This window comes from Terrisporobacter glycolicus ATCC 14880 = DSM 1288 (genome assembly GCF_036812735.1).
Classification (GTDB): Bacteria; Bacillota; Clostridia; order Peptostreptococcales; family Peptostreptococcaceae; genus Terrisporobacter; species Terrisporobacter glycolicus.
The window spans coordinates 1,960,828-2,018,498 of sequence record NZ_CP117523.1 but is presented as its reverse complement, the minus strand read 5'-3'; the positions used below and the strand labels follow the sequence as shown (position 1 = coordinate 2,018,498).

Here is a 57,671-nt window from a genome sequence, read left to right as displayed (position 1 = left end):
GTTACCAATTATAATTAATTCATTGCAAGGAGAGGATACAGTAGGCATTTTACCAACAGGTTCAGGAAAATCTATTTGTTATCAATTAGTAGCTTTATTACAGCCATGTATAAGTTTTGTCGTTTGTCCTATAAAATCTCTCATATATGATCAAGAGGAAAATTTAAAAAAAGTTAACATAAGTAATGTGGCTAGTATTACAGGAGATAAGGATGGAGAAGAAAAAGCAGAGATAATAAACTCTTTTTCAAATGAAAAGTATCAATTTATATTTATATCACCAGAGAGATTCCAAAGTAAAGTATTTAGGCAATCTTTGGAGGATTTGAATCTGTATAGTACTGTAGGGTTAGCTGTTATAGATGAGGTACATTGCTTGTCAGAATGGGGACATGATTTTAGAACTTCCTATTTAAATTTAGTAAGAACTATTAGAAATTATACTCCATCATCAAGGTTGTTAGGACTAACAGCTACAGCATCAAACTTTGTGTTAAATGATATAAAAAAAGAATTTGAAATAGATAGTTATAATATTAAAACTTTAACTTCTTTTACAAGAGAAGAGTTGGATTTTAAAGTAATAAGATGTAATGAAATGGATAAAGAAAAGAAAAAGATTCTCTTTGATACATTGAAAGAGTTGAATGATAAAAATAATATATTTGATTTAAGCGGTGAAGAAACAAACGCAGGAATTATATTTACACCTAATGTAAATGGAAAACGAGGATGTTATCAGATATCTCAAGAGATTAATAGTAAGTTTAAAGCAAATTCCAATTATTATTCTGGTAAATCACCTGAAAAATATCGCAAACCTATAATGGATACCAAAACTTATACTGAACATAAAAATAAAGTGCAAGAAAATTTTAAGAATAATAAAATACCATTATTAGTAGCAACAAAGGCTTTTGGTATGGGAATAGATAAACAAAATGTAAGATATACTATTCACTTTGGCATTCCTATGTCTTTGGAATCTTTATATCAAGAGGCAGGAAGAGCTGGTAGAGATAAAAATAAAGCAGATTGTTTTGTTTTATATGAATCTGAAATTGTAGATGAAAATATCATTGATAAATTCTTTAGTTTAGATACTCCTGTAGAAGAATTAAGAGAGATACAGCAAGATTTGTCCTATGATGAGCAAAAGGATGTCCTGAATAATTTTTTCTTGTGGTTAAGTAATAATAAAGGAATTGAACATGAGTTTCATGTAATTAAGTCTGTATATGATAATTATGCATCACCTGGTGTTACAAAAAAAGTTCAGTGTAAAAAATTAGGATTTAATTTATCAGATGTACAAAAGGCTATTTATAGATTAAGTGTAATGGGAGTAGTATATGACTGGACTATAGAATTATGGGACAGTAATAAAGGAATACTTGAAGTATTATTTGATGATTTTGATATAGATAAGATAAAAAAAGCTATAGAGAATTATATACATAAATATAACAAGGAATTTGACTATACAAGTCTATATTCTACAAACAGTTTTAAGCACAACAAAACAAATTTACAAATGAAACAAGTTCTAGAAGATGAAAATTTTGATGAAATAGAAAGACAAGTTAGAGCATTATTAATTTGGGTTTATGATAATATTGTTTATACAAGAAGACAATCTATAAAAAATATATCTGATACATGTAGAAATTTTACAGATGGAGAGTCTTTTAAAAAGGTAATTGAAAACCATTTTAAATTTGACGATGATACATACTTATTAGATTATATTGCAGAAAATCCTACAGAATATCATAACTGGTTTGATATATTGACACCTAAAAAAGAGATTCAAAGTAAAATTTACATAGAAAATATAAAAGGAACTCTAGGAAGATTTTTAGAAAGTTATAGATATAATACTGGACTAAACTTTATAAGTGGAATTACTAGATTAATATGTGATGAGTTTACTAATGTAGATGGAAAACAAAGGCTTGAATCAGCTTTTAATCAAATTTGCGAATATGATGATTACAGCAGAAATGAAATTTTAGATTTTTGTTTGAAAATAGGTGATAGTCTAACTGAAGAAAACAAAATACATTTAAGTAAAATATTATGTGATAACTATAAAGATAAACTAAAGATACACGAAGCTTTAGAAGATAATCATAGCTTAAAGCTAATGATTGAAGAAAATAACGCAAGATTAAAGAACATATTGGGGAGGATACAATGTCAGAAGCTAGAAAATTAGTAGAAGTGATAGATCAACTAGAAAAACAAAGTGAAGAACTTAACTCTGCAATAGATTTATATACACATATAGATAATCTTTATGCAAAAGTAAGCAATACAAGTTTAAAATATGAAAAGGTATTTGATGATATGGACAAAGCTAAATCATATCTAAAAGATGCTAGTAAAAATATAAAAAATAATTTAGAAAATACAAATTATGAAGAAAAACTAGAAAATATAAGATTACATATTGATAAATTAAATAGTAATACAATTAACTTGTCCAATGATATTATAAATATCATTGCTAGCTTAAGGGAGTTAAATGAGAATGATAAATTATTTAAAGAAGATATCAGAAATACAAATAATAATATTGATGAATTATATAAAGTAGTATCAAGTTTGAAAGATCAGATAGAAATAAATAAAAGTGATTACAACGATAAGTTAGATGAATCTTTGAATAATTTAAAGGATGAAATTATAGAAAGTTTGAATAAGAAGATGAGCTCAATGGAGGAAGCCTACAATAAGCATTTAAAAAATATTTATATTGGCTTAGGAGTTGTGTTGATAATTTCTATTGTTAATATTTTTATATAAATAGCTTAAAGAGTTCATGGATTAATTAGGAAAACAATTTAACAAATATTATTGTCAAGGAACAACTAGCAACTTAGCCACTGCGTGTCTCAGAGTTTCCCCTAGGGATGCAGTTCTTGACAGTTTATGTCAAGAACTTGCTATATATTTAAAGTTTAACTTATGCGGGGTGATAGATAATGGAAGCGAATAAAGTATTACTTCAAAAGATGTACACAAAGATAATAATTGAATTTTCCAAACAAACAGGCAAGGACTTAGAAGAAAGCTTGGATTATTTTTATAAATCTAATACATATGATTTAATTAAAAATGGTGTGTCTGATATACATTGTAGAGGATATAAATACTTAGAAGATGAATTAATGCTAGAATATGGATTTAAACATCATAAAGGATATGTAAATTAAATCTATTAGTTGAAAAGTTAATGAAGTTTTAAATGATAGGGCGATAATACTAAAGTATATTGCCCTTTTTTATAGATAACTATGACCACCCAATGTTTGAAGATGATGTCTATGTCCCAGATTATAATTAATATATAGAAATATATGAAAACCTATATCATAGTGATTAATATCTATGATATAGGTTTTTAATTTAAAATTTATTATTCTAATAAAGAAGTAACTTCTCCTACATAATATAAGTTTAATACATGAAGAGCTCTTGTACAGCAAGTATACAGAAGCAATCTTTCATCTTCACTGTTATAATTTTTATTACTTACATCATATAGAAATACCACATCAAACTCAAGACCTTTAGCCAGATAGGAAGGTATTACTACTATACCATTAGTGAAACTATCATCATCTTTTGTTATAGAACTTACATCTATATCATTTGATTTTAATAATTCATACAAATCTTCAGTTTGGCTTGCTGTTTTTGTGATAATACCAATAGATTCATAATTCTTTTCTTTGTAATTATTTATCTCTTCAATAAGTTTTTTATTCATATTATCTTCATTGTCAAAATTAATAACACTAGGCTCATCACCATGTCTTCCCACATATCCATCACTTAGATTTTCTCGTAGAAGTTTTCTTGAGAATTTAGTAATTTCCTCTGTTGAACGATAAGTTTTTGTTAAGTTTATTATACAAGTATCGTCCTTTGATATATTATAAATATTATTATAACTTCCTATGTTCATAAATGAATTAATTGATTGATTTATATCTCCAAGTATAGTCATTTTTGCAGATTTGAAAAGTTGATAAAATATTTCATATTGCAGTGGAGTATAGTCCTGAGCTTCATCTATAATTACATATTTAATTTGTGAGGTAATCGGAATATCCCCAAGTACAACTTTTAAGTATAAAAGAGCAACTTGATCTTCATAGTAAAGATTATTTACATTTAAATTATCCATTGTGTAAGTTTTTATATGATTTATAAAATCGCTATCATATTTATAACTTAATTTATTTAAAGATTTATTTGAATACTTAAATAGATTTCTATAAATACTAACAGGATTAAAATATGTCATTCTTGAAATCTTCTCATAAACATCTTTTAAGTGTTTTCTTACAGTTTCACTACTTTTTTCTTTCATCTCCTGCTTGTCTAGATAATATCCAGAAGAAGCCAGCTCTTCATATATTTCTTTTCTCCAAGCATCTTCATAAGGTTCCATAAGGAATAATATTCTTGATTTTATTCTTTCTAATCTTTTCTTTATTGGTCTATTAGCAAAGTCTTTTAAAAATAGATTTTGTATTTCCTGTGCTGAAATTATTAATTTTCCTCTTACAATAATATCTTCAAAATGTCTTTTACTTGTTTCTAAATGATTTACATATTCTTTTAAAATATGAACAAATTCAACTGAGGTTTTAAAATTAATATTTTTAATTCTATTTTTGTAAGATGAATTTTTATTACAACCAAGTATATATTCCATCATCTCAGCAGGTGTTTCTTTTTTAAATCTATTACCTAGTTTTTCATGCATATAATCTTTAAATGTGGTTTGGTACATATTTTCTTCACCAAGTTGGGGCAATACATTTGAGATATAGTCATTAAAAATGTTATTTGGTGAAAATATGATTATATTTTCACATGTTATTTTATCTCTATGTTTATATAGTAAATATGCAATTCTATGAAGTGCTACAGATGTTTTTCCACTACCAGCAGCTCCTTGAACTACTAAATTTTTATAATCTTCATTACGTATTACTTGATTTTGCTCTTTTTGAATAGTAGTAACAATACCTTTCATTTTATCATCAGAACTTTTGCTTAACAGTTCTTGCAACATTTCATCATCAATGCTTAAATTACTGTCAAACATATACTCAATTTTTCCATTATTGATTTTATATTGTCGCTTACTAGTTATTTCTCCAGAGATAACACCTTGTGGGCATTCATAGTTTGACGCTCCAATTTCATAGTCATAAAACATACTTGAAATAGGTGCTCTCCAGTCATATACAAGAAAATCGAAATCTTCATCTGTCAGATTTGATAATCCAATATAACACTTTTCAGCATCTAGTTCATTTTTTTCAGCAAAATCAATTCGTCCGAAATAAGGAGATACAAGCATTTTTTCATACTTTTCTTCAAGTTTTTTATTGAATTCATGACTTCTTTTTTGATTTTTCATAGTATCCATAGCTGATACAAACTCTGAAATTTGATCCAATCCATTTGTTATGGAAATAGATCCTAAGTCATCCCATAATTCCCTTTGTGTTTCTTTTGCTTCCATTTGTAATCTATCTTTGGCTTCACGTTTTTCATCAAGTTGTTTTGTAGTCTCTTTAAGGACTTTTTCCAACCATTCATTTTCTAGATTCCATTCATAACTATTTATACTCACTCTACGTCCTCCTTGATTATACAAATCAACTTATTTTAATCTACTATATCAATTATATACAAAATGAAGTATATTCATAGTCTAAAAAAATATCTATATTTATGATATAATTACAGTGGGAAAATAAATAATATAATTTAATTGTATATAAAAAGGTTAAAATACTACTAAAAGTGTTTTAACCTTTTTTGTCTATTTATGATATAATTAAAATTTAGAGAATATCTAAATAAAATAACTATAGGAGGACAATATGACGAATACTATATATTTAGTTAGACATGGCCAAACGCAGTGGAATATAAAAGGAAAAACTCAAGGTCATGGTAATTCAAAATTAACTGAAAAAGGTGTTAATCAAGCTAAAGAACTAGCTGACAGTATGGTTAAATATCCTATTGACTACATATATTCAAGTGATCTTGGTAGAGCAGTAGAAACTGCAGAAATAATAAGTGATAAATTTGATTTAGATGTAATAAAAACTTCAGGTCTTAGAGAAATGGGCTTTGGAGCATGGGAAGGCCTTTTAATAAAAGAAATTCAAGAAGATTATAAAGACATATATCATACTTGGAGAAATGAGCCTCACCTTGCAGAGATACCGGGTGGAGAAACTCTTCAAATTATAAAAGAAAGAACAGATAAATTTTTAGATGAGTTAAATGAAAAATATGATGGTAAACATATTGTACTTGTAACTCACTCTGTAACAGCAAGAGTAATACTTCTTTCTGTTTTAAATTCAGGTATGGAAAATATATATAGAATTAATCAAGGAAATACTGCACTAAATGTTATTGAATTTAGGGATTATGGCCCAGTTGTTATAAAAATGAATGATACAAGCCATATTAAAACTAATCATAAACTAGAAAATAGTGCATTAGAATAGGAGAAAATAATGTCAAAAGTAATAGTAGTAGGTGGAGGTCCATCAGGAATGATGGCAGCACTTGTAGCCTCTAAAAACTCTCATGAAGTTACCTTAATAGAGAGAAATGAGGAACTAGGAAAGAAGCTTAAGCTTACTGGTGGTGGAAGATGTAATATTACAAACAAAAGATACATTGAAGACTTTTTCGATAAAGTTGTGACTAATAAAAAGTTCTTATACAGTGCCCTTTATTCATTTACCAATGAAGACTTATTAAGCTTCTTAGACGAAAGCAATCTTGAGTACAAAGTTGAAGAACATAATGACTATAAGGTTTATACAAAAAGCGATAAGGCAACTGAGCTTATCAATAAATTTAAAGACTTATTAATAGAAAATAATATAAAAGTTCTTTATAATAGCAAGGTTGTGGATTTAATTATAAATGAAAACAGTAAAATAGAAGGTGTTGTTTTAGACAATAATACTAAAGTCCTTGGAGATAAAGTAATAATATCAACAGGTGGAAAAAGTCATTCTAAAACTGGATCTGATGGTACAATGCATAAAATATTATCAAAACATGGTCATACTGTAACTAATACTTATCCTGCTTTATCACCTTTAAAAATTAAAGAAGATTGGACAAGAAGATTACAGGGTATATCTTTAAAGGATATAGAAATATCATGTAAAATTAAAAAGAAAAAAATATGCAAAAGAGGAGACATGCTCTTTGCTCATTTTGGGATAACAGGACCAGTAGTACTTATCATATCATCTTATATTAACAAAAACTTAGAAAATGAATCTGTAGAACTAAATGTTGACATTTTACCAGATGTAACTAGAGAAGAAATAAGCAAAATTATAAGAGAAAATCCTAATAAAAACATTGCAAACAACTTAAAATCCATATTACCACTTAACTTTTTAAAAGAAATTTTAGATTTATTAAATCTTAGTGAAACAAAACCTAATGAATTAACTAAAGAAAATGAAAATAAAATTATTGATTATATAAAAAATATGAAGTTAACTACAAATTCAACTTTAGGAATACAAGTTTCAATGGTGACAAGCGGTGGTGTATCTGTTAAAGAAATTAATTCTTCTTCAATGGAGTCTAAAATAATAGAAGACTTATATTTTACAGGAGAAGTAATAGATGTAGATGCAGAAACTGGAGGATATAATCTTCAAATAGCTTTTTCAACAGGTTATTTAGCAGGTATAAGTTTATAGCTTATAAAATACTTTAAATAAGAATGAAATAGGAGAAATAGCATGAATAATTTAGTAATAGCAATAGATGGACCAGCAGGAGCTGGAAAAAGTACAATAGCAAAAATAATAGCCGACAAATTAAACATAAACTACATAGATACAGGAGCTATGTATAGAGCTGTAACTTTAAAATGTTTACAAAATAAAGTAAATATAGAAAATGAAAATGAAGTAATAGAATTAGCAAAGAAAACAGAAATAGACTTTAAGGAGAATAATATCTACTTAGATGGAAAAGTTGTAAACGAAGAAATAAGAACAATAGAAGTAACTAATAATGTATCTAACGTTGCAAAAATAAAAGAAGTTAGATACTTAATGGTAGATGTACAAAGAGAAATTGGTACAAGAAACTCTGTAATACTTGACGGAAGAGATATAGGTTCATATGTTTTCCCAAATGCTGATTATAAGTTCTTCCTTATAGCTACACCAAAAGAAAGAGGAGCTAGAAGATATAAAGAATTAGTAGCAAAAGGTGTTGAAGTTAAACTTCAAGATGTAATAGATGATATAATTAAAAGAGACGAGATAGATTCTTCTAGAGAGTTTGCTCCTCTAGTTAAAGCAGAAGATGCCATAGAAATAGATACTACTGGTAAAAGCATAGACGATGTGGTTGAATCAGTTTTAAATAAAATTAAATAAGGGAGAGATGCATTTGAGTTTTTATAAATTTGTTTTAAGTTTATTTAGATTATATAGTAAAGTATTTTACAAATACGAAGTAATTGGGGCAGAAAATATTCCCAATGAAGGAAATTTAATAATAGCAGCTAATCACAAATCTAATTTAGATCCTATTTTTGTAGCAGCCGCTATTAAAAACAGAACAGTTGCACCTATAGGAAAAAAGGAATTATTTGAAAATAAAATATTAGGTAAAATATTGACTAATTTAAATGTTATACCTATAGATAGAGAAAATCCAGGTATCTCTACAATAAAGACCATTCTAAAAAAATTAAAAGAAGGTTATGCTGTTGGTATATTTCCAGAAGGAACTAGAATAAAAGGAAATGGATTTGGTGATGCCAAAGCAGGTTTAGCTTTATTTGCTGTTAAAGGAAAAGCTAATGTAGTTCCTATATCAATAATATCAAATTATAAAATATTTAATAAAGTAACAATCTACATTGATAAACCAATTTCATTTGAAGAATATTATAAGCAAAAGTTAAGTGCAGAAGATTATGAAAGATTATCTGGAGATGTACTTGAAGTAATTAAAGATAATTATTATAAAAGATAGGAGATTTGTTATGGAGGTTAGAATAGCAAAAAATGCGGGATTTTGTTTTGGCGTTAAAAGAGCTATGAACATGGCTTGGGATGAACTAGAAAACAAAACTAGTGATAATGTATATTCCCTAGGTCCCCTTATTCATAATAAACAAGCCGTAGATAGATATAAAGAAAAGGGATTAATGGAGATGGATTCATTAGATAAAATCCCTAGTGAAAGTAAACTTATAATCAGATCTCATGGTGTTGGTAAAAAAATATACACTGAGTCTGAATCAAAAAATATGGATATAGTAGATACAACTTGTCCATTTGTAAAAAAAATACACGATATTGTTAAAGAGTTTTCTCATAAAGGTTATAAAATTATAATAGTTGGTAATTCTACTCATCCAGAAATAATAGGAATTAACGGTTGGTGTGATAACAACGCAATAATAATAAATAAAGAAGAAGAAATTGATAATATAACATTTGATAATAATAATAAATACTGTGTTGTTAGCCAAACAACTGCTAACTTAGAATCTTTTGATAAAATTGTTTCTAAGTTAAAAAGTAAAATAAAAGACTTAACTGTTAACAATACAATTTGCTCTGCTACAAAAGAAAGACAACTATCAGCCACTGATTTGGCAAAAGAAGTTGATTGTATGATAGTTATTGGAGGTAAACATAGTTCTAACACTCAAAAACTTGTAAATATATGTAAGAATATAGTACCTACTTTTTCCATTGAAACTAAAGAAGAATTGGAAAAAAGTAAGTTAGAAAAATTCAAAGTAGCAGGTGTAACTGCAGGAGCTTCCACACCTGATTGGATAATAGATGAAGTAATAGAATACTTAAAAGAAATATAGTATGAAAAATCCACTAATTTATTAGTTTTAATAAATTAGTGGATTTTTCATATTATAATTAAGATAAATAAGTATTTTATGGAGGAAATTTATATGGCTATGTGGAATCCTTGGCGTGGTTGTAAAAAATGTAGCGATGGCTGTAAATATTGTTATATTCATAAAGGAGATTATAAAAGAAATATAAATACTAATGAAATAATCAAAACTAATGATTTTTACAAACCTATAGAAAAATTCAAAAACGGCAATTATAAAATAAAATCTGGTACAGTATATGTATGCTTCTCCTCTGATTTTTTAATTGAAGAAGCTGATTCCTGGAGGGATGAATGTTGGAAAATGATAAAAGAAAGAAGTGATTTAAAATTCTTATTTTTAACAAAAAGAATAGATAGATTTAAAAATTGTATTCCAAAAGACTGGCATGATGGTTATGATAATGTAATTGTATGTTGTACCATAGAAAATCAGAATAATGCAGATTATAAATTATCTATTTTTAAAGATTTACCTATAAAACATAAATGCATCACAGCTCAACCTTTACTTGAAAATATAGATATACAAAAATATTTGGATGATATTGAGCTTGTTGTAGCAGGTGGTGAATCAGACTATAATGCAAGGCCACTAAATTATGATTGGGTACTTCATGTTAGAAACCAATGCATAAAAGCAAATGTTAATTTTGAGTTTAGACAATGTGGTACATACTTTCTAAAGGATAATAAGATGTACAAACTTCAAGTTAAAGATTTATGCAAACAAGCAAAGTTAGCAAATATAAATTATAAAAAGAAATAAATTAAGGGAGGGTTTCATGGGGATAGATATAAATAGCAATATAAAAATAGGAAAAATAAAAAAAGGTAATAAAAATCTAATTACAGATGTAAAAGGTATTAAGGTAGGACATGTAACATTAAATTCTAAAAATATAAAAACAGGTGTCACTGCCATACTACCACACGAAAACAATATATTTAAAGAAAAGGTAATGGCAGCAAGTTATGTTATAAATGGATTTGGCAAAAGTGTTGGACTTATTCAAATAGACGAACTTGGAACTTTAGAAACACCAATAATACTTACAAATACACTAAGTGTAGGAACATGCACTACAGCACTGATTAAATATATGTTAAAAAACAATGAGGATATTGGTGTAACTACAGGAACAGTAAATCCCGTGGTTATGGAGTGTAATGATGGCTATTTAAATGATATTAGAGGTCTACATATTAAAGAAGAACATGTTAAAGAAGCTATAGAAAATGCATCTGTAGATTTTAAAGAAGGATGCGTTGGAGCTGGCATGGGTATGAGTTGCTATGAATTAAAAGGTGGAATAGGTTCATCTTCAAGAGTTGTTGACCTAGATCATAAAAAATACACAGTAGGTAGCTTAGTTCTTACAAATTTAGGTCTAAAAGGTGATTTAATTTTGGATAATAAAAACATGGGTAAAAATATAAATACTATGGACAATTATGAAAAAGAAAAGGGCTCTATAATAATTATCCTTGCTACGGATATTCCTCTTAGTGAAAGACAGTTAAAAAGAGTAGCGAAGAGAGCAAGTGTTTCTCTTGCTAAAACTGGGTCCTATTTAGGCAATGGAAGTGGAGATATTGTTCTTGCTTTTACTACTGCTAATAAAGTTCCTCATTATAAAAATAGTGATATTATATCTTTTAGTATGATTCATGATGATGAAATAGATAAGATATTTAGAGCAGTTGTTGAGTCTGTAGAGGAATCCATTGTAAGTTCTATGTTACATGCAACTACAGTTGTAGGTAGAGATGGTCATACTAGAAAAAGTATAAATGAGTGTATATAATATATATTAATTTATATACACGTATTAATAATTACTTCTTTCTATAATTTAGCTTTGTAATTATATTGTAAATTGTAGTGTTTAGTCATATTAGTTACAATAATAAAAAGCTAACAAGTAAGGGGGATAGTAAATTGAATTCAGATAATTTCAAAGTTAATTTATCTCTTAGGGATACGCTATCTAAACTAGATTTTGGCATAGTTAAAGAAAGTGTAACTGGAGAAAAAATAGATTATCATATAATAACAGGTAATGAGGATAATGGTGCTATATTATTAGTATATGAAAAATACTTCCAGAGAGTAGGAAATAGGATAACATTAACAATTGTTTTAGATAATATAAATGGACCAACAAAAGTTCATTCCATTGGAGGAGGAGCTGCACAAGGTATGTTTTTTAAATTTGATTGGGGTGCTAGTGAAAGCTTTACATCTTTACCAAGAGAGATTCTTAGTAAATATATTATATAAATGAAATGTAACAAAATAAATAATATGTATCTTTAAGAATTCTTTAACCTTTTATATTCTTTAACCTTTTATAAAAGAAGTATAGATACAAATTTATCTATACTCCTTTTTAAGTAAATAGCAACAGCCTATTGTACTTTCTATTTCATCCAACTTTCAGGTGAATTCATATATTCTTGAAATTTCTCTAAAAATAACCCCACATGATAGCCATCTGCCACAGCATGATGAACTGTAATAGAAAAAGGCATCATTTGTCTATTATCTTTTTTTAAAAACTTCCCACCTTGTAGAATAGGAGAATAGGTAGTCATAGGCGCAAATGGCACAGGAGTATAGCTAGAAAATTCTATCCATGGTACCATGCCTATCATAAAGTTATTTTGTGGAGCCATTTCAGTTTTAGCCATAGGTCCATGATTATCACCATATCTATTTTGGTCATCCATATAATTTTTATAGAAGATATCAAAATCATCATCATATTCTGTCCACATATTTGACATAGTATTATCATCTTTATGCAAAATAGCATAAGACGGATGTAAAACCTCGTAATAACCTAATTCACTGTCTAAAGAAGCAACTCTGAATTCCTTCATTTCACTTATTATCTTTGAAGCAACGTATAAATAAGCTGGAAAAAACTTTTTATTCTTAGTTTTTATCATATTATAGGCATTGGTAATATCAATATTTACACTAATACTGTATCCTGTTGGCAACATTTTTGTAAAATAATAAAAATACTGGTATCTATCTCACTTCTTTAAATCTATTTTATGAAAATTCTCATTTAACATTTGTATCCCTTCTTTCTTAATCTGACTTGTAAAACAAGTATATGATAAAATTTTTCACTTTGTAATCTATGCTCCGTAGAGTCTAACTCTACTAAAAGTAGATTTTGTTTCTATGTATAAATAAATATATTAAATTGTAATAATATTTTTAGTATAATAAAATAGAATTAAAGATATAAACAAGGAGTGAAAATTAATATACATGAGATCTATAAATATATTAGAAGAAATTTCAGATGGAAAGCTATATGATATTGATGATATGGTAAAAGCAGACACATGTGGTTGTAATGGATGCAGTGACTGTTGCAAAGATGTTGGAGATTTAGTAGTACTTACACCTTTTGATGTATATGAAATGGTTAACTATTTAGGTATTGAGTTTAATGAGTTATTGGGAGATAAAATCGAACTTCGCCATAATAATAAAATTTTACTACCATATTTAAAAATGCAGGGTAAAAATAAGAACTGTAGTTTTTTAGACCAAGAAGGTAGATGTATGATTCATTCTAAACGACCAAATATTTGTCGTTTGTTCCCTCTTGGAAGAGTGTATAAAGATAATGACTTTAAGTACTTTTTACAAGTAGGAAATTGTCCTAAGGAAGGTTTGAAAGACGTTAAGGTAAGAAATTGGGTTGGAATCGAAAATTATAATAAAAATAAACAGTTTATCTTAGAGTGGTATAAATTTATTAAAGCATTAACTTTCCGCTTAAAGTTTGTGAGAGATGAGAAAGAAATTGAGGAACTTAATCAAATTCTATTAGATAGCTGTTATGGCATTAAGATAAAAGAAGAAGATTTTTATTTCGAATTTCTAAAATCTTTACCTGAAATAAAAAATAGATTGGGCATTATTTAATAAAATAGTATGATAAATCATATTTTACCATACAATAGATAAACAGCTTCGTTTAAAAAGTAAGCTCATGAGTAAATTCATTCGTCAGAACAAAATATGTATTATTTTGAAAACTTTACTTCTGTAAGTCTTTATGCAAGAGATACTAAAGAAGTAAATATTGCCTTCCAAATGCCACTATATCCAATGTTAGATGACAGAATGAATACATACTCAGCTATAAATTTTATTTGAAAGTAACAACGTACCAAAGTATGTAGAGAAGTTGATTATTCTAATCTTCCTCCTAAAATATCGAAATATTCATATATTGTATCAAGGTGTTAATCATCTAATATACAATTTTTAAGGAACCCAATATTAGTTCCTGTAATTGTATGAAATAGAAAAGTGTAGACAACATAATTATAAGCTATATTATCTACACTTAAAAAAATCAAAGTTCTAATTTAATAATAAAAATTCAATTAATATATTATATACTATTTTTTATTTTGGTATTTTTTCTTTTTATATTCATACTCAGGTATTGGAGTAGGGACTACAGTTCCAGGGATACCAGCTGAACCTTGTGGGCCGATTTCACCCTTTGGTCCTTGTGGACCCATTGGACCTATTTGACCTGTTGGTCCTACTGGGCCTTGCGATCCCATATCACCTTTTGGTCCTTGTGGACCCATTGGCCCCATAGGTCCTGCTGGACCTTGTGGTCCTGTTTCACCTTTTGTACCCTTACTTGATGCTCCAGGAGTACCAGCTGGGCCTTGTGGTCCTGTTTCACCTTTTGGTCCCATTTGGCCTGTTGGGCCTTGTGATCCCATATCTCCTTTATCTCCTTTTGGTCCTTTTGGTCCCATAGGGCCTGTTGGGCCTTGTGATCCCATATCTCCTTTTGGTCCCTTTGGCCCCATTGGTCCCATAGGTCCTGCTGGACCTTGAGTTCCAACTCCACTAGAAAAATTACATAATGGATTAACATAAACTTCTTTACCTAAATCTACATATTGAATAGAACTTAATTTAATATAGATAGGACCTTTTCCAGAACATGTTTTGCCCATAACTGCACACTGATTAACCTGGCAAACTTTTAATCTTAATATGCAGTCACTACCTTCTAATTTTAACCCCACCATTTTGCCAATTGAACATTTTAAAATATTAAAAATTTGAAAATCTCCACAATTTACAGGAACAACAAACATAGGGCAAGATGAAGATTCCATTTTCCCAGAGCAGTAAACTTTTTTATTTTTACAAGTTTTATCTGCTTTTAGCTCCTGACATGAAGACATGTTGCAAGAATTACACTTATTTACACAATTTTTGTCCATAATAGTACACTCCATGTTGATAATATTTAGTAGAATTTCTACGTATTATATTTATATGATAAAAGTAATAAAATGTTTATCATAAATACTTAGATAAAGTGTTCTACATAGATTTTTGCATATGTGAAATGAATATAGACTTAAAGGAGTAATTTATATCCCAAACTATAAAAGTTTTTTATTTCATAAGTATATAATTAAAGCATGGATAATTAATTCTTATATCCATGCTTTAATAAATTTATACTATAAAGTTATATTTTCATTTATTAATTATTTATCCAATAAACTTCCGTAAAGTACAGGATAATAATTAGTGCTAGAAGTATCCATATTGAAATCTCTTACTTTAATATAACCTGTTTTAGATGAAGTATCAATTGTTTTTCCTTTACCAAGGTATATGGAAACATGATGTACGTGGTATTCTATACCATTGATAACTTCCTTTCTACTACAAGTATCATTATCACCATTGTTATCACAATATGGGCTATTTTCCATATTAAAGAAAATTAAATCTCCTGGTTTAAGCTCACTTGCTGTTATTTCTCCACCTTGTTCTAATACATATTTTGCTTGATTATCAGATCTTAGATTATTTAACCCTGTATATCCTATAGAATTATAGCAATAAGCTGCAAAAGTATTGCATCTTAACAAACCATCAGCAGTAGGTCCATAAGGAAGACCTAACTTAGAAAATCCATTATATAATAAATTTGTTCTTCTATCATTTTCAAAACCAGGCTTTATTTTCATATTATTTGAAACTCCATTACTACCAAAGGTAAAATCTATATTGCAATAAGTTATTGTTTTATTGATAGTCATTGCAAAAGTACTTTCATTAAAGTAATATAAGTCTTTATCAAATGATTGAAGACCACTTAAAGCATTAAAATCTTTCTCACTAAAATAATAAGTGTTTCCATCTATTTTCTTAAATCCATTAATAGCTTTGCAAGTAGATATATCAAAATAATATTTTTCCCCTTTTATAGTTCTAAGTCCTGTTAATGCTTCACATGATGATTTTGAGAAGTAATATTTTTTTCCTTCTATTGTTCTAAGCCCTGTTAATGCTTCACATGATGATTTTGAGAAGTAATATTTTTTTCCTTCTATCGTTCTAAGCCCTGCTAGTGCTTCACATGATGATTTTGAAAAATAATATTTTTCCCCTTCTATTGTCCTAAGGCCTGTTAATGCTTCACATGATGATTTTGAGAAGTAATATATTTTCCCTTCGATTGTTTTAAGTCCTGCCAATGCCTCACATGATGATTTTGAGAAGTAATATATTTTCCCTTTTATTGTTTTAAGTCCTGTTAATGCTTCACATGATGATTTTGAGAAGTAATATATTTTCCCTTCGATTGTTTTAAGTCCTGCCAATGCCTCACATGATGATTTTGAGAAGTAATATTTTTTCCCTTTTATTGTTTTAAGTCCTGTTAATGCTTCACATGATGATTTTGAGAAGTAATATTTTTTCCCTTTTATTGTTTTAAGTCCTGTTAATGCTTCACATGATGATGGTGAGAAGTAATATTTTTTCCCTTTTATTGTTTTAAGTCCTGTTAATGCTTCACATGATGATGTTGCAAAGTAATATTTTTCACCTTTTATTGTTTTAAGTCCTGTTAATGCTTCACATGATGATGGTGAGAAGTAATATTTTTCACCTTTTATAGTTCTAAATCCTGTCAGAGCCTCACACGATGATGGTGAGAAGTAATATTTTTCACCTTTTATAGTTCTAAATCCTGTCAGAGCCTGACCTGATGATTTTGAAAAATAATATTTTTTTCCTTCTATTGTTCTAAGGCCTGTTAATGCTTGACCTGATGATTTTGAAAAATAATATTTTTCACCTTTTATAGTTCTAAATCCTGTTAATTTTTTACCTGTTTTAGGACTATAGTAATAGATTTTACCAGATTTCTTAACAAATCCAGAATATTTTCTTGTATTTAAAGTAGTGGATTTTTCAGCATAAGAACTGGAATTTACATCTGAAAAAGCAATAAAAAATAAGGTCGTCACTAAAAATAAACTTAACCAAATCTTTCTTTTATTATTTTTTTTACGCATTTAATTTCCCCTTTCACACATCTTTAATTCCCCCTCCATACATCATATTGTCTCCAGAATATTTAACTACGCACACATAAATTATAGTGAAAAAAATCATAATTGCAACAATAAAATTAATTATTTTAAAAAACGAATAATAATTTTCTTTTTTCTACAGTATGAAACATTTTATTAAAAATTTTCAATACAAGTTTTGCACGTAAATAATTAATTATAGTATACTTATAATATAACAACAAGAATTGAGGAGTATACTATGACAATTAGGCATTTACGAATATTTATAACTATAGTAGAATGCAAAACTATGAGAAAAGCAGCAGAAAAACTTTATATATCTCAGCCAGCAGTAAGCCAGGCAATATCAGAATTAGAAAAATATTATGACATAAAATTATTTGAACGACTGTCACAAAGACTTTATATAACAGAAGCAGGAGAGACCTTATTATCATATGCTAGACATATTGTAAGTTCATTTGAAGATATGGAAAGTGCTATGTTTGATGCATCCTCAAAAATGACAATAAAAATCGGAGGAAGTGTTTCCATAGGCACTACAATGTTAATAGATATTGTAGAACAATTAGAAGATGAGATTCCTGGAATAGATGTAAGGGTAACAGTAGATAACACCTCTACTATTGAAAATAAAGTTTGTCTTAGTGAGCTTGACTTAGCTATAGTGGAAGGTTGTTTGCAAAGTGATGAAATAATTCAAATTCCCGTACATAATGATGAATTAGTAATGGTCGTTGGAAAAGATCATTCATTTTGGGATAGACAATGTATATCAATTTCAGAATTACATAACCAAGATGTAATTTCTAGAGAAGAAGGTAGTGCAAATAGAAATCAATTTGAGCAATTACTTATAGAAAATAAAATTAAGATAAATAAGAAATGGAGCTGCACAAATACAGAAGCTATAAAAAATTTAGTTAAAGATGGAAAGGGAATAGCCATAATATCAAAACTATTAATAAAGAAAGAAATAGAAGAGAAGAAGCTTAGAATTGTTAATGTTGATAATATTAAAGTTTATCGTGAAAGCAAATTGATTTATCACAAGAATAAATATATATCACCTCAAATGAAAAAGTTTATTGAAATATGCAAAAATAGGTACACCTAAGGATTAGGTATACCTATTTTATTTTTTATATAATTACACCTTGAATTAAATACATTGCAGTTCCTACAACACCACTTCCAAGTATTATAGAAATAGCATTTGCTTTATATTTTCTAAGTAGATATAAACATCCAACAAATAATCCAAATTCTATTATTCTAAAATCACCTAAATTTAAGCTTCTTATATCTGAATTAAATAATGCTAGTAATAATATAGATGCACCAGCAGAACCTATTAAAGCTACAACAGCAGGGCGAAGTGAGGCTAATACAGTTTGCACGCCAGTAAAATTACGATATTTGTAATAAAAATGTGCAAGGGTTAAACAAATTACAAATGATGGTATTATACAACCAAGCGTACAAATAGTTGCTCCAAAAGGACCTGCAAGTCTAGTTCCAACAAATGTTGAAGAGTTTATTGAAATTGGTCCAGGTGTCATTTCTGCAATAGTTATTAAATCTGTAAATTCAGAAAGAGTCATAAGACCATGGACATTGACAATTTGATCTTGAATAAGGGGAATAGCTGCATAACCACCACCTACACTAAATAATCCTACTTGTAAAAAACTAAAAAATAATTTCATTAACAACATTGTTTTTGTCCTCCATTATGCTTTTTTTCTTTCTTTAAATTAACTATTAAATCAATTATACCTATAGCTAAACATGTTAATATAATAAGCATTGCACTTACACCAAAGAAATAAGTTGCAATAAATGATATTACCATCATAGCTATATACATAACTCTTTTTGTTTTACAAACGTTTTGAGCTAGATTTATAACAACATCAAATATAACTGCTGCAACACCTGCCCTCATTACTTGAAGCATAATTGCTATATATGTATTAGTTCTAAATTGTGTATAGAATAATGAAATAAGAGATATGATTACCATTGGAGGAATAATTGTTCCGATAATTGCAACTAATGAACCTATAACTCCGTTCATGCGATAACCTATAATAACTGAAGCATTTACAGGAAGTGGACCTGGTGAGGATTGCGTAATAGCTGTTATATCCAGCATTTCATCTTCCTCAAGCCACTGTAATTCTTCTACAAACTTTTTTTTCATAAGAGATACTATTACAAATCCTCCGCCAAATGTACAAGCACTAAGGACAAACATTGATTTAAATAAAATCCATAACCTTTCTGATTTCGACTGTTTTTCACTCATAATATTTACCTTCTTTCCATATTTACTTTTAACTTAATTATATAAAACTAATAATGATGAGTAAAATACATATTAATTATAAAACCTATAACTAATTGCTTATCATTATTATAAATTGTTTAAATTTTATATGAAAAGCACAGCATAATTAACCTAAATATAGGAATAAAGGATTTTATGTAGAATTATATAATATAATCTAAATTTAGATACAGACATTATGATTTCATCTTAATACTTAAGTAAATATAAAATTTGAGGTGATTATATGCCATGTAAAGCTAAAGTTAATGAGGAGGAAACAATAAAAGAGATTTGCGAAAAACTAAATAATTTAGTAAAAAAAATAATATATTTAGATCCAAGCTTTGTATATATAGGTTCAAAAGAGAAGGGCTATTATAGCATTTATAATAAAAATAACTACGGCAAGAGCATGGATTTAAGCTTAAATTTCAGATTATATTACCCAGATAAAGAATCTTTCTATTATGATACAGAAGCTAAGCATTTAAAAGGTCATGATCTTGATGAATATATCCAAAATAAATATAATGATAGTAATTTACTTTATGCTAAAATAGAGTGGTTTTCAGTAAATCCAACTAGTAAGGGTATGGGTAGTAAATTAATAATTCATTTTATTGAAATATTAAAAAGTATAGAAAATATCGAATTTATCTTACTTGCTCCTAAAAATAATACTGCTAAAAATTTTTGGTCTACGAATAAATTTATTGAAGAAGATTATTATATGGAACTTGATAGAAGGATAAAAAATACTGCTTGTAAAAGATTAGTTTATAAGTTTTAAAAATATTTTATCTTAAATAATAGGATTTAAAATATAAAAAATGCCTATTTTTAACTTTACGAACATTTGTTCTTTAAGGTAAAAATAGGCACTTTTATTTGCTTTTTTAAAATAATACAATGAATTTATACTGTCTCTTTAGCTTCATTCTTGCGATCTTCTAATAAAGATATTTTTTTATCTAGTAACCATATAGTTATACCACATAAAATTACTATTATAGAAACAATACCATAAGCATAAACAAATGAATGACCAGATAACATTTCATATAAATATCCATATGTCTTTCCTGCTATAAATCTTGCCAAAGGCCATACACCCATCATTAGACCTAACAATCTAGGAGGAGAAAATTTACTTATAAAGGATTTTCCTAGTGGAGCAAACACCATTTCTCCAATAGAAATTAATATTCCTACAGCTATTATCCACATTAAGCTAGCTTGACCATCGCCTCTTAATATTTCAGCTGTACACATAAGAATGAATGCTAATCCAAGTAACATCATTCCCATAGCAGTCTTTTTAAAAATGCTCATATCGCCTTTTGATGACTTAGCATTTCTAGACCAAACCGCTGCTAATACTGGTCCTAAAATTATACAACAAAGTGAATTTAGGGAATCAAACCAAGAAGAAGGAACTCTAAAATTTCCTATTACCCAATTAGCTTTGTTAGCATAATCAAAATCAGGCCCCCAGTGATACAATACTGGCATATAAGTTAAATACCAAACAATCCAAAATACTACAGAAAATACACTAAAAAGAATTATAGCTCCAATTTTTTTCTTATCTTCTAATGTAAGAGGTGTCCTATAATCTTTTGATAAATTATTAGTATAAGTTTTGTTTTCGTTTGCTTCAAATGGCTTTTTACCTATTTCTCCAAATGTAGCTCTACCTCCAAAATAAAACCATATAGCAGAAACTAATAAAAGTAGGGCACACACTAAGAATGTTTTACCAAAACCTATTTTATAAGCTATAAAGGATACAATAAGAGTTCCAAGAAATGAGCCCATATTTGCTATAGAGTATTGAATACTAAAAGCAGAGTCAAGTCGACTTTTATCTTTAAACAATCTACCGCTTATTCCAGCAATATTTCCTTTATATAAACCTGTCCCAATAGATACAAGCAAAATCATACCACTTAAAAGTTTTGGTGATGACATTACAGATGCTTGATATCCAAGCACGTAACCAGCACCCATAATTAAGGCTCCTAGAATAACACATAGTCTAGGACTTATCCACCTATCTGCAATAAATCCTCCTAAAATCGGAGTTAGATAAGTAAAAGCTACTAAATTTGCAGTCATTTTTGCACCGTCTGCAGGTGTAAGCCCTAAACCTCCTTTTATGACTTCAGCAGCAATAAATATAGCAATTAGCCATTTAGCTGAATAAAATGCCATACGTTCTAATGCATAGGCTGAAGTACATACATAAAAGCCCATAGGATATTTAATTTTTGATTTCGTTGATATAACCATATTTCCCCCTTTTATTACTTTTCACAAAGATTGTGAAATATGGTTATATTATACAATATAATTGTTTACTTTCCAATAAAATGAACCCGTTATAGTGTATATTTAAATTCAAAAGAGTACTATAATAAATAGTATACGTTATTGAAGTTTTGATTTTTACTTCAACTAAAAGTTTACATAATAATATTATAGAAACTTTCAGTGTTAGATTTTACTAAGGAGAGAAATATATAAATGCATATATTAAACCTAAATACAAAACAAGTAACAAAGAATATAGATGAAATTAATTTTAATAAAGATTACCATTTTATTGTATGTAATCCTTGGGAGTTAAAATTTTTCAAAGACACTTTAAAACTAAATAATGAAGCTTATAAAGACTGTCTTTCTTTTGATGATAAGGTAAGAGTTAATATTTATGATGAATATATCTTCTTCACTCTTGCTAATTTTCAAATATGTGAAGAAGATATTCTATTAGAAGAAATAAATATATTCTTATCAGATAAATATCTTCTTATAGTTCTTAGAAAGAAAAATGATATATATAAGGAAGTAAAACAGTTAATGTGTGAGACTTTCTATTATAAATCTAATCTTACCTTATCATTATTTATAATATACTCTAGTATTCTTAGAATTATAATTTCTAATCAATTTGAAAATTTAGAAAAGGTAGAAGAGATTATTTTAGAATTGGAAGATGATATTATAAACGAAGTAGGGGAGAATGTATCTAGTAAAATAAGCCATATAAGAGGTATGTGTAGAAATTGTGTAAAAAACATTAGACCATTAACTTATATAATAGATACTTTACTAAAAGATGGTATGGAATTTTTCTCCGATGATAATCCTGATAATTCATATTTAGAAAAAGAATATGAGAAGCTTATACAAGGATTGGATCTGTCCATTGACAAACTTTACAATTTTTCATTAAGCACTAGAGAACTAGCAGATAAGCTTTTAGACATATATTCTTCTAAAGTTTCAGAGAGAACAAACAGTCTAATAACTAAACTTACTATTTTTACAGGAACGGCTGTACCCATAAGTATAATTACAGGTATATATGGTATGAATTTCAAATACATGCCAGAGTTAACTTATGAATATGGTTATAAAATAACAATCTTAGTTATTCTATTAATAATAATTCTCAGTTTTATTATTTTTAAAAGAAAAAAATTTCTATGATAACAGAAGTTACCATAATATTATTATGGTAACTTTTTTCTTGTTAATTAAACATTATTTTTCGTTTTTTTACAAAAACGCCACATAAAGCATTAAAATCAATTTTAAGACATTTTCTTTCTTATCTATATAAACACATTTCAATATTTTTTTAGATATCTTAAATGCCATTTAAAAAAGTTAGTTTTTAAATAATTTCAAAATAATCCCAAAATAGTTTGCATAATATAATTATGTAAACATAAATCTTATAATATATTTTTCTATCGTAAAAATGAGTTTATATTAGAAATTATTTCTAGATGTATTTTTATCTTATGAAAATTATAAATTTTATAAATGATAATTTTCATAGAAATATTTATTAATAATTATTCATCAATCTTAATAAACCTCATTTTTAGTTTTTTAACTTGTAAATCAAAGTAAAAGTTACCATAATAATATTATGGTAACTTTTTATAATGATATATTGCTTAATTTGTAATATTTCTTATATAAGTTATTAAATAGGATTTTAAGAAGTTTTAGATCGTAATCAATAATTACTATTATTAAATAGTTATACCCACCTTAAAATCCGTTATAAAAATTTCGTTTTCTTACTTTTTTAGATAATTCAAATTTAATTTCTAAAAAATATAAACTAGCTCATTTTTCTATCTTTATTAAATAGAGTACTAGAAATCTTATCAGAAGCTTCTTGATCCATTTCTTTAAGAGCATGAGAATATATATTAAGAGTAGTATTAATGTTGGAATGCCCAACTCTCTCAGAAATAACCTTTATAGGTACCTTTGCATCGATTAATAGAGTAACATGAGAGTGACGTAAATCATGAAATCTTATATGTTTTAAATTATTCTCTTTTAAGAATAACCTAAATTTCTTACTCAAAACATCCGCAGCTATAGGATTCAAATTTTTATCATAGAATATAAGCTCTCTATGTGACTTTTCACCTCTTAATTTTGCTGCCAATCTATCTTTTTTCAGTTGTTTTAACATTAGAATTACCTCTTTTGGAGCTGAAATAGTTCTTATAGAAGAATCAGTTTTAGGATCTTTTAGTATAACTTGGCCATTATTTCTGACTGTTATTTTATCTATTGTAATAGTAAGATTATTAAAATCCACATTATTCCATGTAAGGCCTAGTATTTCTGATATTCTTAGCCCTAATCCTCCAGCAAGTACAATAGGTAATTCCATATAAGTTCCTTGAGATTTTTCTAACAGTTTTTGCATATCCTCAGCATTGTAAATCTCATTTTTATATTTTCTGTTCTTCGGTACCTCCACAAATTGTACTGGATTTTCTTTAATAAGCTTCAATCTGTAAGCTCTTTTCAGTGATAAATTTAGTACATTTAAGTGTACTTTTATAGTCTGTGGCGTTAGCAAATCAAGTAAATCGTCCACATAATTTTGTACATGTATAGGTTTAATTTCACATAATTTTATATCTCCCAGTAAAGGAATTATATATTTTTTACATATTCTAGTGTAAACATTATAAGTAGTTATGGATAAATTTATCTTATATTTTTCTAAGAAATCCAATATGTAATCTTCCAAAATTATCTCGTTTGGAACTAATAATTCATCCTTATATATATCTTCTTTTACTTCATTTAGTCTCTTGCTTGCATCTCTTTTTAAAGGATAAGAACCCATATTTTTTTGCTTCTTTTTATTAGTTTTTTTATCAAAATACTCTAAATAAACTATATAGTTTTTGCTTCTTTTTCTTATAAAAGCTGTACTCATTATTAATCTCCCTGTTTATGATTTCTAAATATTTATAAATATATTTTACCATAAATACCAGAAAAAAAGTAAATATTTTACTGGCATAGTACTGACATATGCTTTTATTTATCTTATTAAAATATTGTAATTTCAATATTATTACATTTTTGGCATAAAAGTATATATTTTATGTCTTCAATATTTAAAATAAATCAAATCTATAACTCAAAACTTTAAAAATATATAATAAAATAAAAAAATAAAAACTATATAATATTATATTATCAAAGGATTTTGTCAAAAATATAAATCAAACACTATACATAGTTGCATAAAATTTACATATATATTTAAATATTTGAAAGCTTCTTATTTAAATAGTTTAGATTTTATTGTATACTTATATAAGATGACCAAACTAAAAATAGAAAGGTGGATTAAATATGAAAGTATTTGCACCAGAATCAGCTATAAATGCTTTAAAAGAAATAATAGCAGACAATCAAGATAAACCAAATAATGTAAGAGTATACTTTGCAGGTTTTGCTTGTTCAGGGCCAAACTTTGCTTTAGCTCTAGATAGCGAAATAGAAGGTGAAGATGTATCGTGTGACGTAGAAGGAATTCACTTTATAATGAATCAAGACGAATTCTTAACATACGGAAATGTAATCATTCAAGAAATGCCAAACAGAGGATTTGTTGTTATGGTTGAAAATATGCCTTCTAACGGTGGCGGAGGTTGTTCTGGTTGTTCAGGTGGTTGCGACTGTTAATTATTCATATAGAGTACTAGTGAATTATCTAGTACTCTATTATTTTGTACTAAAGGAGTAGAGATAAGTGAGAAGAAGAAAGAAAAAAGGTTCAGACCTAAAATTATTAAGCTATGAAAATTATGTTAAAAACGAAGACATAGAAAGTTTAAAAGGACAGTGGAGTAAAGTATTCGGCAATGACAATGAAATACACGCAGAATTCGGAACAGGTAGAGGTAAATTTATCACTACTTTAGCAAAACTAAATCCCAATATAAATTATATTGCAATGGAAATCAAAGAAGAGGTATTATTAAAAGCAGTAGAAAAAGCTGCCAATGATAATTTAACAAATATAATTTTCATATGGGGCAACGTTAATAGTATAGAAGATTACTTTGATAAAAATGAATTATCAAGAGTGTATATAAATTTCTGTGATCCATGGCCAAAGAAAAGATGGGCAAAGAGAAGGCTAACACATACAAACTTTTTACAAAAATATTACCACATTTTAAAAGATGATGGAGAGGTACATTTTAAATCAGATAACGAGAAATTATTCGAATTTACCCTAAATGAATTTTGTAATAATCCATGGAAATTAAAAAATATTTCATTAGACTTAGCAAATAATGAAGATATAGAAAACATCACAACAGAATATGAAGATAAGTTTATATCTCAAGGATTAAAAATATATAGATGTGAAGCACAAAAAGTAGTAAATACATTAAAATAAAGTTAAAACATAAAAACAAGTAGAAAAATACATTAATATATTGTACGAAAGTAGACATGAAGTACAAGGGAATAAAAACCTTCCATAGAAATTTAGTAATATACTATTATTCTATGGGAGGTTTTTTATTAAATGAAAATTTTAAAATTATGTTCATTATTTATATTATTAACGCTATCTATGGGTTTAGTTCCACTAAAAAATGAAAACATACCTCTTACTAAACAAGAATTAACTGATTTATTTCCAGATAGTGATTTTCGTGATGTAATATACGACTACTTCCCCAATGAAGAAATAACTTTATCAAAGTTAAAATCTTTAGATGGAGAGTTTTATGCCAGCAACGAAGGCATAGAAGATTTAACTGGTATATCAACATTAAAGAATATAGATACTTTTATATTTTGGAACAATGACATTAAAACATTACCTAATGAAATTTTAAATCTAGAAAATGTAAAACACATAAATTTAGAGAATAACTATCTAACAGAAAATAAAGTAATTGATTTATTGGAAAAGAAAAAGGTAGATGTGGATCATGATTTAAATTTTATTCAATCTGAAAAGTCACAATATGAGTTATGTAGCAATAAAACTAAAATAACTCTAGAAAAAAACGAAAAAATAAATATAAGAAGCTTATTGTATAAGTCAATAAACAACTACACTAACTACTGGGAGCCTTCAAAAGATATATCAAAGGATTGTAAACTATATATACAGACAAATAATCCTGCAGTAACATCCATATCAAATGATAATACTATTTCATTTACTAAGGATGGCATATATTATGTAGTTGTAACGTTAAACACTAATAAATATACATCTTCAACAGTTGTCATTAAAGCTATTGTAAAATAAAAAGGCTATACGCCTTTTTATTTTAGAATAAATCAGTTTTTCTTCTAGTTATTATTAATCCCCATACAACTACTAAACAGTAAGTTATATATAAAGTAGATTTAGCTTCTTCAACATCGATACTAAAGATTTCTTTAGTATCTGGTAAGACTACTAGAATAGAAGCAATAATAATCAAAACAGGATTAATTATTATTTGTCTTTCAGATCTAAATAATAATATATTACCTGCCCACATAACTGAAAACACAAGAAATAAAACTTTAAAAATAAATTCCATATTATTCATTCTTCTAATCTCCCCTCTACTTAGTAATATAACACATTAGCTAAGTGAGTATTTAGTTCTATTAAAAATGCAAGCAATAAAGATTATATAACTTTTTACGTTAAATATAAAGATATTTTTAATTATTCTTTCATATACTTTTATAAATAATATATTAATATACAGATTTATATATTTATAATAATTTAATAATTTTTAAGAAGGGGATAGTTAGATGAAATTTTATCAATGGTATTCTCAAGCCTGCGGAGGTATTCTAGGAATAGTATCTTGTATCTATTGCTATTTAAGAGGAGATTTACTCATCTATTCTAACTTAAATGGCAACTTTGATATAATTAGTTTTAATGGTATATTAGCAAGTTATATGTTATACCCATTATGTTTTTTAACATTTATTATGGCAATAGCTATGGCATTGCCAAATACAAACCATAAAAAAATATTCAACATTGAAATAACAAAAATTAATTCTTTCCTTATTTACTTAACCACACTTGTTGGCATACTAGGTTGCAGTATTTATTTTATAATTCCATCCTTATTACTACTAATAAAAGAGTTAATGTCTTCGTTTAAATATTGCAAATCAAAAATCAACAATAATCAATCATCATCAATTAAAGATAACTACAATAAGCAAGATAATCAAGAATTAAATGATACTAGTGAGCAACTTCTAGCTACAAAAACAGAAATGGCAGTTAACCTTTTAAATAAAAACGCAAATATTCACTTTATAACAGAGGTAACAGGTTTATCAGAAGACTTTGTCTCAAATTTAAAAAGAGTAGACCTAACAAAAAAATAGTATAAAAATAACCTAAAATAATTTTCATACTATTTCTGTCATACTTTTAATTTACATAATCTATTGAGAAATATAATTCAGGATATCCTCATATACAGGTTTATCTAATCCCATTATTTTTACAGGATCTCCATTATATTTCATGTATAAGTATTTATTATCTTCATTTTCTTTAATATTACAAGATGTTATATACTTATACTCATATGATTGTAGTAAGTGAGGATGATCTCCTATCAATTTACAAAATATTAATCTTCTATCAGAAGCTAACAATAAGCCCTCTGTATCAAGTATGTCAAAAGCAGTAATACTTTTTAATTTACATTCAGTAAAAAAAGTTAATTTCTCATTTTCTGTTAGAAAATAATTAAAACGACAAAGCTTCATTTAGTTCCTCCTCAAATATTAAATATATTTTTATAACCCCTTTATAATATATTATATTTGATATTTATATCTTGCATCAATAATTAACTACATAATTAATAAAAACTATTTTATTATAAAAAAAGGTATTTTTATTATGAGTATAGAAATAAATATTAAGTTAGATTATTTAGTACTTTAAATTATTACTTAAATCACTATACTTATGTAAAATTGAAATTAAAAATTGTTTTAAAACAAATCAAGGAGGATATTGAAATGGAAGTATTAAAAGTTTCATCAAAGTCTAATCCTAATTCTGTAGCTGGAGCTCTAGCAGGAGTACTAAGGGAAAAGGGAAGTGCAGAAATACAAGCAATTGGTGCAGGTGCGCTAAATCAAGCAGTAAAATCAATTGCTATTGCAAGAGGTTTTGTTGCACCAAGTGGGCTAGATTTAGTCTGTGTGCCTGCATTTACTGATATAGAGATTGATGGCGAACAAAAAACTGCTATAAAGTTAATTATAGAGCCTAGATAGTATAGAATTATTATTAAAAATAATCATGTAGAATAGCTGCATGATTATTTTTTTACATATTTATTAAAGGGACCAAATTAGCAATTATTTTATTATGTATTATTTAGGATTATCATTATTAAAGTAAAAAGAGTGATATGCATAACTAGTTTCTAAATGTATATTTAGGGAATAGTAGGATATAATATAGCCTAAAAGGTACTCTTTTTGATAAATTTCTTATAATTCATATATCTTTATTTTTTATTACTATTTCATTACTTTTTATTGTAACTGCACTGTATTTATGGTATTTTCATTAATGAAAATTATTTTAAGGTGGTATTTTATATGAGTAAAAAAACATTAAAAATTAATAATAAATCAGATAAACCAAATAACATCGTTTTAAAGGAACACGAACTTATAGAAAAAAGCATCTCTTTCGAAAATAAGCTCCCACCTTTTATGAAGGACTATTTTATATACTTAAAAGGTTCTGTAGCTGTTTCAACAAGATCTGCTTACTTAGAAGATATATGCTTTTTCTGTGACTACATAATAAATGAAACTGACATATCAATTGCCCAATCATCAGAAGAAATTAAACTTGAAGAATTTAATAACATTAAAGCTAGAGATGTTAACTTATTTTTAGGAGATTATTGTCCTAGATATTATAGAGATAGAAATAATACTACATTAATATATGAGAACAATAATCGTGCTTTGGCTAGAAAAAAATCATCTATCTCTACTCTATTTAAGTTTCTATATAGAAATGAACAGTTAGATAACAATATTACAGATGGATTTAACCCTATAAAGCTTCCTAAGCCTCAACCTGACGCTATAAAAAGACTTGATATAGATGAGGTGGCTAAAATGTTAGACGCCGTAGAAAGCGGTCAAGGATTAACAGATAAGGAATTAATTTATTGGGAGAAAACAAAACTAAGAGATAAGGCTATATTAGCTTTATTTGTTACATATGGTTTAAGATTAAATGAGCTTCGAGAATTAAATATATCTTCATTTAATTTTTCTAGAGGTGAGTTTAAGATTTATAGAAAAAGAGGAAAAGAAGTTCTAATGCCAATAAACAAAACTTGTGAATATGTGGTAAAAGACTATATCTATAACGAAAGACCTAACAGTGAGTTACTAAACGAAGAAGTTAAGGATGCTCTATTTTTATCTTTACAGAAAAAACGTCTTACTCCAAAATCAATTAGACAATTGGTAAAGAAATATACATCCATATGCATGAATACTAGTAGAGAAAACGGTTATAGTCCTCATAAGCTAAGAGCAACTGCTGCTACTTCTCTTATTCAGTCTGGATTTTCAATTTATGATGTAAAAACATTGTTAGATCACGATAACGTAACTACTACACAACTATATGCTGCACATAAAAAGAATATAAAACGAGATATTGTCAATAATTTTGAATGGATAGATGAAGATAACGATGAATTAGAAGAAATTGATGAAAATAGTGATAATTTATAAAAAAATAAATTCAAGAACAAACGTTTGTGTCATAAGCTTCTATATGATACAATATAAATATATAGTTATTTAACATAATTATTAACATCTTAATAAGAAATGAGTGATTTTATGTATATGGATTTAACAAACAAACAGGCAATGATCTTTGAATTTATAAAAGATCAACAATTATCTAAAGGTTATCCACCTTCAGTAAGAGAAATTTGTTCTGCAGTTGGCTTAAAATCTACATCAACTGTTCATTCACACCTTAATAAATTAGAAAAATTAGGTTATATAAGACGAGACCCTACAAAACCAAGAGCAATTGAAATACTAAGCGGTAATTCTTTAGGCGATGTTACAGGTATGAATCAAGAAATCATTCCTATTCCCGTTGTTGGTCAAATCACAGCTGGAGAACCTATATTAGCTGAACAAAACATAGAAGAATACATTCCCCTACCTTCAAATTTAATACAAGGGAAAGATAACTTTATATTAAAAGTCAAAGGTGAAAGTATGATAGGCGCAGGTATATTAGACAAAGACTATGTAATAGTTGATAGAAACAATCATGCTTCTAACTCACAAATAGTAGTTGCTTTAATAAATGGAGAATATGCTACTGTAAAGAGGTTTTTTAAAGAAGATAGATTAGTTAGGTTACAACCAGAGAATGAATTTATGGATTCAATTATTTTAGATGAAAGAAACATAGAAATTGTAGGTATCGTAAGAGGTGTATTCAGGACATTATAAAAGTCTTCTACTAAAGTAGAAGACTTTTTCTTTTATAATATACTATTTATGCTAAGCTTAATGCTATTTCCATCATTTTAGTAAATGCTACTTGTCTTTCATGAGAAGTAGTAGCCTTACCTTCAAGTGGACAGTCTGAAATAGTAAGTATAGCAAGTGCATTAACTCCTGCTCTAGCAGCATTCATATAAAGTCCTGCAGCTTCCATTTCAACACACATAACTCCCATTTTAGCCCATTTTCTTAATCCTTCTAAACCTTCATCTCCGTAAAATACATCACTAGATAAAATGTTCCCTACGTGCACTTCTTTACCTTGTTCTTTTGCAACCTCTACAGCTTTAGAAAGTAATTCATAGCTAGCTGTAGGTGCATATGTACCTGGTAAGTTATATTGTGAGGCAAAGTTTGAGTCTGTACAAGCTCCCATTCCTATAACTATGTCATAAAGGTCTAGCTTATCGCTTATAGCTCCTGCTGAACCTATTCTTATTAAATTTTTCACTCCATAAAAATGGATTAATTCGAATGAATATATACCTATTGATGGTATTCCCATTCCTGACCCCTGAACTGATATTCTTTTTCCTTTATAGTATCCTGTATAGCCATACATTCCTCTTACAGTATTGTACTCTGTTACATCTTCTAAGAAGTTTTCAGCTATAAATTTAGCTCTTAGTGGATCTCCTGGTAATAATACTGTTTCAGCTATATCTCCAACTTGTGCCCCTATATGAGGTGTTGGAACTGGTGATTTACTCATAGTGTTTCCTCCTATTATGTTACATACTTTTCATAAGTATATAATATTCTTCTTTATTATATTATACACACAATTTAAAGTAAACATATAATTAATTTTAACAATCGTACAAACACTCTGCTCTTTTAATATAAACAAACATAAGTTTATTTAAACATTACCATTTAAGATTAAGCATTCAATCATATCTGATAATTCTTCATCAGAAAATGAATTAAAGGATTTATCATAAAATTCTTTAAAGTATGAGCTTCTAGCAAATATTAAAAAAGATGATTTTTTTATATATCTATTAACTAATTTTGCATCTTCAATTAATAAGCTCTCTAACTTATCTTTATCTCCATACTTTTCTACTCCTGACATTACATCCAAGTAATTTCCATCATCAAAAGATATTAGTGCTTCTTTATGTAATTCATTTTTAGTTTTACTTATTTGTTTTAAGTCATCTGTTTCTAATCTAAAATAGCTCCACTCTAAAGCATCATCATAATAGTGAAAAGAAAGCTTTAAGGGGCTTACTATATCAATAGTATTTTCAGTAATCAACTCTATGCATTTGTCTTCAGTAGAAAAATCAACTCCATATATACCTAATTTCTTGCCTTCTGGGTAAAAAATATTCGCCACCTTGTTACTACATAACGTAAACAATACATTCAAAATATCTATCTCATCGAACCATGTACACTCGTTTGGAATAGCCGTTGGGAAAATCTTTATAATCTTCTCCTCCCATTCTTGAACATTCTTGCAAGTTCTACTTTCTTCTTTAGACATTAAAAAACCTCCTCATGTATAAAAATAATAAATTTAAACTATTATAATTATTATGAAAATATATGTTTTTTTATACATTTTAACTAATTATTCTTATTAATTATATGATATACTTCTAATTAGTGATTCTTGCGAAAGGTGGATTTAATTATGTTCAAGCAAGCTAAACCAACTATCAGTATTATACTACCTGTGCATAATACAAGTTCTTATCTTGAAGAATGTTTAAATTCTATACATAATCAAAGTTTTAAAAACTATGAGCTTATTTGTGTTGATGATGGTTCTTTGGATAATTCTTACGAAATATTAAAAAAATACGAAAAGATAATCACAAACTGCAAGGTAATTCGCCAAAGTAATCAAGGTGTTGCCAGTGCTCGTAATGAAGGATTAAGAAATGTAAGTGGTGACTACATAGTATTTATTGATAGTGATGACTTTATTGAATACAATTACTTAGAAAGGCTTTATAATGAGAGTTGTAATACAAATGCAGATGTAGTAATTTGCAATTTCTATAGATATTATGATAATTCAAAATTAAAATTGCCAGTAGTCTGTAAAAAAAGCTCTGGAGTATACTCTAGCTATAATATTTTGAAATCTTTAATACCAGATAACCTTATACATTCATATTTATGGAATAAACTATGGAAAAAAGAGCTATTTGAAAATATAAACTTTCCAAGCATAAAATATGAAGATATTTCAATAATGTGTGATTTATTTTATAAGGCAAAAAAAGTATCTATAATTTCTGATACTCTATACTACTATAGAATCAGAAAAACGAGTATTGTAAGAAACTATTCTATTAGCACACAAAATGATTACGTTAAAGCGTATGGCTTTATAAGATTATTTTTAAAAGAAAAAAATATATATGATAAGTTTAAATTTTCATTTGCTTTATTATCTATAAAAGTATTCTTTGTAATGTTTTTCATTAATATATTTTTAATTAGCGAATATAAAAGTTTAAAAATAACTTTCGAAAATTTTGCTTCATTTTATAATTTTATTTCTTGTGCTAATTCATCAAGTTATAACTACTCAACTGAGCAAATAATGAATTTAGAAGTGTTACAGTCTTCAAATTAAACAACAAACAAAAAAGCACAGAATAGATCTCTATCCTGTGCTTTCTTATGAATTAGCAAGTTTTTTATTTAATAAATTTAGATATAAAAGCAATTACCTTTTCCCAATACATGTCACTATCGACTTTTTCACATTTTGCATGACCTGCATTATTTATTATTAACTTATCTTTATAAGCATTACAACCATCGTATAATTCATCTAACATATAAAATGGAACAAACTTATCTTTGTCTCCATGTATAAAAAGTATTGGTGTTTTTGATTTTTTTATTTGATCAATAGCTGAAGCTTCACTTATAAAATATTTTGCTTTTATTTTTGTTATTATATTACAAATATTTAGTAAAGGGAATGATGGCAATTTAAACATGTTTTTTAACTTATATGCAAGCTGTTCTTTAGCACCTGTATAACCACAGTCTTCAATAATAACCTTTACGTTTTTAGGCAACTCTTCCCCACTAACCATCATAACTGTTGCTGCACCCATAGAAATTCCATGTAATAAAATTTGAGCGTTTTCATCTTCATTTAAAATATATTCTATCCATTTTATAATATCTAACCTGTCATGCCAACCCATACCTATATAATGACCCTCACTCTTTCCATGGCCTCTTAAATCTGGCATTATCACATTATATCCTAAAGTGTAATACTTATAAGCTATGCTGCTCATATACTCTGCATTTGTAGTATAACCATGAACTGTAATAGCCCATTTATTACTTTTGTTTTCTTTTATTTCATATGCGTGAAGTCTTAAGCTATCAAATGAATTTATGTAAACACTTTTTTTATCATTAAAATCATTAATCCAAAGATCTTCTTTTCTAAGTTCATTTTTATTATTACTATTAAATATGCCTTTTTTTGAACTATTTGGATTTAAGGCATAATTATATAATTTATAAGCAATACAAATTAATATTACTAGCACAATTATTAATAAAACTAATATAAACATAACTATATACAAATTCCTTTCTCTTCTTTATCTACAGTCAAAATAATATATTAGCATTATATCATATTAATATTAGAATATAAACGAATGCAAATTAATATCACATTCGTTTATATCAGCTAATTTGTTATTTTACCTACTCTATTTATCCCTATTCTCTTCTTCAGTAGTATTTTCTTCAGCGCTATGATTTGCTTGTATTAGATTTTTAAAGGCTTGATGTAATCCTGTACTAGATAATCCACTAACCATACCTGCTAGTGCAATATTAGCATCTATACCCTTATTCATCAATACATTGACTACAAGACCTAATACAGCCATTATCAATGGTATATATTTGTTTGGTATAAAATCTAAGCTAGATTTTATTACATATCCTACACAAAGACAAATTCCAATAATAACAGGAACTTCAAAACTTGCCAAAAAACTTAAGTCCATTATATCCCCTCCTTACTTGTACCTAGACATATTCCAACAAGTTAAAATATATCATTTGTATAAATTATTCTAAAAAGTAATAAAATGTGCTATAGTTTCCAGAGTTAAATATACAAAATATCTAATATTTTACATATATAGAATGAAAATCAAATATTTGTGAATAATAATAAAAAGATAAATGGAGGGAAAATACAATGACATTAAATTGCTATGCTGACAATTGTATTTATAATAATTCAGGAATATGCTATGCTGGAAATATTGACATTTTAGGTTCTGGAGCAGCTACTTCAACAGGAACTAAGTGTGGAACTTTCAACCCAAATAAAAGTGACCTTATGAACTGCACAAGTAATTCACTTACAACATCTACAGATATAAAATGTAAAGCTAAAAAGTGTAAATATAACAGTATGGAAACTTGTACAGCTTCTAGTGTGCAGATTAACTATAACAATACAAATTGTGATACTTTCATTTCTTATTAATATATAAGATAAACTTAATACTTACATATTAATAATTTTTTTACTAAAAAAACATCAGATAGAATATTTAACTATCTGATGTTTTAAAGTTCTACTAATTATTTATTAAAATCTATTACGAAAATAGAAATATTTTTTTTATAAGGAAGATAATAAGATACATTATCACCCTTTACCACATTCTTTACTATATGATTGTAAATTGCATCATACTCTTGCCCATTATCATAGGACTTTGCATATTTGACCATTTCTTCCTCATTAATAAATGTTTGACCAAATTCCATACTTAATGGCATATATTTATAGTTTATTTTATTTTCATCTAATAGATTTTTCAATTTTTTTGAGCTATGCTGATTTATTTCTTTCATTACTTTTATAGATATAGGAATATGAGATGTTGACCTATCGTTGACAATTGCAATTAATCTATCACATCTTTTAGAAAAGTACTCTAAGTCTTCATAAGAAAAAAATGAAATTAAAATAGTATGAAATTTTGTATCAATTTCTTTATAGTCTTTAACCATACATTTTATATTTTCTATATTATTATCATATATGGACTTTTCTAAATAACTAATTGCATTTTTATTTATATCAACACAAGTTATATCTTCTAAATCTTTACTTAGATATATATCAATAAGTCCAAGACCACAACCTATATCACAAAAGCTTCCACTACTTTTTATATAAGGCATTATATACTGAGCTAATTCTTTATGAAAGCCCGTATATTCACTTGCATCCACAAAGGACTTTATTGTAATATCATTCCAGTTCATTCTCATATATTAATTCTCCTAAAAAATTATTTAATAGCATTTTTATTTAATTCTTTATATTGCTCATCGCTTAAATCAGCATGATAGAATAATTTATAAAATTCTTTTGTTTTTTCTTTTAAATCATAATTAAATTCTTCAGGATAAAGAGTTTCAGAAAGCCAAATCATTCCCATATATCTATTTACAGAAGGAGGAAATCCCATCCAGTTATATGGTGTACTTGGTACTTCATAATATTTGTCATTGGATATAGCTTTTAATTTTTTCCATTCATTTTCATTTTTTACATCACTATATACACTTTGTGGTGCAAATACTATTACATCTGGATTCCAAATATATAATTGTTCTAATGAAACTTCATTTCCGTTACCTTTGCTTGATGGTTCCTTTAAATCTGCCACATTATTAGCTAGTAGATTTATTATTTCTGCATGAAAAGAACCTTTTGCTATTACATTAGTTCCTGTATCTCCTAAACAATAAGCAAGGCTTACTTTATTTTTATCGCCTATTTTTTTCATTGTTTCTACAGTTGTATTATAAGTAGTCTTACAATAATCAGATAATACTTTAGCTTCATTTTCAACATTTAATATTTTGCCCAACGTAGTATAGCAGTCTGACATATTAGAAGTTGTAGCCTCTATAAAAATAGTAGGTATTCCTGTTTGTTTTTGTATAGAATTTAAATCTTCTTCCATACCATCTTTTTTCTCACCTATATCGATAATTAATTGTGGGTTAGCAGCTGCAAGAGCCTCTATATTTAAATCACCTTTTCCATAAAATTGTCCAAATATAGGAAGCTTAGTATATTTTTCATTTATATAGTCCTTTGAATCTTTTGACCATTCTCCTGATAATCCAACCAATTTATCTGGTGCTACTGAAAATAATACAATTTGTGCTAAGTTTCCTGATGGAGCTATTTTTGTAATATTTTTGGGAATTTCAACTTCTCTTCCCACTGAGTCAGTAAATTTTATTGTTTTTGCACTATCTTTCTCTTTCTCATTATTAGATGAGGAACATCCAACTAAAGATGTTATACATAAAGCTAGTACCAACAATAGTGATAATAATTTCCTTTTCATTTTTATCCCCCTTAAAAAATTATATTATTGCACTTTTTGGTATACAGATTCTGATTTTATCATCGTATAAACTGTTTAATTCCACATCGACATTGTATAGTTTTTTAATAAGCCCTGAATTAATTATGTACTTAGGTGTTCCAAATGATAATACTTTATGGTTATATAAAGCTAAAACCTTATCTGCATATAAAAAGGCTTGGTCTGGATTGTGTGTTGATTGTATAATTGTATATCCTTCTCTTGTTAATTCCTTTACTATGTTTAACACTCTAATTTGATTGCCATAATCTAAGTCTGAAGTTGGCTCGTCCATTATAAGTATTTTTGCATTTTGTGCCAAAGCCCTTGCGATTAATACTAATTGCCTTTCTCCTCCACTTAAATTTACAAAGCTTCTATCTTTTAAATATGAAATCCCTATTTTTTCTAAAGATTCTTCAACTATATTAATTTGTGATTTACTTGGTTTAGACAGAGGTGAGTTTTGTGATGTAGTACCCATAAGTACCATTTCTGTAACAGAGTAACTAAAAACAGGGTTATGAGATTGTGGTATGTAAGCTACTTTTCTTGCTAATTCTCGTATTTTGTACTCCTTTAACTTTTTATTATCTAATAGTATTTCTCCCTTATAATCTTTTAATAATTGAAGTATACACTTAAACATTGTACTTTTTCCTGCTCCATTAGGTCCCAAAATACACAGTAATTCACTATCCTCTACAGCAAAAGATACTTTATCCAGTACTTTAATATTTCTGTAAGAATAAGTAAGATCCTTAACTTCTAATAGCATATTAACCCTCCCTTCTTGTGATTAAATATATAAAAAATGGCACGCCAATAAATGAAGTTAATATCCCTATAGGTATTTCGCTGGTCCATAAATTTCTAGACACATTATCTACTAACAATAAAAATGACGCTCCAAAGATAATTGATGTAGGTAATAAATAAACAAAATTATTTCCAACTAATTTTCTAGATAAATGTGGTATCACAAGACCAATCCAACCTATCATGCCACTTACTGCTACACTAGCAGAAGTTAAAAGTGTTGCACATATTATTGTTATAAATCGTATGAGCTTGGTGTTTATACCCATTGTTCTAGCTTCATCTTCCCCAACTGTTAATATATTTACTTGCCAGCTAATACAAAGTAAGGGTATTATCCCTATTACCATTGGTATAATTGCAAATTTTACATCTGCAGTTTTAGTTCCAGACAAACTTCCCATTAGCCAATAGGTTATGGCTGGTAATTGATCATTAGGATCTGCTACAAGTTTAATAAATGATGTTGCAGAAGAAAACAGTGAACTTATCATAATACCTGATAAAATTAATCCTAATACCTTATTACCTTTTGTTCTTTGACTTATCATATATACTAGAAATACTGTAATTAAACTGAAAATAAATGCGCTAATCGTAACTTGACTTCCACTTTTATAAAGATATATTGCTAAAGCTGCTCCAAATGCAGCCCCTGAAGATGCACCTAATATATCTGGTGCTGCCATAGGATTTAAGAAAATACATTGATATGATGCACCTGCCGCGGCTAAACACCCTCCTACCAAACATGCTAATATTATTCGTGGTAATCTAACATTAAAAAATATGGTTTCCATGCTATCAGTCCAGAACTTATCTATATTCCTAATTTTTGATAATAATATTCCACATACTTGGTTAGGCTCAATAGGATATTTTCCAATGGCAAAAGATATTAGTATTGAAATAATCAAAATCATTATTAAAGAAAATATAATTATTTTATTATGTTTAGTACTTTTATCCACTTATTTTATCCCCTTTTCTCCTCACTATTTTCATCATAGTATATCTTTTTTATCACCTCCTAGATATGTTTACTTTCTTAAATCTATTAAATCATTTATCATAAAATTTCAAATTTTTCCTCTTCAATGTAATCATATTACTTTTCATACCATTTCGCCATAATTATTTTATGTTTTTTATTACGGTTCATCATCTTTCGTAACATTTCAAAAGAATGAGAACTTCAAGTTCTTCATTAAAAAAATACCCTAGGTCTGTTTTTCAGACCTAGGGTATTTTACATTACTTTATTCTCTTGACTCTTTTAAAACTGCTTGAAGAATTATCTTCTATTGTCATAGTCCTAAATACATATAATACTATTTTTTATATTGTCTCCAACTTTTATACTATATGTTACTGTCTTGTTAATTTAATAATAGCATCTTTATGTTGAGGGTATTTATTCAAAAGATATTCTCTTTCAAATAACTCAAAGTCTTCAAATTGAAATTCAGGGGAAACCATACATCCAACAAGAGCATATCCTGGATTATTCATGGCAGAGCCAAATATATAGTTTTTACGAACTAAAACTTGAGGCTTTTCTCCATTTTCAATATCTAATCCAAGCTTTTCTTCTGTAAGTTCACCTTCAGGAGAAATCATATATATTGTTAATGGAGAACCTGCTTGGTAATACCACATTTCATCAGATTTAAGTCTATGAAAATTTGAAACTTCTCCATTTCTTAATAAAAAGTAAATACTCGACCATAATTTTCTAACACCTTTAAAGCTCACATCTAATTCATTATCTGTAATAGTTTGTTCGGAAACAAATGTCTCTTTGTAAAATCCACCTTCTGGGTGAGAATTCATATTTAGTTTTTCAATAAAATAATCTGCTGTATACATTTCTAAAACTCCTTTTAATCTTCTCTTTTGTTATTAATATGTAAATTCAATTATAGATTTTTATGATTATATATAAAATTGGGATATGTATATCTTCTATTGTAATACTAGGCATAACTTTGATTAATTCTACCAATTATTCTCTATATATTCTAATTATATTTTCACATGTTAAAGCTTTACTAACAATATTATGCACTACTTGACTACGTTTGTATAGATATTATAAGCATAAGTTTGTAATCATGATCTTTTAATCATGTAACAAAATGGCAATGATATACAAATCTATAAATGTTCTTACCATTTGATTTAATACAATTTGAACATACATGTATGCATATCAACTCCTAACATTACATATTCAGTTTGTGTATAGTTAAATGATTATTTATTCTCTAAATTTTGGTACAAATACTAGCCCCAATTAATACTATAGTATATAGTCTTTAAACTTCATGGGGGTGACTTAAATGGAGGAGATTATCAAAGTTACTGACCTCTGCAAAAATTTTTATTCAAAAGAAGGAGAACTTCAAGTTCTTCAAAATATTGACTTCTCTCTTCAACAAGGAGAGATTTTATCACTATTAGGACCGTCAGGTTCTGGAAAATCAACAATATTAAATATACTTACAAAACTATTAAAACCAACTAGTGGTAATGTTGTTATTAACGGGACCATTGGTTATATGTTCCAAAGAGATCATCTCTTAGAATGGCGAAGTATTATGGACAACATTACTATCGGTCTTGAAATACAAAAAAACAAAGACCCTGAAGCCATCAACAGAGTTGAAAAATTATTAAAAACTTATGATTTATGGGATTTTAGAAATATGTATCCTAAAGAATTATCAGGAGGTATGAGACAAAGGGTTGCACTTATTCGTACTTTATCAGTAGACCCTGATGTTCTTTTACTTGATGAACCATTTTCTGCACTAGATTATCAAACAAGATTACTTGTAAGCGATGACGTTTATAGAATAATAAAAAATGAAAACAAATCTGCTATTTTAGTAACTCATGATATAAGTGAAGCTATAGCTATGGGAGATAAGGTAGCAGTACTATCAAAGCGACCTTCTAGTATTAAAAGTGAATGTGATATAGATTTAGGGCTTGGAGAATCTAGAACACCATTTGAGTGTCGTAAAGTTCCTAAATTTCAAACTTATTTTGACTTATTATGGAAGGAGCTAGATAATAATGAGATTCAATGATAAATCTATTGAATACGAAAAATATTTAAAAGATGTTAAAATGAGAAAAATTAAGATATTTGTAATACAAATTGTTTTATTAATAGGTTTCTTTATTGTTTGGGAAGCATTAGCTAACAATAATATTATTAGTACTTTTTTATTTAGTAAACCTTCTGATATTTATAATCTATTTATATCTTATGTTTCCAGCGGAGTATTAATTAAGCATATAGGTATATCAGTTTATGAAACAGTACTAGGTTTAGTTATTGGTAGTACCTTAGGTATAATTATAGCCATTATGCTATGGTGGTCAGATACATTAGCTAAAATTTTAGACCCATTTTTAGTAGTTCTTAATGCACTACCTAAAACAGCACTTGCTCCTATTATAATCGTATGGGTAGGCGCAGGTATTGAAGGTATCGTAGTTACAGCAGTTGCTATTTCTATTGTTATTACTATATTATCTGCATATAATTATTTTAAAAATATGGACGAAGAAAAAATTAAAATGTTAAAAAGTTTCGGGGCTACAAAGAGTCAAATTCTATTTAAGCTTATTTTACCTGGTAATATAGGAAATTTAATAAATCTAACTAAAATTAATATTGGTATGGCTTGGGTAGGCGTCATAGTTGGTGAATTTTTAGTTTCAAGATATGGTATAGGTTATTTAATTGTCTATGGAAGCCAAGTATTTAAACTAGACGTAGTAATGATGGGTGTATTTGTACTTGCAGTTTGTGCTTGGGCTATGTATGAAATTGTTAATCTAATAGAAAAATTTTATTATTATAGACAACGAAAAATTAAAGGATAGAAAAAAGTATTGCTTTTTGCAATACTTTTTCTTTATCTATCTACTCCCTTTGTCGTAAGGCTCTCCAACAGCTCTTGGAGCTTGTGATGATTTTGATGTAAATGCTAGAACTATAAGCGTTGCAATAAAAGGTATCATTTTATATACATCACTAGGTATATTTAAACCTGAAAGCAAAGGTATAACTGAGTATGCAGATGCAACAGTTTTCATTAAACCAAAGAAAAATGCTGCGAATAATACTCTTAAGGGTTTCCACTGACCAAAAATCATAACAGCAAGGGCTAAGAAACCATACCCAGAAACTGTAGCATTAAAATTAGTAGAAGTTGGTATTACAAATACTAACCCTCCAAGTCCTGCAAGGGCACCAGAGATCAATACCCCTGAATAACGCATTTTATAAACACTAATTCCTACTGAATCAGCTGCTTGGGGATGTTCACCACAAGCTCTAAGTCTAAGTCCAAATTTCGTTTTATATAATACTATAATAGCTATTACTAAAATAGCTAAACCTATATATGTAGTTATATAGCAATTCTTAAAGAACAAATCTCCTATTATAGGTATATCTCCCAATATAGGAACTGAAGGAATTCTAAAAGAATTGTCAAATGTAATTTGTTGAACTCCATTTGTTTGAATCATTCTAGCTGCATAAATAGCAAAAGCTGGTGCAAACATATTTAAAGCCGTTCCACCTATAATTTGGTCTGCTTTCATATTTATTGCTGAGTATGCAAGTAAAAGTGAAAATATCATACCTGTTATTACTGCAATAAGTATTGCCATTATTAATAGTAATTGGCCACTCATTTTATCTTGCATTTTATTTATAAACAAAATGCTTGTAAAAGCACCCATAATCATTATTCCGTCTAAGGCTATATTTGTAACTCCACCTCGCTCGGTAAATACTCCTCCAAGTGCAACTATTAACAAAGGTATGGAAAAGAACATTGTTTGTTGTACTATTAAAAATAGTATTTCCATTACTCTTCACTCCCTTCAGTAGCTTCTATTATTTCTTTTTTAGAATCTTTCTTTTTTAGTATTTTAGGTAATATGGATCTAAAGAATAATGCAAAAGCGCTAAAGTAAATAATACAAGCTATAATTATATCAATTACTTCCGGCATAAAATTAAGAGTTTGCAAGTAGTTTCCACCTAAAGTTAAGTAAGAAATAAATATTGCAGAAAATATTATTCCTATAGGATTTGAAAGTGCAAGAAGTGCAACTGGTATCCCATTAAAACCTTCTACTGCTAAGACGTCTACAACTTTAATATGTCTACCATTTGCTCCTGATAAGTAAAGTAATCCTCCACCAAGTCCTGATAAAGCACCTGCTATTACCATAGATAAAATAATATTTCTCTTTTCATTTATTCCTGCATATTTACTTGCACTTGAATTAAATCCACAAGCCTTTAACTCATATCCAAATATAGTCTTATTTAAAATAACATAAATTAATATAGCTACAATAATAGCGATGATTATTCCTCCATTTACTGTAGAGATATCTTTGTAGGTACCTGTAACATTGACAAAAACCTTATCTAATCCCCACTTTGGTAAATCTGCACTTGCTAAACAATTTTGTGACATAGATTTGTTAGAATCATATATATATAATTTAACTAACATATTACATAAATACATACCTATATAATTCATCATAATTGTTGAAATAACTTCATGTACATTATAATAAGCTTTTAATATGCCCGGAATCAATGCCCAAAGCCCTCCAACAATTGCTGCAGCTAGCAGTGCTACTATCCAGTGAAATGGTGCTGGTAAAAATGTGCACTTAACCCCTACAAATACTGCTGCAAATGCGCCCATTATAAATTGTCCTGGAGCACCTATGTTAAACAACCCTGTTTTAAATGCAAATCCTACCGAAAGACCAGTTAGTATCAATGGTGTGGCAAAATAAAGAACTTGACCGATACCTTTTGCTCCTGTACTAAATCCGCCTTCTAAAATTATTCCAAATCCCCTTACTGCTTGTGATGGATTACTTATTAATAAAACAATAAATCCAAAAGCAAGTCCTATTAATATGGCAAATATAGAGGACATTGCACTATTAAATCCGTCACTTCGTATTAATTTATTTAATTTATTCATGAGCGCTCACCTCACTTGTAATTTGTGTTTTAGATCCAGCCATATATAAACCTAATTCTTGAACTGTTACTTCTTCTGGTTTTAAGTCTGCAACTATTTTTCCTTCATAAATTACTAATATTCTATCGCTTAAATTCATAACTTCATCAAGTTCAAGTGATACAAGTAAGATAGCTTTGCCTCTATCTCTTTCTTCAATTAACTGATTATGTATATACTCTATTGCTCCAACATCTAGCCCTCTAGTAGGCTGTACTGCTATTAATATTTCTGGGTCTAAATCAACTTCTCTAGCTATAATAGCCTTTTGTTGATTGCCTCCCGACATGCTCCTAGCAGTAGTTTTATTCCCTTTACCACTTCTAATATCATATTGACTTATTAATTTATTTGTATATTCATCCACACTGCGAAAATTTATAAATCCTTTATTTTGATAATCTTTCGCAAAATATCTTTTTAACATAAGATTTTCACCTAAAGAATACTCTAAAACTAATCCATCTTTATGTCTATCTTCTGGTATATGTGCCATTCCTTTAATATTTCTTTTTCTAACACTTTCATTAGTAATATCACTTCCATTTAAATAAACACATCCACTACTTATAGGACCAAGTCCTGTTAAAGCATATACTAATTCTGATTGACCATTTCCGTCAATTCCTGCAATACAAACTATCTCTCCCTTTTTAACATTAAAAGACACATTATCAATTAGCTTCTTATTATTACCTTTGGAATTTACTGATATGTTTTTTACTTCCAATACAGTTTCTCCAATTTTTGTTATGTTCTTTTCTATTTCTAAGTTTACTTTACGTCCTACCATCATTTCGGAAAGTTCTTCTTTTGTAACTTGGTTAACTTTGACAGTGTAAATATATTTTCCTTTTCTAAGAACTGTACATCTATCAGCTACTGCTTTTATTTCATTTAATTTATGAGTAATAAATAAAATGGATTTTCCTTCTTTCGCCAAACTTTTCATTATTCTCATTAATTCTTCTATCTCTTGAGGAGTGAGTACTGCTGTTGGTTCATCAAATATTAAAATTTCATTATCTCTATATAACATTTTTAATATTTCTACACGTTGTTGCATTCCTACTGTTATATCTTCTATAATCGCATCTGGTTCAACCATTAGTCCATATTTTTCAGACAAATCAATAACCCTTTTTCTAGCATCTTCCATTTTTAACAATCCATGACTTGTAGTTTCCACGCCTAGAATTATATTTTGTAGTACCGTAAAATTATGAACTAACTTAAAGTGTTGGTGAACCATTCCAATGCCTAATTCATTTGCATCATTTGGATCTTTAATATTTACAACCTCTCCATTTTTTTTAATTACACCTTTTTCTGGTTGGTACAAACCGAACAGCACACTCATTAGTGTGGATTTTCCTGCTCCATTCTCACCCAATAAAGCATGTATTTCTCCTTTTTTTAGTTGTAAAGTAATATTGTCATTAGCTATTATCCCAGGAAATTCTTTAGTTATATTTAGCATTTCTATTATATGTTCCATAGATATCTCCTTACTAATTATTTGTTTATTATAATTATACAAGAAAAAAAGTTTTTTTACAATTTTTGGAAATTGTCAAAATAAAAAAGTCAGTTACGTAAGAACTGACTTTTTACTTATTTATAAAAAATATATTTATTTTACTACTTTTACAGATACAACACTAACATTTAAATCTGTTGCTTTTTTAACATCGTCTTTTTGAAGTTTTATTTTTCCATCTGCTAAATCTTTGTAAACTTTATCGTAATCTTCTTTTGTGAATTTCTCAAACTTAGATGTTTCCATAGGAAGCATAACACCATCTTTTTCAGCACCAAGAACTAAAGATTGTCCTCCTGGGAACTTATCATTATAATAGTCATCTAAAGTTTGTTTTACTGCTGATGATAAACCTTTCATTGCAGAAGTTATTACTGTATCGGACTCACTACTTTGGTCAACATCAACACCTATAACTTTTTTACCTTCTATTGATTCTGCAGCAGACATTACAGAGTTTCCTACAGCACCACCACATGCAAATATTACTTCAGTTCCATCAGTATACCAAGATGAGGCTAATGTTTGTACTTCTGGTGTAGCATCAAATCCACCAGTATAATGGTATTTAATATCTACTTTATCTAATTTTAACTCTTTTGCTGCAGCGTCAGCACCTTGTACAAAACCATATCCAAAACGAGTTACAGCAGGTACCGCCATTCCACCCATAAATCCAAGTTTTGTATACCCTTCTTTAACAGCTGCATAACCTGCCAAGTAACCAGATTGTTCTTCTGCAAATACTATACCAACAGTATTTTTATTTGTTTTGTAATCTTTCATATCTTTATCATGTGGATTACCATCTATTAATATGAAGTGTACATCTGGGTATTTGTCTTGAGCTATGTATATAGGCTCTTCAAATAAATATCCTGGAGTAACTACTACTTTTGCACCACCTTTAACAGCTAACTCTATAGCTGCTAAATATGCATCTGTAGATTGTTCTGTTGGCTTGTAATATTCATGAGTGATATTGTGTTCTTTAGCGTAAGCTTCTATTCCCTCCCAAGTACCTTGGTTAAATGATTTGTCATCAATTGTTCCTATATCAGTTATCATTGCAATTTCTTTACCTTCACTACTAGTTTCATTTGACGAAGAACTACACGCAACTAAACCAAGTCCTAGGACACAGGATAGTAAAATAGATAAGATCTTTTTCATTCCTTATTTTCCCCCTATTATTTTTTTGACTTATAGTCAATATAATTATATTCCATTTTTTACCAATATGAAAGCGATTACCTATATTTTGTTAAATAACTTTGTTTAATATAATAAAAATTTAAAACGTCTAAAAATGTAGTTTATTGGAAAAAAATTCAATTACTTCTTGCCCTAACATACTTGAGTTGGTATAATTTTTACTATAAATAAATATAATCAGATTGGGTGATGGAAAATGTCAAAATACAAAAAAATTATTATTTGTATAATATCCCTTATTATCATAATACCAGTGTCGGTATATGGATATTTACAATACAAACTGAAAGATGTAACAGTATCATCAACTTACAAGTCTAAAATTAAAGAAGTTGATGGTATAACAAATATTTTATTACTGGGAACTGATGGTAGAAAAGATGAAACTGCCTTTAGAACAGATTCTATGATTATTCTTACTGTTGATAATAATAATAAAAATATTAAACTTACTTCTTTAGCAAGAGACACTTATGTAGATATACCAGGAAAAGGCAAAGGGAAATTAAATACTGCATATTTTTGGGGAAAGGAAAATCTTTTATTTGAAACAATTGAGAATGAATTTGGTATAGGTCTAGATAAATATGTTATTGTTGACTTTACTTCTTTAATGGATATTATTTATGCTTTAGACGGTGTAGAAATAGATGTTAAACAATCAGAAATAAATGAAGTAAATAGATTTATTCCAGAATGCTATAAATTCTGTAAAAATCCTAACAAAGGAGAAATGAAATTAATAGAATCACCAGGTAAACAAACATTAAATGGTTATCAAGCTTTATCTTATAGCCGTATTAGAAAAGCGGATAGTGCCATACTTAGAGATGGTAGACAAAGAAAAGTTATTAATGCTGTAATGAAAAAATACCAAGATGTGTCTTTTACAAAATATCCACAGTTAATAGATGCTATAATTCCATATGTTAAAACAAATTTAACATCTAATGAAATTACTAGTCTTGCACTTACAGGACATAATATTTTAGCTGGAAAATCACTTAAAACAACTTTAAAAGAAGGTGAATTCCCTATTACAGATGAAATACATTCAAAAGGTGGAATATATGGCAATTCAGGTTGGGTATGGCTATATGATACTAACTCCACATGTGTATTAAGAGATTTTATATACAAAAACATAGACATGAATAATAATGAATATTTAAAAAACAATAGTAATATCTCTTTAAATTATTAAAAATTTATATTTGAAATTTCTTTGAAACTTTGAATATATAAAGGAGTGTAAATATGTCTCGTGGGAAAAAAATTGTCATAGCTTTAGTTTTAGTACTTTTATTATTACCAATGGCTGTTTTCGGTTTTCTCTATTATAGAATAAATAATGTAAATACTGACCAACAAGTCGAGGGAGTTACCAACATATTATTACTGGGAACTGATGGTAGAGAAAATGAAAGCGCCTACAGATCTGACTGCATGATGATCCTTACTATTGATAATACACACAAAAGTGTAAAATTAACTTCTTTAGCCCGTGATACATATGTTGAAATACCAGGAGAAGGCAAGGGTAAGCTTAATGCATCCTACTTTTGGGGTAAAGAGCAGTTATTATTTAAAACTATAAAAAGTGAATTTGGAATAGAAATTGATAAATTTATTCAAATTGATTTTGAAGGATTAATGGATGTAATCACAAAACTTGGAGGAGTGGAAGTAGATATTTCTAAAAAAGAAATGAAAGCTGTAAATAAGTTAATACCTTCCACATATGAATCTTATAACAATCCTGACAAAGGTGAAATGAAGTTAATTTCAAGTTCTGGTGTACAAACATTAACAGGTTATCAAGCTATATCTTATTGTAGAATTAGAGATATAGATAGCGCCATTTATAGAGATGGAAGGCAAAGAAAAGTTATTATGGGAGTAGCATCAAAATTAAAAGGTCTTTCTTTATCTGAATATCCAAAATTAATAAAATCTTTACTTCCATGTGTAAGTACTAATATGGGATCTATTGAATTATTAAATCTCGGAACATCAGCTTATAAAATCTTATCTAAAGATGGTACAATAAAACAGGGACAATTCCCTATTATAGATGAAGTACACTCTAAAGGCGGAAAATATAAAGATGCTGGTTGGGTTTGGCTATATGATAAAAATTCAGTAGTAGTTTTAAAACAATTTATTTTTGATGATATACCAATGGAAAACAATAAATATTTAAGTGAAACAAATAAAATAGAACTAAATGATTAAATATTTTAGAGAACATATATAATATATGTTCTCTTTTTTTGTAACATAAATATACCCTATCAAATATAATATATTATCGTTAATTTATAGGGGGATATATATATGCATAAAAAGATTATTGCTCTTGCAAGTGCTCTTTCTTTAGGGGCGTGCTGTCTTACTGGCTGTGCTTCAAATAACCAGTCTACAAAGGATAAAGAGTTAGATAAGGTTACTATAGCAGAAGTAACACACTCTGTTTTCTATGCACCTCAATACGCAGCAATTACAAAAGGTTTTTTTGAAGAAGAAGGAATTAAAGTAGATTTAATAGATGCACAAGGTGCAGATAAAACTATGGCTGCTTTAATTTCTGGTGAAGCTGATATAGGTCTTATGGGTCCTGAAGCTTCTATATACGTTTATAAACAAGGTAGCGATGATTATGCTATTAACTTTGCACAATTAACAAAAAGAGACGGAAGTTTTATAGTGTCTAGAGAGAAAAATGATAATTTTACTTATAAAGATTTAGAAGGAAAAGAAATTCTAGGTGGAAGAGCTGGCGGAGTTCCTCTAATGACATTGGAATACTTACTAAAAAATCAAGGTTTAAATATTGGTGAAAAAACATCAAAAAATCAAGTGAACGTTCGTACAGATGTGCAATTTGGTGTAATGGCTGGAGCATTTGCTGCTGGTGAGGCTGATTATACTACTGCATTTGAACCTACAGCAACTCAGTTGGTAAAAGAAGGTGCAGGTTATATTGTATCATCTGTTGGCAGAGATGCTGGTGAAATACCTTTTACTTGTTACAGTGCTACTAAATCATATATGGATAAGAATTCAGACTTAGTACAAAGATTTACTAATGCCCTATATAAAGGTCAAAAATGGGTTCAACAAGCTTCTGACAAAGAAGTAGCTAAGGCTATGCAACCATTCTTTGAAGATACTTCTTTAGAAGATTTGGAAATTGTTGCACAAAAGTATAAAGAAATAGATGCGTGGTCATCAGATCCTCTTCTAAAAGAAGATAGTTTAAATAGATTAATGGATGTTATGATTGAAGGCGGAGAATTGAACGAGAAAGTACCATATGACTCAGTAGTAACTACAACTTATGCTGAAAATGCTATTAAAAACGTAAAATAATTAAATTAAATAATTAAAATACAAGAGCCACCCTGTCAAAGGGTGGCTCCATTATTTATATAGAACAATCAATATTATTTTACTTGTTTAGGTAATCTTTCATTTATAATATTCATTAAATTGTCAGTACAATCATGAACATTTACAAATTCACCATCATTTACTACTACAAATTTAGCATCAACTGGAGTTAATACATTTCCATATATTTCTCCAAGTTTTGCATATTTATATTTTGGTAGAACGTCTTCCATTTCAACGCTTATATCAGCAGTATCTCTATAGTTAAAGTCTACTTCATATACATGAGCTATTTCAGCTGCAACTTCATAATTAGATAGTATATTTTCATCTATAGCTGCATTTACGCTTTGAATTCTTCTTTCTGTGTTAGTAAATGTTCCATTTACTGAAGCTGATCCAGTACTTGGTATAATAACATCAGCTATATCACAAGTTTCAGTCATATGAGTATCTAAAACCATTAAGAATTCTAAATTACATAAATTAACATTAGGGTTTTCACCAAAGCATAGAAGTCCTTTAACACCTTCCATAGCCTCTGCTCCAGATTTTATTCCCATGTCAACTAGTCCTTGAGAATTATTTTTAGCTTTTATTTGAAGTACACCATCTCTAGGTGAACCTATATGTCCTGAAAGTAGAGCAATATTTCCTATCATAGTAGCAACTTCAACTGAAACTACATTTTGTTGGAATACAAGCATTGCTTTTTTAGCTGATGCATAAGCATTTGCTATTTCATTTATTTCATCTCTTACAGAAACATTATCTATTGAAGCTTTAAATTCTTCAAAATTATCTATTGAAGAAACTTTACCAATTTCTATTAATGCCTTAGCCATTTCTTTAACAGCACTTAAGTCATTTTCCACATATACAACTTTTGAAGCAAAATCAAAGTTACTTACTTCATATTCTTTAGGATTTATAACATATACTTTTGCTCCTTGTTCAGCAGCTTGTTTTAACTTAAGTTGAATTACTGGGTTATTTTCCATAACAAATCCAAAAGTAACTATTACATTTGTAGCTAATAATTCATCAATTGTATTAGGAGAAGCATCTAATCCTAAAACTTTTTCTAGTCCACTTTCTACATTATTAAAGCAAAGTGTTTTTGCACCCATAGTGTCTGCTAATTTTTTCATTACATAAGCTTCTTCATTTGTAAATCTATCTGATATGGCAACAGCCACAGCATATTTGCCATATTTAGCAGCTATACTTTCAGCTTTCTTCGCAGTAAGCACTAGAGCTTCATGATAATCAGCATCTCTAAATCCATCTTCACATTTTATAAGTGGATTAGTTAATTTGCCTTCTAAAACTGAACAATCAAATCCCCATTTACCCTTACCACATAGAAGTCCTCTATTTACCGGACCTTCTTTATCTGGGTTAGATTTAATTAACATATCTCCATATGATTCTAAATGTAGAGAACATCCTACTGAACAGAATGAGCATGTTGTATCTGTAACATCTGTTGCAAGTGGAACTTCTTTTACTACACTTTGTCTTTCTTGAAGCGCTCCTGTTGGACAAACACTTACACATTGACCACAAGACATACATCCAGACTCTGCTAAAGGTTTTTCAAGTGATGGTTTAACGACAGTATCAAATCCCCTGTCAACAAGCCCTAAAGCTCCAACACCCATAACTTCATCACAAACTCTTACACAAAGTCCACAAAGTATACACTTGTTAGGGTCTCTTACTATAAATGGATGATCATCTTCAAATTCTATTACATTTTTATCTCCAGCAAGTCTTTCTGGATGAACATCATACTGATTAGCATAATCTATTAACTTACATTCAAAGTAATCATGACATCCACATTCTAAACATCTAGAAGCTTCGTTTACTGCTTGTTCTTCATCATATCCGAATACTACTTCAGTAAAGTTATCTTTTCGCTCTTCTGCTTCTAATTGATCCATAACTGGTCTACACATTCTTTCTCTATCTTCAAATGTTTTCTCAGTTATATCAAATCTTTCAACAACAAATGGTTTTTCATATTTTAATACTTCACCATTTAAATAAGCATCTATAGAATCTGATACTTTTCTAGCATCTGCTATAGCTTCTACAGCTATTGATATCTTATCGTTACCACAGTCTCCACCAGCAAATACACCTGGCATACTAGTCATAAATGTATCTTTATCGTAAGCTATGGCATTTTTTCTAGTCTTATCCATTCCTTCAAATTTAGAAGCATCTACTGCTTGACCTATAGCTAGAATCATTGTATCTATATCTATAGTTTCAGTTTTTCCTTCAACTGGCACTGGTTTTCTTCTGCCTGATGCATCAGCTTCACCAAGTTCCATAACTTGAAGTACTACTTGTTTTACTTTCCCATTCTCGTCTGCAATAACTTCTATAGGGTTAGTTAAGTTTTTGAAGATTACTCCTTCTTCTTCAGCTTCAACTATTTCTACCATGTCAGCTGGCATTTCATTTTTAGTTCTTCTATATATATTATAAACTTTTTTAGCTCCTAGTCTTACAGCAGTTCTACAAGCATCCATTGCAGTATTACCACCACCAACTATAGCTACATTTTCACCAAGTTTTATTTCTTCATTTCTAACAACTTTTCTTAGGAAGTCTATACCACCTATAACACCTTCACTATCTTCACCTTTACATCTAACTCCAGTAGATACCCAAGCGCCTATTCCAAGAAGTACAGCATCGTAGTCTGCTTTTATAGTCTCAAAAGGTATATCCACGCCAACTTTAGTATTAGGTATCATTTTAACACCCATACTTTCGATTAATGCTATTTCTTCATCTAATACAGCTTTTGGAAGTCTGTACTCTGGTATACCATAACGAAGCATACCTCCAAGCTTAGGCATAGATTCAATTATAGTTACACTATGACCCATTTGTCTTAAGAAATATGCAGCAGATAGACCCATTGGTCCACCACCTATTATAGCAACACTCTTACCAGTTTCTTCTGATATTTCTGGTATAAATGGATTTTCACTTTCTAAATCTTTATCAGCTGCAAATCTTTTTAACCAAGCAATAGATACTGGTTCTTCAACAAGTTTTCTTCTACAATTTTCTTCACATGGATGAGGACATACTCTACCAATAGCAGCTGGTAGTGGTATTCTATCTTTTATTAATTCAATAGCTGCATCATATTCTCCATTTGCTATTAAGCCCACATATCCTTGGCAATCAGTACCTGCAGGACATGCTAGAACACATGGAGGTCTACAATCTCCCACGTGATTAGATAGTAATAACTCTAAATTTGTTTTTCTTGACTCTATAACTCTACTTGTATTAGTTTTTATTATCATATTAGGTGATATTTCTGTAGCGCAAGCCTTCACCATTTTTGGCATTCCTTCTATTTCAACTACACATAAACCACATGAACCATATATTTTAGTTCTTTCATCGTAGCATAGAGTAGGAATGAAAACATCATTTTCTCTTGCAACTTCAAGAATTGTTTGACCTGGTAATCCAAATACTTCTTTTCCGTCTATATTTAATCTGAATTTATTCATATTATCATCCTCCTCCCCTAGTCTCTAACTATTGCGCCGAATTTACAAGTTTCTTCGCACTTACCACATTTTATACATTTATCGTGATCTATTACATGCATTTTTTTCTTTTCACCTGATATAGCTTCAACTGGACATTTCTTAGCACAAGCTGTACATCCTTTACAATCTTCAGTTATATTAAATGAAATTAAAGCTTTACATGACTTAGCTGTACATTTTTTATTATAGATATGATCTTCATACTCATTTCTAAAATATTTAATAGTTGTAAGAACTGGGTTAGGAGCAGTTTGACCAAGCCCACACATAGAACCATCTTTTATTTTTACGGCTAATTCTTCAAGAAGCTCTATATCTCCATCCTTACCTTCGCCTTTAGTGATTCTTTCTAGTATTTCAAGCATTCTCTTAGTTCCTACTCTACAATAGTTACATTTACCGCAAGATTCTTTTCTAGTGAAATCTAGGAAATATCTTGCCATATCAACCATACATGTAGTTTCGTCCATTACAATCATACCACCAGAACCAACAATAGCCCCAGTTTTGTTTATATTTTCATAATCAACAGGAGTTTCTATTAAAGCAGATGGTATACATCCACCAGATGGTCCACCCATTTGAACAGCCTTAAATGCTTTGTCTTTTTTGATTCCTCCACCTATTCCAAATATAACCTCTTTTAGTGGAAGACCCATAGGAACTTCAACTAATCCGCCTTTTTTAATTTTACCTGCAAGGGCAAATACTTTTGTGCCTTTACTCTTGTCAGTTCCCATTGCACCAAATGCAGCTCCACCGTTTACTATTATCCAAGCAACATTTGCATAAGTTTCAACGTTATTTATATTTGTAGGTTTTTGCCAATATCCTTTTTGAGCTGGGAATGGTGGTTTTAGTCTAGGCATTCCTCTCTCTCCTTCAAGAGAAGCTATAAGTGCAGTCTCTTCACCACAAACGAATGCTCCAGCACCAGCTTTTATTCTTAAATCAAAATCAAATCCTGATCCAAATATATTTTTACCAAGAAAACCTTTTTCTCTAGCTTGAGCCATAGCTATTTCAAGTCTATGTATAGCAAGAGGATACTCAGCTCTAACATAAATAACACCTTCAGTGGCACCCATTGCATATCCACCTATAATCATACCTTCTATAAGTGAATGAGGGTCACCTTCTAGAACAGATCTATCCATAAATGCACCAGGGTCACCTTCGTCTGCATTACATACTATGTATTTTTGATCTGCTTTATTTTGTAAGGCAGCATTCCACTTAAACCAAGTTGGAAATCCTGCGCCTCCTCTACCTCTAAGTCCTGAAACTTTTATTTCTTCTATTACATCTTCTTGTGTCATTGAAGTTACAACTTTTTTAGTAGCTTCATATCCACCTACTGCAACATATTCTTCTATTTTTTCAGGATTTATTAAACCACAGTTTCTAAGTACAACTCTTTGTTGTTTTTCTATAAATAATTTATCTTCATCTGATATTTCTAAATCAGTAGCTATTTCCCCATTAACAAGATGTTTTTCTACTATTTCTAAAACACATTCTGGTTTTACTTTTACATATCTTGTCATAACTTCGTTGTCGTCATATACATCTACAATTGGTTCTAAGTAACAAGTACCTACACAACCAGTAATATCAACCTTAATATTTAGGTTTTTTTCTTCTATAAGTCTCTCAAATTCTGCTGCTGTCTTTTTTGCTCCAGTTGCGACACCGCAACTACCTTGACCGATTATAACTTTCATTACTTTTCACCCCCCTATGATCTTTCTCTAATTTCTGTTAATATTTCTTTAACAGAATCTTTAGTTAAGTTTCCATAAGTTTCATCACCATCTGCGCTTTTAACCATCATAACAGGTGCTAATGAACAACATCCTAAACATGCAACATTATTTAATGTAAATTTTCCATCTTCTGTTGTTTCACCATCTTGAATATTTAAAAATTCACAAACAGCTTCTTCAATCATTTCAGATCCATTTACATGGCATGCAGTTCCTTGACATAACATTATTAAATACTTTCCTATTGGTTGCAATCTAAATTGCGCATAGAATGTGGCAACACCATATATTTTGGCAGTTTTTATTCCTGTTGCCTCTGAAATATAATTCATGGCATTAATTGAAATATATCCATAAATATCTTGAGTTTTTTGTAAAATAGTTATCAAACTTCCAGGTACTTTGGCATATTTGTCTAATACGGGATCAAGCTCTTTGAAGTCTTGACATTTATCAGTCCCGCAACAGCATTTTTCACTCATTTAATTTACCCCCTATTTAAAAATTGTATCTTTATTAGGTATATGTACTACTACTAATAATATTAGCAAAAAAAGGAAATTATAGCAAACATAAAACTTATAATTTTGTTATTTATTTAACCATTTTCTCAGTTTTTGTATCTATTGTTCAAGTATTTTTTTTATTATGCTTTATTATCAGAATTTTTTGTAAAAATAAGAATGTAATTAATATATAATTTATAATAAGAATTAACAATATTATTCTTTTTAGTAATTAATTATTTTAATCAATGTCCATAATGGTTTATATAGAAACTTAATATAAATAAATAAAAACGCTGTATTTACTTTTATTTTTTTTGTATCTTAAGCATTTCAACTTTAATTATTATTATATTAAATAAAATATTTACTTTTAGTAATTATTATAAATAATTATATACATTAATATTAATGTCATATTAGCTTAAGTACATATTAGTTATTTTAACAATATAACTAACTTACACATCTATTTATTAATTAAATTAACTAAATAAAATATTAACCTAATTTACAAAAGTTTTTTGAATTTTTAAAATATATAAAAAGCTTCTACTTATTAAGTAGAAGCTTTTTTCTATGCATTTTCAAAAGTATATATAGCATCGATTCTAGTTATAAATATACTATCATTTTTACAACCTATATATTTTGCATACTTTTTAACTTTTTCTTTTGCAGTGTCAATATCACCAACACCTATATCCATTAAT

At 28.3% G+C, this 57,671-nt stretch carries 56 protein-coding genes and 1 pseudogene (2 of these 57 only partly in view); 30 read left to right on the top strand and 27 right to left on the bottom strand.

Annotated features, from left to right (window positions below):
• The 3 genes from TEGL_RS10030 to TEGL_RS10020 all read left to right on the top strand — a co-directional run.
• On the top strand, positions 1–2,218 hold the 3' portion of the coding sequence (locus TEGL_RS10030) for a RecQ family ATP-dependent DNA helicase (protein WP_018590885.1). The gene continues 1,172 nt to the left of window position 1, outside the view; only the last 2,218 of its 3,390 coding nucleotides appear in the window; the start codon falls outside the window, past its left edge; its stop codon occupies positions 2,216–2,218.
• The gene (locus TEGL_RS10025) at positions 2,197–2,808 is read left to right on the top strand and encodes a hypothetical protein (RefSeq protein WP_018590886.1); all 612 of its coding nucleotides are present in this window, start codon (positions 2,197–2,199) and stop codon (positions 2,806–2,808) included. Before TEGL_RS10030 ends, TEGL_RS10025 begins: the two co-directional genes overlap by 22 nt.
• Before the next feature lie 179 nt (positions 2,809–2,987).
• The gene (locus TEGL_RS10020; protein ID WP_018590887.1) at positions 2,988–3,218 is read left to right on the top strand and encodes a hypothetical protein; all 231 of its coding nucleotides are present in this window, start codon (positions 2,988–2,990) and stop codon (positions 3,216–3,218) included.
• A 203-nt stretch (positions 3,219–3,421) separates the two neighbouring features.
• Here TEGL_RS10020 and helD read toward each other — a convergent pair whose 3' ends face one another.
• Positions 3,422–5,659, bottom strand: coding sequence for an RNA polymerase recycling motor HelD (helD, locus tag TEGL_RS10015; protein ID WP_018590888.1), 2,238 nt, complete (start codon positions 5,657–5,659; stop codon positions 3,422–3,424).
• A gap of 253 nt (positions 5,660–5,912) precedes the next feature.
• Between helD and TEGL_RS10010 the strand changes: the two genes are divergently transcribed.
• The 8 genes from TEGL_RS10010 (at position 5,913) to TEGL_RS09975 (ending at position 12,250) form a co-directional block, all read left to right on the top strand.
• Complete coding sequence (locus TEGL_RS10010) at positions 5,913–6,554, top strand: histidine phosphatase family protein (protein ID WP_018590889.1); 642 nt, start codon at positions 5,913–5,915, stop codon at positions 6,552–6,554.
• 9 nt (positions 6,555–6,563) lie between these two features.
• Positions 6,564–7,781, top strand: a complete 1,218-nt coding sequence (locus TEGL_RS10005; RefSeq protein WP_018590890.1) for an NAD(P)/FAD-dependent oxidoreductase — start codon at positions 6,564–6,566, stop codon at positions 7,779–7,781.
• A 42-nt stretch (positions 7,782–7,823) separates the two neighbouring features.
• Positions 7,824–8,471, top strand: a complete 648-nt coding sequence (cmk, locus tag TEGL_RS10000) for a (d)CMP kinase (protein ID WP_018590891.1) — start codon at positions 7,824–7,826, stop codon at positions 8,469–8,471.
• A gap of 13 nt (positions 8,472–8,484) precedes the next feature.
• The gene (locus TEGL_RS09995; protein WP_018590892.1) at positions 8,485–9,075 is read left to right on the top strand and encodes a lysophospholipid acyltransferase family protein; all 591 of its coding nucleotides are present in this window, start codon (positions 8,485–8,487) and stop codon (positions 9,073–9,075) included.
• Between the two features lie 10 nt (positions 9,076–9,085).
• Positions 9,086–9,928: a 4-hydroxy-3-methylbut-2-enyl diphosphate reductase gene (locus TEGL_RS09990; protein ID WP_018590893.1), complete on the top strand. Its 843-nt coding sequence runs from the start codon at positions 9,086–9,088 to the stop codon at positions 9,926–9,928.
• A gap of 93 nt (positions 9,929–10,021) precedes the next feature.
• Positions 10,022–10,735: a DUF5131 family protein gene (locus TEGL_RS09985; protein WP_018590894.1), complete on the top strand. Its 714-nt coding sequence runs from the start codon at positions 10,022–10,024 to the stop codon at positions 10,733–10,735.
• A 16-nt stretch (positions 10,736–10,751) separates the two neighbouring features.
• The gene (locus tag TEGL_RS09980) at positions 10,752–11,774 is read left to right on the top strand and encodes a P1 family peptidase (RefSeq protein ID WP_018590895.1); all 1,023 of its coding nucleotides are present in this window, start codon (positions 10,752–10,754) and stop codon (positions 11,772–11,774) included.
• Positions 11,775–11,908: 134 nt separating this feature from the next.
• Positions 11,909–12,250 (top strand): DUF6054 family protein, encoded by a 342-nt coding sequence (locus TEGL_RS09975; RefSeq protein ID WP_018590896.1) that lies wholly within the window; start codon positions 11,909–11,911, stop codon positions 12,248–12,250.
• 140 nt (positions 12,251–12,390) lie between these two features.
• Here the strand turns inward: TEGL_RS09975 and TEGL_RS09970 are convergent.
• A pseudogene (locus TEGL_RS09970) lies at positions 12,391–12,996 on the bottom strand (CatA-like O-acetyltransferase); the annotation flags it as partial.
• 259 nt (positions 12,997–13,255) lie between these two features.
• On the opposite strand from TEGL_RS09970, the gene TEGL_RS09965 reads away from it, so the two are divergent.
• Both TEGL_RS09965 and TEGL_RS09960 read left to right on the top strand, forming a co-directional pair.
• Positions 13,256–13,921 (top strand): YkgJ family cysteine cluster protein, encoded by a 666-nt coding sequence (locus tag TEGL_RS09965; RefSeq protein WP_018590898.1) that lies wholly within the window; start codon positions 13,256–13,258, stop codon positions 13,919–13,921.
• A gap of 96 nt (positions 13,922–14,017) precedes the next feature.
• Positions 14,018–14,155 (top strand): hypothetical protein, encoded by a 138-nt coding sequence (locus TEGL_RS09960; RefSeq protein ID WP_018590899.1) that lies wholly within the window; start codon positions 14,018–14,020, stop codon positions 14,153–14,155.
• A gap of 248 nt (positions 14,156–14,403) precedes the next feature.
• Here TEGL_RS09960 and TEGL_RS09955 read toward each other — a convergent pair whose 3' ends face one another.
• Together TEGL_RS09955 and TEGL_RS09950 are read right to left on the bottom strand one after the other, a co-directional pair.
• Positions 14,404–15,255 (bottom strand): collagen-like protein, encoded by an 852-nt coding sequence (locus tag TEGL_RS09955; RefSeq protein WP_018590900.1) that lies wholly within the window; start codon positions 15,253–15,255, stop codon positions 14,404–14,406.
• A 273-nt stretch (positions 15,256–15,528) separates the two neighbouring features.
• A complete protein-coding gene (locus TEGL_RS09950) occupies positions 15,529–17,352 on the bottom strand; it encodes a hypothetical protein (protein WP_338460425.1) in 1,824 nt (607 codons plus the stop codon).
• 259 nt (positions 17,353–17,611) lie between these two features.
• Here TEGL_RS09950 and TEGL_RS09945 point away from each other — a divergent pair, with 259 nt between their 5' ends.
• Positions 17,612–18,490: a LysR family transcriptional regulator gene (locus TEGL_RS09945; RefSeq protein ID WP_018590952.1), complete on the top strand. Its 879-nt coding sequence runs from the start codon at positions 17,612–17,614 to the stop codon at positions 18,488–18,490.
• Between the two features lie 25 nt (positions 18,491–18,515).
• On the opposite strand, the gene TEGL_RS09940 is transcribed toward TEGL_RS09945, so the two are convergent.
• Positions 18,516–19,091 (bottom strand): chromate transporter, encoded by a 576-nt coding sequence (locus tag TEGL_RS09940; RefSeq protein WP_018590953.1) that lies wholly within the window; start codon positions 19,089–19,091, stop codon positions 18,516–18,518.
• Entirely contained in the window at positions 19,082–19,684 is a 603-nt protein-coding gene (locus TEGL_RS09935) for a chromate transporter (protein ID WP_018590954.1), read from the bottom strand. The genes TEGL_RS09940 and TEGL_RS09935 overlap by 10 nt, the downstream gene beginning before the upstream one ends.
• 268 nt (positions 19,685–19,952) lie before the next feature.
• Here TEGL_RS09935 and TEGL_RS09930 point away from each other — a divergent pair, with 268 nt between their 5' ends.
• On the top strand, positions 19,953–20,498 hold the full coding sequence (locus tag TEGL_RS09930) for a hypothetical protein (RefSeq protein ID WP_018590955.1): 546 nt from the start codon (positions 19,953–19,955) through the stop codon (positions 20,496–20,498).
• Positions 20,499–20,623: 125 nt separating this feature from the next.
• On the opposite strand, the gene TEGL_RS09925 is transcribed toward TEGL_RS09930, so the two are convergent.
• On the bottom strand, positions 20,624–22,000 hold the full coding sequence (locus TEGL_RS09925; protein WP_018590956.1) for a peptide MFS transporter: 1,377 nt from the start codon (positions 21,998–22,000) through the stop codon (positions 20,624–20,626).
• A 234-nt stretch (positions 22,001–22,234) separates the two neighbouring features.
• Here TEGL_RS09925 and TEGL_RS09920 point away from each other — a divergent pair, with 234 nt between their 5' ends.
• Entirely contained in the window at positions 22,235–23,203 is a 969-nt protein-coding gene (locus TEGL_RS09920) for a magnesium transporter CorA family protein (RefSeq protein WP_018590957.1), read from the top strand.
• Between the two features lie 646 nt (positions 23,204–23,849).
• Here TEGL_RS09920 and TEGL_RS09915 read toward each other — a convergent pair.
• The gene (locus tag TEGL_RS09915; RefSeq protein ID WP_018590958.1) at positions 23,850–24,974 is read right to left on the bottom strand and encodes a tyrosine-type recombinase/integrase; all 1,125 of its coding nucleotides are present in this window, start codon (positions 24,972–24,974) and stop codon (positions 23,850–23,852) included.
• Between the two features lie 425 nt (positions 24,975–25,399).
• Here TEGL_RS09915 and TEGL_RS09910 point away from each other — a divergent pair, with 425 nt between their 5' ends.
• From TEGL_RS09910 to TEGL_RS09900, 3 genes are all read left to right on the top strand, one after another.
• Complete coding sequence (locus TEGL_RS09910; RefSeq protein WP_018590959.1) at positions 25,400–25,732, top strand: hypothetical protein; 333 nt, start codon at positions 25,400–25,402, stop codon at positions 25,730–25,732.
• 67 nt (positions 25,733–25,799) lie between these two features.
• A complete protein-coding gene (trmB, locus tag TEGL_RS09905) occupies positions 25,800–26,456 on the top strand; it encodes a tRNA (guanosine(46)-N7)-methyltransferase TrmB (RefSeq protein ID WP_018590960.1) in 657 nt (218 codons plus the stop codon).
• 132 nt (positions 26,457–26,588) lie between these two features.
• Complete coding sequence (locus tag TEGL_RS09900) at positions 26,589–27,326, top strand: hypothetical protein (RefSeq protein WP_018590961.1); 738 nt, start codon at positions 26,589–26,591, stop codon at positions 27,324–27,326.
• Positions 27,327–27,348: 22 nt separating this feature from the next.
• Here the strand turns inward: TEGL_RS09900 and TEGL_RS09895 are convergent, their stop codons facing one another.
• Entirely contained in the window at positions 27,349–27,615 is a 267-nt protein-coding gene (locus tag TEGL_RS09895; RefSeq protein WP_018590962.1) for a hypothetical protein, read from the bottom strand.
• A 214-nt stretch (positions 27,616–27,829) separates the two neighbouring features.
• Here TEGL_RS09895 and TEGL_RS09890 point away from each other — a divergent pair, with 214 nt between their 5' ends.
• Complete coding sequence (locus tag TEGL_RS09890) at positions 27,830–28,426, top strand: hypothetical protein (protein ID WP_018590963.1); 597 nt, start codon at positions 27,830–27,832, stop codon at positions 28,424–28,426.
• A gap of 60 nt (positions 28,427–28,486) precedes the next feature.
• Here TEGL_RS09890 and TEGL_RS09885 read toward each other — a convergent pair whose 3' ends face one another.
• A complete protein-coding gene (locus tag TEGL_RS09885) occupies positions 28,487–28,816 on the bottom strand; it encodes a PH domain-containing protein (RefSeq protein ID WP_018590964.1) in 330 nt (109 codons plus the stop codon).
• A gap of 258 nt (positions 28,817–29,074) precedes the next feature.
• Between TEGL_RS09885 and TEGL_RS09880 the strand changes: the two genes are divergently transcribed.
• The 3 genes from TEGL_RS09880 to lexA all read left to right on the top strand — a co-directional run bounded on the left by TEGL_RS09880 (position 29,075) and on the right by lexA (position 31,573).
• A complete protein-coding gene (locus TEGL_RS09880; RefSeq protein WP_018590965.1) occupies positions 29,075–29,335 on the top strand; it encodes a stage V sporulation protein S in 261 nt (86 codons plus the stop codon).
• A 330-nt stretch (positions 29,336–29,665) separates the two neighbouring features.
• The gene (locus TEGL_RS09875; RefSeq protein ID WP_018590966.1) at positions 29,666–30,829 is read left to right on the top strand and encodes a tyrosine-type recombinase/integrase; all 1,164 of its coding nucleotides are present in this window, start codon (positions 29,666–29,668) and stop codon (positions 30,827–30,829) included.
• 111 nt (positions 30,830–30,940) lie between these two features.
• Complete coding sequence (gene lexA / locus TEGL_RS09870) at positions 30,941–31,573, top strand: transcriptional repressor LexA (RefSeq protein ID WP_018590967.1); 633 nt, start codon at positions 30,941–30,943, stop codon at positions 31,571–31,573.
• Positions 31,574–31,619: 46 nt separating this feature from the next.
• Here lexA and deoD read toward each other — a convergent pair whose 3' ends face one another.
• Complete coding sequence (gene deoD / locus TEGL_RS09865) at positions 31,620–32,339, bottom strand: purine-nucleoside phosphorylase (RefSeq protein ID WP_018590968.1); 720 nt, start codon at positions 32,337–32,339, stop codon at positions 31,620–31,622.
• A gap of 150 nt (positions 32,340–32,489) precedes the next feature.
• A complete protein-coding gene (locus TEGL_RS09860; RefSeq protein ID WP_018590969.1) occupies positions 32,490–33,122 on the bottom strand; it encodes a hypothetical protein in 633 nt (210 codons plus the stop codon).
• 150 nt (positions 33,123–33,272) lie between these two features.
• Here TEGL_RS09860 and TEGL_RS09855 point away from each other — a divergent pair, with 150 nt between their 5' ends.
• Positions 33,273–34,226, top strand: a complete 954-nt coding sequence (locus tag TEGL_RS09855) for a glycosyltransferase family 2 protein (RefSeq protein WP_018590970.1) — start codon at positions 33,273–33,275, stop codon at positions 34,224–34,226.
• A 64-nt stretch (positions 34,227–34,290) separates the two neighbouring features.
• Here TEGL_RS09855 and TEGL_RS09850 read toward each other — a convergent pair whose 3' ends face one another.
• Together TEGL_RS09850 and TEGL_RS09845 are read right to left on the bottom strand one after the other, a co-directional pair.
• Positions 34,291–35,196 carry an alpha/beta hydrolase gene (locus TEGL_RS09850; protein WP_033316489.1) on the bottom strand — a complete coding sequence of 302 codons (906 nt, stop codon included), beginning with the start codon at positions 35,194–35,196 and terminating at the stop codon, positions 34,291–34,293.
• Positions 35,197–35,337: 141 nt separating this feature from the next.
• The gene (locus tag TEGL_RS09845; protein ID WP_018590972.1) at positions 35,338–35,640 is read right to left on the bottom strand and encodes a phage holin family protein; all 303 of its coding nucleotides are present in this window, start codon (positions 35,638–35,640) and stop codon (positions 35,338–35,340) included.
• Positions 35,641–35,837: 197 nt separating this feature from the next.
• Between TEGL_RS09845 and TEGL_RS09840 the strand changes: the two genes are divergently transcribed.
• A complete protein-coding gene (locus TEGL_RS09840) occupies positions 35,838–36,131 on the top strand; it encodes a DUF1540 domain-containing protein (protein WP_018590973.1) in 294 nt (97 codons plus the stop codon).
• A gap of 98 nt (positions 36,132–36,229) precedes the next feature.
• Here TEGL_RS09840 and TEGL_RS09835 read toward each other — a convergent pair whose 3' ends face one another.
• The 5 genes from TEGL_RS09835 to TEGL_RS09815 all read right to left on the bottom strand — a co-directional run bounded on the left by TEGL_RS09835 (position 36,230) and on the right by TEGL_RS09815 (position 40,731).
• Positions 36,230–36,928, bottom strand: a complete 699-nt coding sequence (locus tag TEGL_RS09835; protein WP_018590974.1) for a class I SAM-dependent methyltransferase — start codon at positions 36,926–36,928, stop codon at positions 36,230–36,232.
• A gap of 20 nt (positions 36,929–36,948) precedes the next feature.
• Positions 36,949–38,022, bottom strand: a complete 1,074-nt coding sequence (locus TEGL_RS09830) for an ABC transporter substrate-binding protein (RefSeq protein WP_018590975.1) — start codon at positions 38,020–38,022, stop codon at positions 36,949–36,951.
• A gap of 19 nt (positions 38,023–38,041) precedes the next feature.
• Positions 38,042–38,821 carry an ABC transporter ATP-binding protein gene (locus TEGL_RS09825; protein WP_018590976.1) on the bottom strand — a complete coding sequence of 260 codons (780 nt, stop codon included), beginning with the start codon at positions 38,819–38,821 and terminating at the stop codon, positions 38,042–38,044.
• A 1-nt stretch (position 38,822) separates the two neighbouring features.
• A complete protein-coding gene (locus tag TEGL_RS09820; protein WP_018590977.1) occupies positions 38,823–39,833 on the bottom strand; it encodes a FecCD family ABC transporter permease in 1,011 nt (336 codons plus the stop codon).
• A gap of 397 nt (positions 39,834–40,230) precedes the next feature.
• On the bottom strand, positions 40,231–40,731 hold the full coding sequence (locus TEGL_RS09815) for a cupin domain-containing protein (RefSeq protein ID WP_018590978.1): 501 nt from the start codon (positions 40,729–40,731) through the stop codon (positions 40,231–40,233).
• A 473-nt stretch (positions 40,732–41,204) separates the two neighbouring features.
• Here TEGL_RS09815 and TEGL_RS09810 point away from each other — a divergent pair, with 473 nt between their 5' ends.
• Together TEGL_RS09810 and TEGL_RS09805 are read left to right on the top strand one after the other, a co-directional pair.
• Positions 41,205–41,957, top strand: coding sequence for an ABC transporter ATP-binding protein (locus TEGL_RS09810; RefSeq protein ID WP_018590979.1), 753 nt, complete (start codon positions 41,205–41,207; stop codon positions 41,955–41,957).
• The gene (locus TEGL_RS09805; RefSeq protein WP_018590980.1) at positions 41,944–42,762 is read left to right on the top strand and encodes an ABC transporter permease; all 819 of its coding nucleotides are present in this window, start codon (positions 41,944–41,946) and stop codon (positions 42,760–42,762) included. Before TEGL_RS09810 ends, TEGL_RS09805 begins: the two co-directional genes overlap by 14 nt.
• A gap of 36 nt (positions 42,763–42,798) precedes the next feature.
• Here TEGL_RS09805 and TEGL_RS09800 read toward each other — a convergent pair whose 3' ends face one another.
• The 4 genes from TEGL_RS09800 to TEGL_RS09785 form a co-directional block, all read right to left on the bottom strand.
• Positions 42,799–43,758 (bottom strand): ABC transporter permease, encoded by a 960-nt coding sequence (locus tag TEGL_RS09800; RefSeq protein ID WP_018590981.1) that lies wholly within the window; start codon positions 43,756–43,758, stop codon positions 42,799–42,801.
• Positions 43,758–44,906, bottom strand: a complete 1,149-nt coding sequence (locus tag TEGL_RS09795; RefSeq protein ID WP_018590982.1) for an ABC transporter permease — start codon at positions 44,904–44,906, stop codon at positions 43,758–43,760. Before TEGL_RS09795 ends, TEGL_RS09800 begins: the two co-directional genes overlap by 1 nt.
• Complete coding sequence (locus tag TEGL_RS09790; protein WP_018590983.1) at positions 44,899–46,443, bottom strand: ABC transporter ATP-binding protein; 1,545 nt, start codon at positions 46,441–46,443, stop codon at positions 44,899–44,901. The genes TEGL_RS09795 and TEGL_RS09790 overlap by 8 nt, the downstream gene beginning before the upstream one ends.
• A gap of 135 nt (positions 46,444–46,578) precedes the next feature.
• Entirely contained in the window at positions 46,579–47,658 is a 1,080-nt protein-coding gene (locus TEGL_RS09785) for a BMP family lipoprotein (RefSeq protein ID WP_018590984.1), read from the bottom strand.
• Between the two features lie 238 nt (positions 47,659–47,896).
• Here TEGL_RS09785 and TEGL_RS09780 point away from each other — a divergent pair, with 238 nt between their 5' ends.
• The 3 genes from TEGL_RS09780 (at position 47,897) to TEGL_RS09770 (ending at position 51,072) form a co-directional block, all read left to right on the top strand.
• Positions 47,897–48,904: an LCP family protein gene (locus tag TEGL_RS09780; protein WP_018590985.1), complete on the top strand. Its 1,008-nt coding sequence runs from the start codon at positions 47,897–47,899 to the stop codon at positions 48,902–48,904.
• A 53-nt stretch (positions 48,905–48,957) separates the two neighbouring features.
• Positions 48,958–49,935 (top strand): LCP family protein, encoded by a 978-nt coding sequence (locus tag TEGL_RS09775; protein WP_018590986.1) that lies wholly within the window; start codon positions 48,958–48,960, stop codon positions 49,933–49,935.
• 102 nt (positions 49,936–50,037) lie between these two features.
• The gene (locus TEGL_RS09770) at positions 50,038–51,072 is read left to right on the top strand and encodes an ABC transporter substrate-binding protein (RefSeq protein ID WP_018590987.1); all 1,035 of its coding nucleotides are present in this window, start codon (positions 50,038–50,040) and stop codon (positions 51,070–51,072) included.
• Positions 51,073–51,146: 74 nt separating this feature from the next.
• Here the strand turns inward: TEGL_RS09770 and TEGL_RS09765 are convergent, their stop codons facing one another.
• From TEGL_RS09765 to TEGL_RS09750, 4 genes are all read right to left on the bottom strand, one after another.
• Positions 51,147–54,644 carry an FAD-dependent oxidoreductase gene (locus TEGL_RS09765; protein WP_018590988.1) on the bottom strand — a complete coding sequence of 1,166 codons (3,498 nt, stop codon included), beginning with the start codon at positions 54,642–54,644 and terminating at the stop codon, positions 51,147–51,149.
• A 17-nt stretch (positions 54,645–54,661) separates the two neighbouring features.
• Positions 54,662–56,410 (bottom strand): NADH-quinone oxidoreductase subunit NuoF, encoded by a 1,749-nt coding sequence (locus TEGL_RS09760; RefSeq protein ID WP_018590989.1) that lies wholly within the window; start codon positions 56,408–56,410, stop codon positions 54,662–54,664.
• Positions 56,411–56,424: 14 nt separating this feature from the next.
• A complete protein-coding gene (gene nuoE / locus TEGL_RS09755; RefSeq protein ID WP_018590990.1) occupies positions 56,425–56,934 on the bottom strand; it encodes an NADH-quinone oxidoreductase subunit NuoE in 510 nt (169 codons plus the stop codon).
• 601 nt (positions 56,935–57,535) lie between these two features.
• A protein-coding gene (locus tag TEGL_RS09750; protein ID WP_018590991.1) for a hypothetical protein crosses the window boundary here: on the bottom strand, positions 57,536–57,671 show its 3' portion. The gene runs 731 nt beyond the window's last position; only the last 136 of its 867 coding nucleotides appear in the window; its start codon lies beyond the right edge, outside the window; its stop codon occupies positions 57,536–57,538.

What these genes read in the sequence shown, in the direction of transcription:
- TEGL_RS09950 (WP_338460425.1), bottom strand. Translation starts at nt 17,352, where the DNA reads ATGCGTAAAAAAAATAATAAAAGAAAGATTTGGTTAAGTTTATTTTTA.
- TEGL_RS09805 (WP_018590980.1), top strand. Translation starts at nt 41,944, where the DNA reads ATGAGATTCAATGATAAATCTATTGAATACGAAAAATATTTAAAAGAT.
- TEGL_RS09935 (WP_018590954.1), bottom strand. Translation starts at nt 19,684, where the DNA reads ATGAGTGAAAAACAGTCGAAATCAGAAAGGTTATGGATTTTATTTAAA.
- TEGL_RS10010 (WP_018590889.1), top strand. Translation starts at nt 5,913, where the DNA reads ATGACGAATACTATATATTTAGTTAGACATGGCCAAACGCAGTGGAAT.
- TEGL_RS10020 (WP_018590887.1), top strand. Translation starts at nt 2,988, where the DNA reads ATGGAAGCGAATAAAGTATTACTTCAAAAGATGTACACAAAGATAATA.
- TEGL_RS09990 (WP_018590893.1), top strand. Translation starts at nt 9,086, where the DNA reads ATGGAGGTTAGAATAGCAAAAAATGCGGGATTTTGTTTTGGCGTTAAA.
- TEGL_RS09810 (WP_018590979.1), top strand. Translation starts at nt 41,205, where the DNA reads ATGGAGGAGATTATCAAAGTTACTGACCTCTGCAAAAATTTTTATTCA.
- TEGL_RS09890 (WP_018590963.1), top strand. Translation starts at nt 27,830, where the DNA reads ATGAAATTTTATCAATGGTATTCTCAAGCCTGCGGAGGTATTCTAGGA.
- TEGL_RS09965 (WP_018590898.1), top strand. Translation starts at nt 13,256, where the DNA reads ATGAGATCTATAAATATATTAGAAGAAATTTCAGATGGAAAGCTATAT.
- TEGL_RS09800 (WP_018590981.1), bottom strand. Translation starts at nt 43,758, where the DNA reads ATGGAAATACTATTTTTAATAGTACAACAAACAATGTTCTTTTCCATA.
- TEGL_RS09815 (WP_018590978.1), bottom strand. Translation starts at nt 40,731, where the DNA reads ATGTATACAGCAGATTATTTTATTGAAAAACTAAATATGAATTCTCAC.
- TEGL_RS09910 (WP_018590959.1), top strand. Translation starts at nt 25,400, where the DNA reads ATGAAAGTATTTGCACCAGAATCAGCTATAAATGCTTTAAAAGAAATA.
- TEGL_RS09830 (WP_018590975.1), bottom strand. Translation starts at nt 38,022, where the DNA reads ATGAAAAGGAAATTATTATCACTATTGTTGGTACTAGCTTTATGTATA.
- TEGL_RS09955 (WP_018590900.1), bottom strand. Translation starts at nt 15,255, where the DNA reads ATGGACAAAAATTGTGTAAATAAGTGTAATTCTTGCAACATGTCTTCA.
- TEGL_RS09765 (WP_018590988.1), bottom strand. Translation starts at nt 54,644, where the DNA reads ATGAATAAATTCAGATTAAATATAGACGGAAAAGAAGTATTTGGATTA.
- TEGL_RS09960 (WP_018590899.1), top strand. Translation starts at nt 14,018, where the DNA reads ATGTATTATTTTGAAAACTTTACTTCTGTAAGTCTTTATGCAAGAGAT.
- TEGL_RS09875 (WP_018590966.1), top strand. Translation starts at nt 29,666, where the DNA reads ATGAGTAAAAAAACATTAAAAATTAATAATAAATCAGATAAACCAAAT.
- TEGL_RS09835 (WP_018590974.1), bottom strand. Translation starts at nt 36,928, where the DNA reads ATGAGAATGAACTGGAATGATATTACAATAAAGTCCTTTGTGGATGCA.
- TEGL_RS09780 (WP_018590985.1), top strand. Translation starts at nt 47,897, where the DNA reads ATGTCAAAATACAAAAAAATTATTATTTGTATAATATCCCTTATTATC.
- TEGL_RS09945 (WP_018590952.1), top strand. Translation starts at nt 17,612, where the DNA reads ATGACAATTAGGCATTTACGAATATTTATAACTATAGTAGAATGCAAA.
- TEGL_RS09825 (WP_018590976.1), bottom strand. Translation starts at nt 38,821, where the DNA reads ATGCTATTAGAAGTTAAGGATCTTACTTATTCTTACAGAAATATTAAA.
- TEGL_RS09795 (WP_018590982.1), bottom strand. Translation starts at nt 44,906, where the DNA reads ATGAATAAATTAAATAAATTAATACGAAGTGACGGATTTAATAGTGCA.
- TEGL_RS09790 (WP_018590983.1), bottom strand. Translation starts at nt 46,443, where the DNA reads ATGGAACATATAATAGAAATGCTAAATATAACTAAAGAATTTCCTGGG.
- TEGL_RS09925 (WP_018590956.1), bottom strand. Translation starts at nt 22,000, where the DNA reads ATGGTTATATCAACGAAATCAAAAATTAAATATCCTATGGGCTTTTAT.
- cmk (WP_018590891.1), top strand. Translation starts at nt 7,824, where the DNA reads ATGAATAATTTAGTAATAGCAATAGATGGACCAGCAGGAGCTGGAAAA.
- TEGL_RS09885 (WP_018590964.1), bottom strand. Translation starts at nt 28,816, where the DNA reads ATGAAGCTTTGTCGTTTTAATTATTTTCTAACAGAAAATGAGAAATTA.
- TEGL_RS09855 (WP_018590970.1), top strand. Translation starts at nt 33,273, where the DNA reads ATGTTCAAGCAAGCTAAACCAACTATCAGTATTATACTACCTGTGCAT.
- TEGL_RS09915 (WP_018590958.1), bottom strand. Translation starts at nt 24,974, where the DNA reads ATGAGTACAGCTTTTATAAGAAAAAGAAGCAAAAACTATATAGTTTAT.
- TEGL_RS09880 (WP_018590965.1), top strand. Translation starts at nt 29,075, where the DNA reads ATGGAAGTATTAAAAGTTTCATCAAAGTCTAATCCTAATTCTGTAGCT.
- TEGL_RS10005 (WP_018590890.1), top strand. Translation starts at nt 6,564, where the DNA reads ATGTCAAAAGTAATAGTAGTAGGTGGAGGTCCATCAGGAATGATGGCA.
- TEGL_RS09840 (WP_018590973.1), top strand. Translation starts at nt 35,838, where the DNA reads ATGACATTAAATTGCTATGCTGACAATTGTATTTATAATAATTCAGGA.
- TEGL_RS09930 (WP_018590955.1), top strand. Translation starts at nt 19,953, where the DNA reads ATGCCATGTAAAGCTAAAGTTAATGAGGAGGAAACAATAAAAGAGATT.
- TEGL_RS09770 (WP_018590987.1), top strand. Translation starts at nt 50,038, where the DNA reads ATGCATAAAAAGATTATTGCTCTTGCAAGTGCTCTTTCTTTAGGGGCG.
- TEGL_RS09760 (WP_018590989.1), bottom strand. Translation starts at nt 56,410, where the DNA reads ATGAAAGTTATAATCGGTCAAGGTAGTTGCGGTGTCGCAACTGGAGCA.
- TEGL_RS09785 (WP_018590984.1), bottom strand. Translation starts at nt 47,658, where the DNA reads ATGAAAAAGATCTTATCTATTTTACTATCCTGTGTCCTAGGACTTGGT.
- TEGL_RS09985 (WP_018590894.1), top strand. Translation starts at nt 10,022, where the DNA reads ATGGCTATGTGGAATCCTTGGCGTGGTTGTAAAAAATGTAGCGATGGC.
- TEGL_RS09850 (WP_033316489.1), bottom strand. Translation starts at nt 35,196, where the DNA reads ATGTTTATATTAGTTTTATTAATAATTGTGCTAGTAATATTAATTTGT.
- lexA (WP_018590967.1), top strand. Translation starts at nt 30,941, where the DNA reads ATGTATATGGATTTAACAAACAAACAGGCAATGATCTTTGAATTTATA.
- TEGL_RS10025 (WP_018590886.1), top strand. Translation starts at nt 2,197, where the DNA reads ATGTCAGAAGCTAGAAAATTAGTAGAAGTGATAGATCAACTAGAAAAA.
- nuoE (WP_018590990.1), bottom strand. Translation starts at nt 56,934, where the DNA reads ATGAGTGAAAAATGCTGTTGCGGGACTGATAAATGTCAAGACTTCAAA.
- TEGL_RS09980 (WP_018590895.1), top strand. Translation starts at nt 10,752, where the DNA reads ATGGGGATAGATATAAATAGCAATATAAAAATAGGAAAAATAAAAAAA.
- TEGL_RS09920 (WP_018590957.1), top strand. Translation starts at nt 22,235, where the DNA reads ATGCATATATTAAACCTAAATACAAAACAAGTAACAAAGAATATAGAT.
- TEGL_RS09775 (WP_018590986.1), top strand. Translation starts at nt 48,958, where the DNA reads ATGTCTCGTGGGAAAAAAATTGTCATAGCTTTAGTTTTAGTACTTTTA.
- TEGL_RS09860 (WP_018590969.1), bottom strand. Translation starts at nt 33,122, where the DNA reads ATGTCTAAAGAAGAAAGTAGAACTTGCAAGAATGTTCAAGAATGGGAG.
- TEGL_RS09895 (WP_018590962.1), bottom strand. Translation starts at nt 27,615, where the DNA reads ATGAATAATATGGAATTTATTTTTAAAGTTTTATTTCTTGTGTTTTCA.
- TEGL_RS09900 (WP_018590961.1), top strand. Translation starts at nt 26,589, where the DNA reads ATGAAAATTTTAAAATTATGTTCATTATTTATATTATTAACGCTATCT.
- TEGL_RS09845 (WP_018590972.1), bottom strand. Translation starts at nt 35,640, where the DNA reads ATGGACTTAAGTTTTTTGGCAAGTTTTGAAGTTCCTGTTATTATTGGA.
- deoD (WP_018590968.1), bottom strand. Translation starts at nt 32,339, where the DNA reads ATGAGTAAATCACCAGTTCCAACACCTCATATAGGGGCACAAGTTGGA.
- TEGL_RS09940 (WP_018590953.1), bottom strand. Translation starts at nt 19,091, where the DNA reads ATGTTGTTAATGAAATTATTTTTTAGTTTTTTACAAGTAGGATTATTT.